Below are 54,958 nucleotides of genomic sequence, written 5' to 3'. Positions count from 1 at the left end.
GCGCGCGTGCAGCGCGTCGCAGGAATCGTGGCACCCGCGCGTGGCGTGCCCGTCGATGTCCCACAGGGCCACGCCGTGCCCGGTGCCGAGGACGAGCCGCATGACCTCGCGCCCGGTGCCGCGCCCGGCGGGCCGGCACATGACCGGGACCGCGGCGTGCGGCAGCCGGGAGAGATGCCGCGCCTGCGGCCTGCTGTCGCGCACGGGCACCCGGGCCGCCGTCACCCCGCCCGCCTCCGTGAGGGCCCGCCACCGGTCGCCCCACTCTTTGTCCGGTTCTCCCCGGCGCGTGAGCGCGCGCAGGACGACGGCGCGCTGCGTGCTCAGGTGTTCGCTGGCGTAGAGCAGCCCGATGTCGTCGAGCCGCCAGCGGTGCACCTGGGTGTCGAAGTGCTCGGCGGGCAGGGCGAATTCGAGCGGTACGGGAGGGCCCTCGCCGTCCTGCCCGTGCAGGGTCCGGGCGAGCGGGTCACGCAGCGACTGCACCAGGTCCTTCGGCAGAAAGCCCTCTCCGGAGTAGTCCTCGGCGACCATGTGCGTCTCACCGTCGTACACGCTGTCGTTGACCCAGATCTGCCAGTGGAAGCGGGCGGGCCGCGCACCGATCACGGGGTCGAGGAGGACGGTGACGGTGGGCCCTTCGCCGGGCCCCGGGTAGGCGACGAGGGAGCGCGGCGGGGCCTCGGGGGCGGGCAGCAGGGCATCGGGCAGCCGGGCATCGGTCACCAGCGCGTGCAGATGGGTCCGGTCATCCTCCCCGAGCCGCGCGCTCACCCACCGCTCCAGAGCCCCAGCATCCCCGCCCCTCTCCCGCACATACAGGGCGACGAGCCGCAGGTAGTGCAGGAACGTGAGGGCGTCCTGCGGGAGTTCACCGTCGTAGAGCAGCCCGTGGCCGTCGCGCCAGCCGAGCAGGGACGGCGGGGCGCCGGGCGGCTTGCGGCCGCGCACCTTGCGCACGAGCCGGGCGACGGAGGGCGCGGCGGCGGGCGCGGGCAGCCCGGCGAGCAGGCCGAGGGCGGCGCGCCGGTCCTTCGGCGTCCAGTCCTCGGGCCCCGGCCGCGGATCGCTCCCGAGGAGCCGCTGCTGCTCGTCGATCCAGTTGTCACCGACGACGGGACGCGGCGACGTGGCGTGCCAGCGGTCGTGCGCGGCCATGACCTCGCGGTAGCGGGCGCCGAACCGGCGCAGCGCGGGCAGCGCGATGGCGAGCCCCCCGTCGCGCTCCTTGCGGCGCGCCTTGACGAGGCCGACGACGGCCCCGGTGCGCGGGTCGAGCAGCGGCCCGCCGGAGACCCCCTTGGGGAAGGCCACGTCAGGGGCGAGACGCAGCCCGCAGTCACCGTCGCGCGCGTTCGTCTCGGCCTCCGCGCTCCACGGCTTGGCCCCGGCGGCGCGCCCGCCGGCCTCGTCGGGCTGGTACCCGTAGACGGTGACGGGCCCGAGGTGCCGGACGGCACGATCGGCGAGCCACACGCACTCGTGCTCGTACCGGTCCCCGTACGCGTCCCGGTACTCCCCCTCCCCTTCCTCCGCCCCCTCCTCCTCACCCTCGGCGCCGACGAGCCGCACCAGGGCGAGGTCCTCGTGCGGCGGCACCACGGACCGCCCGGCGTCGGTCACCAGCCACTGGTCGAGCCGCGCCGCCACGGGAATCCCGTCGTTGAGCTCGGCCCCGCGCACCGCGAACACCCGCCCGAGGTCCCGCCCCACGTGCGGCATCAGCACATGCGCGCAGGTCAGCACCCACCCGGGCGCGACGAAGAACCCGCTGCCCCACAGCGAGGCCCCGTCCCCGTCCCCTTCGGCGGCGAGCAGCTGGACGGTGGCGGCCTGGGTGAGGGCGTCGAGGCGGAGGTGGGGCTCAGGCATGGGGGCCGCCGGTGCCGGGGGCGCCGCTTCCGCCGGTGCTGCCGGTTCCATCGGTGTTGCCGGTATTGCCGGTTCCATGGGTGCCGCCGGTGCCGCCGGTGCCGCCGGTCCCGTCGTTACGGGCTTCGCGGTCGAACTGCCAGGTCAGCTGGACCTGCACCGACGCCTTGGCCTCGCCCTCGGCGAGCACGGCGAGGACCTTGCCGGACTTGGCGCTGAGCTCCACCCCGAAGGTGATGCTCGCCTCGTCGGGGGCGACCGCGCTCGCGGCGTCGAGCACGGAGCCGCCGACCCTGCGGATCAGCTCGCCGAGCTCCTCGACCTTGGCCACGGCGGTCTCGAGAACGCCGACGTCCTCGTCGTCCTCGCCCGCACCGGTCCCCGTGGAGACCCGGGCGTACACGATCTGCCCGCCCGGCAGCTCGATCCGCTGCACATGTCCGGCCACGCCCCGTCCCCCGTCTCCCCGTCTCGCGAGCGGCCCAACGCGCCCCTCAGCGACCTCACTTGATCCACGACGAGGTTAAGGGCGGACACGGTTGCAGGGCGACCGTGTTCCAGCACGGCCTACGATGGATTCTCGCCGGAATTCCGTACGCGGATCCGGCCCCCTTCGCACCAGGAACACAGGAGCACGAGTTGTACTTCACCGACCGTGGCATCGAGGAGCTGGAGAAGCGGCGCGGCGAGGAGGAGGTCACCTTCGAGTGGCTCGCCGAGCAGCTCCGCACCTTCGTGGACCTCAATCCGGACTTCGAGGTCCCGGTCGAACGCCTGGCGACGTGGCTGGCGCGCCTGGACGACGAGGACGACGACGAGTAGGCGTTCCACGCCTTCCAGGTCTCCCGGGGCCGGATCTCACCCCACCAGGGCGGGCGCCAGCTCGCGCCACTCCGCGCGCGGCAGCACCCCCGGGTCGGCGGTCAGCACCTGCACACAGACGTGGTCGGCGCCCGCGTCCAGATGTTCCCGCACGCGCGCGTGGAGAGCGTCGACGTCTCCGTAGGCGACGATCGCGTCCACCAGACGACGGCTGGGCCGCCCGTCCACGAAATCCTCGTCCCCGAACCCGAGCCGCCGCACGTTCGCGATCTGGTGGTGGGCCATCGCCATGTAGCCCGCGACATGTGCCGCCGCGACCTCGCGGGCCCGGTCCAGGTTCCGGTCGAGCACGACGGCCTGTTCGACCCCGAGGAAGGCGTGCGGGCCGAGGGCCGCGCGGGCGCGTGCGGTGTGTGCGACGGGGACGAAGTAGGAGTGGGCGCCCCAGGTCCGCTCGGCCGCGAGCTGAAGCATCTTCGGCCCGAGCGCGGCGAGCACGCGGCGCGGCACGGATTCCGGGACGGCCGGCACCCCCGGCAGCCGGGCGGCGGCGTCCATGGCGTCCAGATAGTCCCGCATCATCCCCAGGGCTCCCGCGCGCGGGGCGCCCGTCGGCCCGGACCGGCCACTTCTGTACGCCGGTTCGGCGCCGGGCTGGCTCGCGGTGCGGTGCCCGCCGATGCCGAGCAGGAAGCGCCCGGGGAACGCCTCGCCCAGGGTGCGCTCCACCATCGCCATGGATACGGGGTCCCTGCGTTCGACGCTGGCGATGCCCGTCGCGACGACGAGGCGCCGCGTCGCCGCGAGCAGCAGCGACGCCTGCCCCGCCGCGTCCCGCCCGTACGCCTCCCCGAACCAGAGCGCGCCGTACCCCAGCTCCTCGATCTCCGCGGCACCCTCCCGCACCAGCCCCGCGGGCTGCGCGTCGAAGGCGAACGTCCAGACCCCGACCCGCCCCAGATCCCCAGCAAGCACCCGACACCTCCCCAATCCCGTATCCGGCATCCCGTTCCAACATTCCGGAGAACCTCTCCGGATAACCCTCGACACCATACGGAGAACTTCTCCGCTTAGCTACCCCCCTTGTACGATGCGGCGATGACACGGAAGGCACGGGCACCCGAGGCGCAGACCCCGCGAACGACGGACCAGGCACGCCCCCCACGCGCGGACGCCCGCCGCAACCGGGAGCGGATCGTCGCCGTGGCCCGGGACGCCTTCGCCGAGCTGGGCCCCGACGCCTCGCTCAACGAGATCGCCCGCAGGGCCGGGGTGGGCCCCGGCACCCTCTACCGCCACTTCCCGCACCGCAGCGCCCTGCTGACGGCGGTACTCAAGGACCGCATCGAGACCCTGTGCGCCCGGGCGGACGAGCTCCTCTCCCCCACGTCCCCACTCTCCCCGGACGAGGCGCTGGCCGACTGGCTGAGCGCGTTCCTCGCCCACGCGCGCGTGAACCAGGGAATGGGCGGCGCGCTGGTCCTGGAGAAGACGGCGACACCCGACGCACTGGGCTTCGACTGCCACCAGCGCATCCTCGAAACGGCGGCGGGACTCCTGACCCGAGCCCAGCAGCAGGGCACGGCCCGCCCCGACCTGACCCCGGGCGACCTGGTCCAACTGGTCGTGGGGATCGCCCTGTCCACGACCCGTGGCACGAGCGACACGGAACAGCCGGACCGCTTGCTGGGACTGGTACTGAACGCGGTACACGCCCACCCCAACTAACTCCGCCCCACTCCCCTCCAGCCCCCCTCCTCCAGCCCTCCCCTCCTCCGCCTCCCTCCTCCGGCCCGCCCCCTCCAGCCCGTCCGGCGTTTGAGGACGAGGCGCGTTCAGCGCCGATACGGGGGTCTAGGGGCGAAGCCCCAGGAAGGCCACCCAAGGGCGACGGAGTCGCCCTTTCGGGAAGGGGCGGGATCGGGGAAAAGGCCCCGCAGGGCCCCACCCCTCAACCCCTCCCACCCCTCAGCCCCTTCCGCCCCGCACCCGGTCATACGCCAGCCCCACCACCCCCTGCACCACCAACAACACCCCGGCAACAGCCCACCCCCCACTACGCCGCCGCACGGCCCACGCAGCGAGCGGAACCCCGGCGACCAGCTGAGCGACGGCCAGCCCCCGGGCCTTGGGCCCCCGCAGCCACACCCCCGCGGGCCCGCTCTCCACCACATCCAGCTCGGCCCGCACCGCGTCACGCCACCCGGACCACTCCACCTGCCGCACAGCACGCTGCACGCGAGCGACCTCCCGCAGCCGATCGGCCGGTTCACCGGGCCCCAGACCGGCGGGCAGCACGAGCCCCGCCCGCGAGAGAACGGCGACGAGCCCCAGCATCCGCGCCCGCGCGTCCGCCTCCGAGTCGGGCCGGGTCAGCGCCTCCAGGGACTGCATGTCGAGGACGGGATCGAGGCCGAGCCGGGCCGCGAAGGTCCGCATCGCCTCGTCCTCCCCGACGGGCGTGCCGTTCGCGAGCCACACGTACCCGACGGTGCGCCGGAACCCGGACGCGAGGGTGTAGCCGGAGCGGTCGGGGTCCCACCACAGGGCGAGGACCGGCCAGGGCGCGCCGACCGCGAGCGCGGTGGCCCACCCGGTGAGCACCCGGTCGACGGGCTCGCCGTCGTCGAGCCAGGGCTTGCCCTCGGGAACGAGCACGCTCCACTCCGGCCCCGCCGGAACCAGCAGCATGCGCTCGCGCAGCAACTGAGCCACGGACTCGACCGCTTCGGGTTCGGACCTGCAGAGCAGCAGCGCACCCGCACCCTTGGCGGGCCCGCTCACGGAGCCGGCGGAGGCGGCGGCATCGTCGGACGACATGGCCCCACGCTAGGACAATTCACCATCTTTGGCGCAGAGAACTAGGCGCAGCGAGCGACAGGGCGACCGGACCACACCTTGACTTCTGCGAACCGCGATATATCGTGTATAGCGAAGACGCGATATGGTGCGTCGCGTCGACCAGGGAGGTCAACCCCATGCCAGAGTGGATCGTCGACGAGCCCAGGAAGCTCACCTTCGGCGCACCCCTGAAGACAGTCCGCGTCCGCACGGTGAACGGCACGGTGAACGTGGTCGGCACGGACGAGACCTCGGCCCGCCTCGAGATCTCCGACATCAACGGCCCCGCCCTCACCGTCACGCACGAGGACGGCACCCTTTCCGTCGTCCACGACGACCACAAGGGCCCCGGCCTGTTCCGGCTGCTCGACCTCAAGAGCCACCGGCGCAGCGCGGCGGTCTCGCTGGCCGTCCCGGCCGGTACCCGCGTCGAGGTGGGCGCCGTCGGCGCGGCGGTCATGGTCTCCGGCATCGAGGGGCCCGCGCAGGTGAAGACGATCACCGGCGCCACCACCCTCGTCGGCCTCTCCGGCCCGGTCCGCGCCGACTCCGTCTCCGGGGACGTGGAGATGCAGGGCGTCAGCGGCGACCTGACCTTCAAGTCGGTCTCCGGCGATCTGACGGTCATGGAGGGCACGGGCCCCGCGGTGCGCGCGGAGTCGGTGAGCGGCTCGATGATCGTGGACCTCGACCCGGCGGACCGCCCGGCCGACGTCACGCTGCTGAACGTGTCGGGGGAGATCGCGATCCGCATCCCCCACCCGGCGGACGCGGAGGTAGAGGCGAACACGGCGAGCGGCTCGGTGTCGAACGCTTTCGAGGACCTCCGCGTCGGCGGCCAGTGGGGCGCGAAGAAGATCACGGGACGGCTCGGCGAGGGCCGCGGCAAGCTCCGGGCGACGACGGTGTCCGGCTCGATCGCGCTGCTGCGCAGGCCACCGACGGAGGAAGATCCTTACGAGGCGACCCCACCGGACGGGACGCCCACCGACGAGTCACCCACTGCCAAGTCACCCACTGCCGAGGCCCCCACTGACAGGCCCCCGTCCGACACCCCCGCCGCCGAGAACACCTCCGCCCCGACCGACAAGAAGGTGCTCTGAGATGCCCCCCGTGTTCGCCCACGGCCGCCTGCGCCTGTACCTGCTGAAGCTCCTGGACGAGGCCCCCCGCCACGGCTACGAGGTCATCCGTCTCCTGGAGGAGCGCTTCCAGGGCCTGTACGCGCCTTCGGCGGGCACGGTCTATCCGCGCCTGGCGAAGCTGGAGGCCGAGGGCCTGGTCACCCACACGACCGAGGGCGGCCGCAAGGTGTACGCGATCACGGACGCGGGCCGCGCCGAACTGGCCGACCGCAGCGGCGAGTTGGCCGACCTGGAGCTGGAGATCCGCGAGTCCGTCGCCGAACTCGCCGCCGAGATCAGGGACGGGGTACAGGGCGCCGTCGGCGACCTGCGCCGCGAGATGCGCGCCGCCGCGAAGGAGGCACGCACCTCCGCCGCCACCACGGGCAACTGGGCCGACAAGGAAGGCTGGGGCCAGGCCAAGGAGGAGTTCAAGCGCGCCAAGCAGGAGTGGAAGGAGCAGGCGCGGCGAGCCAAGGACGAGAGCCGCCGGGCCCGCGAGGAGGCCAAGCAGGCCCGCCGCCAGGCCAAGGACGCCCAGGAGCAGGCACACGCCGAGGTCCAGGAACAGCTCCAGCGCATCGCCACCCGCGTCCAGGACCACTTCGCCCAGGGCGACTGGCCGACGGGGGTGCGCGAGGGACTGTCCGAACTGGCCAAGGAGTTCGGCGAGTTCAGCATGGAGTTCGGCAAGAACATGAGCCGACCGACCAACGAGACACCCTCGCAGGAACCCCCCACCCCGAACCTCAAGAAGGACCCTGCGGAGAAGCCCACCCAACCCGACAGCCACCCCACCCCCGAGGACACGGCACCCGCCCCCACCTTCACCCCGGCCGACCCGAAGCTCCCGGTCGAATTCCTCCCGGACTGGGCCAAGGAGCCCGACACGACGGGCGACCCCGCCCGCGACCTGGAGCGCCTCCTGGACCGCTTCCGCGACGACATCCGCGACCGGGCCCGCGACCACGGCGTCACCGACGACCAACTCCGCGAGTTCCGCGACCACTTGGCGACGGCGGCAACGCTCATCGCGGCGACACTGGGCACACCCCACGCGTAAGCGCGGAGGCTCCCCTCCCCGGGAGGCGCACGACGACTCAAGGGGTGGGAAACGCACGCCGAAGGGAAAGCCCGAAAGGGGGAAGCGGCCCGCAGACGAGCGACGGCGCAAGGGGTGGGGACGCGGCTACGGGCCCGCAGCCGGGCGACGACGCAAGGGGTGGGGACGCGGCGGTATGTCCGCCCGCAGTACAGCACCCCACCCACCCCAGTACTCGTGAACTCGTCCGGCGCCCCCGGCTTTTCGAGGACGGACATACCGCCGCGTCCCCACCCCGCCCCCAGTCGCAACCCGCACCACACGGCAGCGAAGCCCGCACCACACGGCAGCGAAGCCCGCACCACGCGGCAGCGAAGCCCGCGCGCCCTACCCGTACAACACCCGCTCCACGCCCTCATGCGTCACCCCATGATCGGCGAGCACCTCCGCCACCACACCCGGCCGGGTCGTCAGGGCAAGCAGGATGTGCTCGTCACCGATCTGCCGGTCCCGCCGCGCCGTGGCGATGCGCAGCGCCCGCTCCAGCGTGTCCTTGGACTCCCGGGTGAAGGACCGATGCCCGGTCCAGGCCGCGAGGCTCAACAGCCCCGGCTTCCCCCGCCGAGCCCCAGCCCCGGCACCAGCCCCGCCACCCGCCAACGCCCCTTCCCCATGCGCATGTTCCACCCGGGACACCACCTCCTCCACATCGATGCCGAGCCCGGCCAGGGCATCCGCATCGGCCTGCGAGAGCCCACCACGCCGCCGCGCCTCGGCCAGCGCCGCCGCGATCTCCGCCCGCCGCTCCCCCGCCCCGAGCGCGGCCAGGGCGAACGAGGCCCGACTGGCCTCGCGGTCGAGCAGCGCGAGGAGCACATGGGTGTCGTCGATGGCATCGGCACCCACCCCCTCCGCGGCCTCGACCGCACCCGTCACCACGGCGCGGGCGTCCTTCGTGAACCGCTCGAACATCACTGCCTCCCGTACTTCTTGTGCACGGCCTGCCTGCTCACTCCGAGTTCCGTGGCGACTTCCTGCCACGACCAGCCCTGCTGGCGCGCACTGCGCACCTGCACGGCCTCAAGACGCTCCACGAGCCGCCGCAGCGCGGCGACGGCCCGCAACCCGACGCGTGGGTCGCGATCGCCCGCGCGCTCGGCGAGATCTGTTGCTTCGGTCATGCATGTCAACTTACGTTGACATGAGAGCGATGTCAACCAAGGTTGACACGAGGGTCGCGAAAAAGGGGCCGGTAACCGCACCGGCCCCTTCCCGGAGACTCAGACCGTGAGCACGATCTTCCCGAACTGATCACCCGCAGCGAGCCGTTCAAATCCCTCACGCGCCCGGTCCAGCGGCAGCGTCTCGTCGATGACGGGCCGCACACCGGTGGCCGCACAGAACGACAGCAGGTCCTCCAACTCGTCCTTGGACCCCATCGTGGAGCCGACGACGCGCAGCTCCAGGAAGAAGATCCGGGTGAGCTCCGCGTGCGAGGGCCGGTCGCCGCTCGTCGCGCCCGAGATGACCAGCGTCCCACCAGGCCGCAGGGACTTGATCGAGTGCGACCATGTCGCGGCGCCCACGGTCTCGATGACGGCGTCGACCCGCTGCGGCAGCCGCGCGCCCGGCTCGACGGCTTCGACGGCGCCCAGTTCGAGGGCGCGCTTGCGCTTGGCCTCGTCGCGGCTGGTGGCGAAGACGCGCAGTCCGGCGGCCTTGGCCAGCACGATCGCAGCCGTCGCCACGCCACCGCCCGCGCCCTGCACGAGGACCGAATCCCCGGGCCGCACACCGGCGTTGGTGAAGAGCATGCGGTAGGCGGTCAGCCACGCCGTGGGCAGACAGGCGGCCTCGGCGAAGGACAGCTCCTTGGGCTTGGGCAGCACGTTCCAGGTGGGGACGGCGACCTGCTCGGCGAAGGTCCCCTGGTACTTCTCCGTGAGGATGGACCGCCCCTCCCCCGGCCCGACGCCGTACCCGGTCTGCCCGATGACGGAGTGGAGCACGACCTCGTTCCCGTCCTCGTCGACCCCGGCGGCATCGCACCCGAGGATCATCGGCAGCTTGTCCTCGGCGAGCCCGACCCCGCGCAGGGACCACAGGTCATGGTGGTTGAGGGAGGCGGCGCGCACCGTCACGGTGCTCCAGCCGGACCGGGCCTCGGGAGCGGGCCGCTCCCCCAACTCGAGGCCACTGAGCGGCTGGTCACGGTCGATACGGGCGGCATAGGCAGCGAACATGGCGCCGACGATAGGCGGGCGCCCACCTCGTACGGAACAGTGTCCCGCTGTGACACGCACCGCTCACCGCCCTGGGAGAAAAAGAAGGCCCCGCCACAACGGGCGGGACCTTCAAAACAGCGCGAGCAGACCTCAGCGCCGAGCAACACCCTCAGCCCGAGCCGCAGCAGCCACAGCCGCGGTCACCGCAGGGGCGACCCGCTCGTCGAACGGCGACGGAATCACGTACTCCGCGGAGAGCTGGTCACCCACGACACCCGCGAGTGCATCAGCAGCCGCGATCTTCATGCCCTCGGTGATCTGCGAGGCCCGCACCTGCAGCGCGCCCGCGAAGATCCCGGGGAAGGCCAGCACGTTGTTGATCTGGTTCGGGTAGTCCGAACGCCCCGTGGCGACGACCTTCGCGTACTTGTGCGCGATGTCGGGGTGCACCTCGGGGTTCGGGTTGGCCATGGCGAACACGAACGCGTCGGGCGCCATCGAGGCGACGGCCGGCTCCGGCACCGTACCGCCGGAGACGCCGATGAAGACGTCGGCACCGGCGAGCGCGGACTCCAGCGAACCGCTGAGCCCCGCCTTGTTGGTGATCTCGGCGAGCTCCCGCTTGACCGGCGTGAGGTCGTCCCGGTCCTTGCTGACGATGCCCTTGCGGTCGGCGACGGAGACGTCGCCGATGCCCGCCTCGAGCAGGAACTTGGCGATGGCCACACCGGCCGCGCCCGCGCCCGAGATGACCGCGCGCAGGTCACCGAGCGTGCGCCCGGTCAGCTTCGCGGCGTTCCGCAGGGCGGCGAGCGTCACGATCGCCGTGCCGTGCTGGTCGTCGTGGAAGACCGGGATGTCGAGGAGCTCCTTGAGCCGCTGCTCGATCTCGAAGCAGCGCGGAGCGGAGATGTCTTCGAGATTGACACCCCCGAACGACGGCGCGAGCCGCACGACGGTCTCGATGATCTCGTCGGTGTCCTTGGTCGCGAGCGCGACCGGCACCGCGTCCACGCCACCGAACTGCTTGAACAGAATGGCCTTGCCCTCCATGACGGGGAGCGAGGCTTCCGGCCCGATGTCGCCGAGGCCGAGCACGGCCGTGCCGTCGGTGACGACGGCGACCACGTTCGACTTCCAGGTGTAGTCGTTGACGAGCTCGGGCTGCTCGGCGATCGCGCTGCACACTTTCGCGACGCCGGGCGTGTACGCGAGGGACAAGTCGTCCTTGTCGCGGACGGGCACGGTGGCCTGCACGGCCATCTTGCCGCCACGGTGCAGCGCGAAGGCCGGATCGAAGGGCTCTTCGGCGCCTTCGTGATCCGTACTGCTGTCGCTGCGAGGATTGACGATCTCCGCTGCCACTTTTTCTGACCCCTTAAGTCTTATTCGTCGAGGGTGACCACTTCCGTGTTGAGAAGTGGGGCGGGCACCGCGTCCGTTCTCCGCCTGTCGGCGGAGGGAGGTACGAACACGCGGGCGCGCCGCACACGCGCCCTGGGCCCCGGATGAGGGGTGTAACGAACCTTTCTACCTGAAGGCGGTAGGCGGGGGCGAGTGGCATTGGCCTCACTCCGCCCCGGCACGACGGGAAGACGGACTTCCGGCCCGGACCCCGGCCGGGGACGCGGGGCCACCGCGGCGGACCGCATCACCCGGGGCGGGGCCAAGGACCTCAAATTCGCGCACTCGAACACCGGGCCAAAGTCCCGCACCCGCCCGGCATCCGCCCGGCATCTGTCCGGCATCCGTCCGCCGAAGCCCCCGGAACGGTCCACATGGCGAGATACGGGGCATGCCGTCCGGTTAGTGGCGGTTCACTCCGGTCCGTCCCACCCGTGCACTGCCGGGCCCCTCGACCTCGCGCACACCCCGTTATCCGATTTTGACATCTCTGGCACCCATAATCGGGCAGTCCGAATGGCAAGATGCCTCATCACACGAGGTCGCGACACCCGAAGGTGTGTGCCCGGCCGCACGGCAACTCCCCCTTCATCCGCCGGAGGACCCCACCATGACGACCGCACGCTTCACTCCCTGTACGACGGCTGCGAAGTCCGCGAAGTCCCGGATAGCCGTGGTCGGCGCGGTCGTGGTCGCGGGCTCCCTCCTGCTGACCGGCTGCGGCGACCAGACCGAGGGCGGCAACGACGACGGGGGCGGCAGCAAGAACAACAGCGCCCCCCTCTTCGACAAGCTCCCGGCGAAGATCCAGAAGAAGGGCGAGCTGCACATCGGCACCAACGCCGAGTACGCCCCCATGGAGTCGCAGGAGAACGGCGAGATCATCGGCGTGGACCCGGACCTCGCCGCCGAGATCGGCAAGAAGCTCGGGGTCAAGGTCAAGTTCACCTCGACCAAGTTCGACACCCTCGTGACCGGCGTGAACGCGGGCCGCTACGACGCCGCGATGTCCTCCATCACGGACACCAAGGCCCGCCAGGAGGGCCTCAACGACAAGGGCAAGAAGCTCGGCGAGGGCGTCGACTTCGTCGACTACTTCATCGCGGGCACCGCCGTGTACGTGAAGAAGGGCAACCCCGAGGGCGTCAAGTCCATCGAGGACCTGTGCGGCAAGGGCGCGGCCGTCCAGCAGGGCACCACGTACGAGAAGGCGCTGCAGACGCAGTCCAAGAAGTGCGAGGACGGCGGCAAGAAGAGCATCGACATCCAGTCCTTCGAGGACGACACCGAGGCCCAGACCCGGGTGCGCTCGGGCGGCGCGGTGGCCGGCGTCAACGACTACCCGGTGGCGCTCGACCTGACCCGCAAGGCGGGCGGCGGCAAGACCTTCGAGATCGTCGGCGAGCAGTACGACGCCGGGCCCTTCGGCATCGCCGTCGACAAGAAGAACACGAAGCTGCGCGACGCCCTCAAGGAGGCCGTCGACGCGATCATCAAGGACAAGTCGTACGAGAAGGTCCTGAAGAAGTGGGGCGCCGAGACCGGCGCGATCGACGCCGCGGCCATCAACAGCGGCAAGTGACCTGCCGGTTCACTGACGTCGTACCACTGAAAGGGCAGTCACGATGACTGACAAGTTGAGCAAGGAGCCGAAGGAGCCGGAGGACACTCCGCCCGCCGACTCCGGGGCCGCCAAGGCCCCCGGCACCTCGGTGTCCGTCTCCAAGGAGGCCGCCGCACCGGTCGCCATCAAGGCGATCCCGGTCCGCCACTACGGCCGCTGGGTCAGCGGCACGCTGGTCCTCGCGATCCTGATCGTGCTCGGATACGCCTTCTCGCAGGGCGACATCCAGTGGCACACCGTCTCCGACCAGCTCTTCACCGACTCGGTGGTCAAGGGCGCCGGACGGACGCTGCTGATCAGCGTGCTCGCCATGGTCATGGGCGTGGTGCTCGGCATCATCCTGGCCGTGATGCGGCTCTCGAAGAACCCGGTGACGTCCACGGTCGCCTGGCTCTACATCTGGTTCTTCCGCGGTACGCCGGTCTACGTCCAGCTGCTGCTCTGGTTCAACCTCGCGCTGATCTTCCCCGTCCTGAACCTCGGTCCGATCTACAAGGACGAGATGACGGACGTGATGACCCCGTTCATGTGCGCGCTGCTCGGCCTCGGCCTGAACGAGGCGGCGTACATGGCGGAGATCTGCCGCGCGGGCCTGCTCGCCGTCGACGAGGGACAGACCGAGGCGTCGCACGCGCTCGGCATGAGCCACGCGAAGACGCTGCGCCGCATCGTGATCCCGCAGGCGATGCGGGTGATCGTCCCGCCGACCGGCAACGAGTTCATCAACATGCTGAAGACCTCGGCGCTGGTGTACGCGGTGACGTACAACGAGCTGCTGCGCTCGACGACGGTGATCGGCTCCACCTCGTACGCCGTGATGGAGATGCTCTTCGTCGCGTCGATCTGGTACCTGGTCATGACGAGCGTGTTCAGCGTCTTCCAGTACTACCTGGAGCGCAGGTTCGCGCGGGGCTCGCTGCGGTCGCTGCCGATGACCCCGCTGCAGAGGATCAAGGTGAACCTGCTCGGCGGGTCCAACCGTGGAGGCATGGGCTGATGAACGCGATGGTGAAGGCCGAGGGCGTCCACAAGTCCTTCGGCAGCGTAGAGGTGTTGAAGGGCATCGACCTGGAGGTCGCCCAGGGCGAGGTGTTCTGCCTCATCGGCCCGTCCGGCTCCGGCAAGTCGACCTTCCTGCGGTGCATCAACCACCTGGAGAAGATCAACGCCGGTCGTCTGTACGTGGACGGGGAGCTGGTCGGCTACCGCCAGAAGACGAGCAAGCCGAAGAAGAACAAGAAGGGCGAGACGGCGCCGCCCGTCACGAAGCTCTACGAGCTCAAGGACAGCGAAGTCGCCCTGAAGCGCCGGGACATCGGCATGGTCTTCCAGCGCTTCAACCTCTTCCCGCACATGACGGCGCTCGAGAACGTCATGGAGGCGCCCGTCCAGGTCAAGGGCGAGACGAAGGCCACCGCGAGGGCCCGCGCCCAGCAGCTGCTCGACCGCGTCGGCCTCGCCGACAAGGCGGCCAACTACCCGGCGCAGCTCTCCGGCGGCCAGCAGCAGCGCGTGGCGATCGCCCGTGCGCTGGCGATGGACCCGAAGCTGATGCTCTTCGACGAGCCGACGTCGGCGCTCGACCCGGAGCTGGTGGGCGATGTCCTGGACGTCATGCGGGACTTGGCGGAGTCCGGCATGACGATGGTCGTCGTCACCCACGAGATGGGCTTCGCCCGCGAGGTCGGCGACAGCCTCGTCTTCATGGACGAGGGCGTGGTGGTCGAGTCGGGCCACCCGCGCGACGTCCTGACGAACCCGCAGCACGACCGGACGAAGTCGTTCCTGTCGAAGGTGCTGTAGCGGTACGCGGGTGGCATGAGCGAAGGGGCGGTACGGACACCCGTACCGCCCCTTCGCTCTTCTCCCTTACAGGTGGCCTCACTTCAGCCCGAGCACCACCGCATCAGCCGGCGACCCCCAGACCCCCCGAGCCTCCCCGAACCCCACCTCCCGCAGCGTCCGCGCGTGCCACTCCAGCGACGGCATGTCCCCGTCCGCGTGGTCCCCGTAGATCTCGAAGCGGCGGGCGGTCGGCCCGGCGAGGACCGGGTCGGCGGCCGCGAGCTGCCACCACTCCTTCCAGTCCAGGACGCCCTCCGCCTTCGCGCGGTCCATGCGGGCGCGGCGCAGCGCGCTCTCGGCCGCGTTGATGCGCGCGGTGGCGGGGTCGGGCATGTGGTCGGCGTTCATGAACACGCCGCCGTCGCGGACCAGTTCGGCGATCTGGCCGTAGAGGGTGGCCAAGGGCCCGCTGGGCAGCCAGTGCAGGGCCGTCGCCGTGAGGACCGCGTCGTATGTGGCATGCGGCAACTCGGCTGTCCAGGAAGGGTTCTTGAGGTCCGCGGTCACGAACGTGACGCGGTCGTCGCCCGCGAACGTGCCCTCGGCGATGGTGAGGAGCGCCGGGTCGAGGTCGACGCCCGTGCTGGTGGCGTTCGGGAACCTCTGGAGGAGCCGGTCCGTAATACTCCCCGTACCGCACGCGAGATCCAGCACGCGGGGCTCGGTGCCGACCAGTGCCTCGACCATGTCGAGCATGATCCGGAACCGCTCCTCGCGGTCCGGCAGGTACCACTGCTGCTGGCGGTCCCAGCTGTCCTGCCAGGCGCGCCAGTCGGTGCCCGCCGGGTTGGTCGCGTCGTCGGTCGCTGTGTGCGCCATCAGGAACACTCCACTCCGTAATACCCTGGTACTGAGATCGACCATTACGTGCCGATGAGCTGACCCTAGCCCGACCCCGTAAGGACTACAAGTGGAACTGGCCTATTACTCGGACTACGCGGTGCGCCTGGTCAACACCGAGGAGCCGGGCCGCAGCAAGGATGCGCTGACGTCGGTCGAGGTGATCCGGGAGCTGTTCGGGCCGCATACGCAGATGGCGCGCCGGGCCACCGAGTCCGATCTGTCGCGCTTCCGCTCCGTGCGGGGGCGGCTGCGGGCCGTCTTCGAAGCTGCCGACGGCGGCGACGAGACGCTCGCCGTGGACCTGCTGAACTCGCTGCTGATGGAGTTCCCCGTCAGTCCGCAGATCTCGGGGCACGACAACCGGGACGACGAGGGGCGGCCGCTGTGGCACATGCACCTCGCGGACCACTCGTCGAACGCGACCGCGGGGTTCGCGGCCATCGCCGCGATGGGTCTCGCCTTCCACCTGACGGAGCACGGGGTGGAGCGGCTCGGGCTGTGCGAGGCAGCGCCGTGCCGCAACGCCTACCTCGACACCTCGACGAACCGTTCCCGCCGCTACTGCTCGGACCGCTGCGCGACCCGTGCCAACGTCGCCGCCTACCGCGCCCGCAAGCGCTTGGAGACGGAGCGGTCGGCGAGCACCGGCCGCACCGCGGACACGGCCCAGGAGGCCAGCGCGCCGAGCGACAGCTGACTCCGGCCCGCCGCCTCCCGCTCCTGCCGTACGCGCGTCAGTGGCCTGAACCGGCCCCGCACCCGCGCCAGTACGAGCTCCTCGGGGACGACTCCGTAGACATTGCTGTCGCCGCCCGTGTTGTACGGGTTGTCCCCGAGCACCCACCAGCCGCCCTCGCGCCGCTCGACGGCACGTTTCACCACCAGCAGGTCCTGCTGCAGCGGATGACGCAGGATCACCACGTCCCCCGGCCGCACCCGGGCCCCGTGCTGCACCAGCATCCAGTCGCCCGGGTACAGCGTCGGCACCATCGACGGCCCGTCCACCTCGATGAGTTGGAACGGCACCCGCGCCTCGCGCCCGTCAACCCCCGCGGTCTCAGGCATCAGACAACCTCCCGCTCACTCCTGTCCGGCCTCCGGTTCCATCCTCCACCAGTCCCAGTGTGGCCCTGGACTTTTGTCCTAAGCCCATGGGGGCACCCGCGAAAACCCGTCTCTCACGGAGTAATGTCCCACCTGAGAAGACGATCACGAGGAAGGACAGCTCAATGCTCTCCCGCCTGTTTGCCCCCAAGGTGAAGGCCAGCGCACACTGCGACCTGCCCTGCGGCGTGTACGACCCGGCCCAGGCCCGCATCGAGGCGGAGTCGGTGAAGGCCGTCCAGGAAAAGATGGCCGGCAACGACGACCCGCACTTCCAGGCGCGTGCCACGGTCATCAAGGAGCAGCGCGCCGAGCTCGCCAAGCACCACGTCTCGGTGCTGTGGAGCGACTACTTCAAGCCCCCGCACTTCGAGAAGTACCCGGAGCTGCACCAGCTGGTCAACGACGCCCTGAAGGCCCTCTCGGCCGCGAAGGGCTCGACGGACCCGGCCACGGGCCAGAAGGCGCTGGACTACATCGCCCAGATCGACAAGATCTTCTGGGAGACCAAGAAGGCCTGATCTGTGCCCAGGCCGTCTGCCCCGCTGCCTGGCGGGGCACGTCGCCTGTCTCACCGCACCCGGTCCGCAGTTCGCCGAGCACGGCGTTCATGCCGGTCCGGGTGCGGTTTTGTTGTGCAGGGTGACGGAGGGAGCGGCCCCGTAGGCCCTGCGGTAGGCGGCGGCGAAGCGGCCCGGGTGCGGGAAGCCCCAGCGTGCGGCGATGCGCTCGATCGTGGCACCGCTGCCGTGCGCCGTGCGCAGGTCCTGGTGCGCGAGGGCGAGGCGCACCCTGCGCAGATAGGCCAGGGGCGTGGTGTCCAGATGCCGGCGGAACGCGTACTGCAGGGCGCGGATGGTCACATGGGCGGCGGCGGCGATCTCGGCGACGGACAGCGGCTGGTCGGCGTGGTCGTCGATGTAGGCGATGGCCCGCCTGAGGGTGGCCGGGTGGGCGTCGTTGCGGTCCTGGGCCGTCGGCTCGACGCGTGCGGTGTTCGGGAACGCGGCGAGGACGCTCGCGGCGAGGAGCCGGCCGGCGGCCGCGGCGAGCAGCGGCTCGCGGGCGGTCTCCGGGTCGGCCAGGATGTGGTCGCGCACGTAGAGGACGGTGTGCGTCAGCTGGCGGGCGGCGCCCGGTGAGTGCGGCCGGTGCCCGGTCAGCCGTACCGGTCCGCGGGACGGGTCAGCCCCGGCGGCGACCTGGTCGAGCAGGGCGGGGTCCAGCAGGGTGATGTTGTAGCGGGTCCTGCAGATCCGCCCCGCGTAGGGGAGGTCCGGGGGCGCGAGGAGCACCATGTCGCCCGGGCCGAAGGAGTCCCGTACGCCCTGGAAGGTGTGGTCCTGGATGGTTCCCTCGTGCACCAGGCACAGGCAGAACTTGCCCAGCGGGGTCACCGCGTAGCTCATCTCGAAGCCCAGATCGAGCTCGTCGACGCTGACCAGCGGCATCGACGCACGGCGGAAGTGGGTCCGGCTGTGGTGCGGGGTGCTGCTGCTGACCCGCATGCGGGCATACGCCCGGCAGAGGAAGTCCTCTGTCAGCTCTATGTCGTCACTGTCGAACACCTGCGAATCCATCGCCATCCGCCCCCTGCTGCGGGCGGTCCAAGCCGCGGCGCTGACGGCAGCGGCTTGGACCTGCGTCCTCCCGGCCTGTGCCAGCCCGGGGCCAACTCCCGCGCGCCCCGGTCCCGGTGAGGACACCATCGCGCAAGGGATGCGCGGCAGGAAGGGGAGTCGAGCCGCGGTGCCCTCGCGCATGGGGGCCGCCGTCGCGGACAGCACGCGATGGCGGCCATCGGCTTCCCCTCCATCATGGTGGCCGGGCCCCGCATCACCTAGCCCGGAAACGAAACCCGAACCGCGGCGCCCGCCCCCGTCAGGCCGGAAAACGAAACCGTGGGGGGCCAGTCGCCGGGGCGGACTCCGGCGGACCTCAGCGCGCCAGGTGGCCGCATGCCACCGCCGCGTACAGCGCGGTGCCCGTGGCCATCGCGGGCTCGTCGAAGACGACACGGTTGGAGTGGAAGTCGGGGGCGTTCTCCGGGGGCTGGCCGGGGGGCCTGGTGCCGAGGAAGGCCATGGTGCCGGGGACGTGTTCGAGGACGTAGCTGAAGTCCTCCGCGCCCATGAAGGGCTCCGCGAGGCGGTGCACGCGCTCCGTGCCGAGCGCGGCGGTCGCCCAGCGGGTGGTGGCGGCGGCGAAGTCCGTGTCGTTGACGACGGGCGGATAGCCCTCGCTGAGTTCGACGGTGGCGGTGGCGCCGTGGGCGGCCGCCACGTTGTGGACGACCCGGCGGAGCGAGTCCAGGACCGCGGCCCGGGCCTCCGGGGACAGGGTGCGCAGCGTGCCGTCGATGCGGGCCGTCTCGGGAATGATGTTGGTCGTCGTGCCCGCGTCGATGCGGGCGACGGTCAGGACGGCCGGGTCGAAGACGTTCACGGTGCGGGTGATCATCGTCTGCAGGGCCTGGACGATCTCGCAGGCCACGGGTATCGGGTCGAGCGCGAGGTGCGGCGTGGAGGCGTGGCCGCCGGCCCCGTGCACCGTGAGGTGCAGCGTGTCGGAGGCGGCGAAGGTGGGGCCGGGCCGGAGGTGGACCGTGCCGGACGGGTAGCGCGTGGTGACGTGCAGGGCGAACGCCGCCGCCACCGGGTCGCCGCCGGGCGGCGTCAGGACCCCCTCCTCGATCATGTGCAGCGCGCCGCCGTCCGACTCCTCGGCGGGCTGGAACATGAGGACCACCCGGCCCGCGAGCCGCTCGGTGCGCGCGGCGAGGAGCCGGGCCGCGCCGACCAGCATCGAGGTGTGCATGTCGTGGCCGCAGGCGTGCATACGGCCGGGCACCTCGGACGCGAACTCGAGCCCGGTTTCCTCCTGTTGGGGCAGGGCGTCCATGTCGGCGCGCAGCAGCACGGTCGGCCCGGGGGCGGCGCCGTCGATCGTGGCGGTCACCGAGCTGAGCGCCTTGCCCCGCACCGGGGTCAGGCCGATGTCCGCCAGGGCCGCGCACACGGCCTCCTGGGTGCGGGGCAGATGCAGGCCCAGCTCGGGGTGGCGGTGCAGGCGGCGGCGGAGGTCGGTCACGTCGGGCAGGATCGTGCGGGCGTGTGCGAGCAGTTCGTCCAGTTGATCCTGCGGGGCCCCGGCTGTCATGGCCAGAGCTTCCCATGGGCATCGGCTGCCGCTTCTGGACATGTCCCGTATCTGTCGGAGCCCTGACGCCTCCGTGGCCGATACAGGGCCTTCGGCCCGTCGAAAGGTACCTTCGGCGGCTCGAATGATCGATCATCCGGGTGTCCCATGGAGGTGGTCCCATGGACAGGGACAGCTGCAACGCCGCCGCACGCGTCCGGAGGTCCCCGTGCCCGTCGAAGAGGCCCGCGAGAAGTCGGCCGCCGCCGAGGAGATACGAGGGTTCTGCACCCTCTGCAAGTCCCGCTGCGGCGCCGTGTTCACCGTCGAGGGCGGCCGGATCACCGGCGTACGGCCCGACCCGGAGCACCCCACGGGCTCCGCGATGTGCCCCAAGGGCCGGTCCGCGGCGGAGCTCGCGCACAGCACCCGGCGCCTCACCACGCCCCTGCGCCGGACCCGCCCCAAGTCCGACCCGGACCCCGGCTGGGAGCCGATCACCTGGGACGAGGCGATGACGGAGATCGCCGGGCGGATCGGGCGGATCGCCGAGGAGAGCGGGCCGGAGGCCGTGGCCTTCGGGGTGGCGACGCCGAGCGGGACCTCGGTGTCGGACGCCACCGAGTGGATCGAGCGGTTCGTCCGGCACTTCGGCAGCCCCAACACCGTCTACAGCGCCGAGATCTGCAACTGGCACAAGGACGTCGCGCACGCCTTCACCTTCGGCTGCCCGATCCCGCCGCCCGACTACGCGCACGCCGACCTCGCCCTGCTCTGGGGCTTCAACCCCGCCAAGACGTGGCTGGCCCAGTCCGCCGCCGTCTCGGCGGCGCAGGCGCGCGGCATGAAGCTGGCCGTCGTCGACCCGCGCCGCTCCACCAGCGCGCTCCAGGCCGACCACTGGCTGCGGGTCCGGCCCGGCACGGACGCCGCGCTCGCCCTCGGCCTGGCCCGGCTGCTGATCGAGGACGAGGCGTACGACGAGGACTTCGTGCGGGCGTGGACCAACGCGCCGCTGCTGGTGCGCGCCGACAGCGGACGGTTCCTGCGCGCCGGTGAACTCGGACTGTCCGGCGGCGAGTTCACCGTATGGGACGAGGAGGCGGGGGCGGCCGCCGCGTACGACACGCGTGCCGCAGCGGTGCGCCCGGAGCGGTTCGCGCTGCGCGGGACGCGGCAGGTGCCCCTCGCGGACGGCGGCGCCGTCGCCTGCGTGCCCGCCTTCCAGTCGTACGTGGACGCCTGCGCCGAGTGGCCGGTGGAGCGGGTGGCGCGCACCACCTGGATCCCGGAGCAGGAGATCCGGGCGCTCGCCGGGGAGATCGGCCGGGCGCGGTCGGTGACCTACTACGGCTGGACCGGCGTCGGGCAGAGCACCAACGCCGCGCAGACCGAGCGGGCCCTCGCCACCCTGTACGCCCTGACGGGGTCCTTCGACCGGCGCGGCGGCAACCACGTGGTGGCCCCGCCGCCCTTCAGGCCCGCCTCGCACCCCGGCCAGTTCGCGCCGGAGCAGCGCGCCAAGGCCCTCGGCCTGGACCGGCACCCGCTGGGCCCGCAAGCCTCCGGGTACATCAACGCGGGCGACCTGTGCCGCGCCATCGAGGAGCACCAGCCCTATCCCGTACGGGCGTTGATCGCCTTCGGGTCCAACCTCGTGGTGGCGCAGCCGGGTTCGGAGCGGACCGCGCGGGCCCTGCGCGCCCTGGACTTCCAGGTGCACCTCGACCTGTTCCACAACCCGACCAGCACCAGCGCCGACATCGTGCTCCCGGTGAACAGCGCCTACGAACGGGAGGCGCTGCGCTTCGGGTTCGAGGTGAGCCACCGGGCGCAGGAGCAGGTGCAGCTGCGGCCCCGGGTCGTCGCGCCGCAGGGCGCGTCGCGCTCCGACACCGAGTTCGTCTTCGATCTGGCCTGCCGCCTCGGCATGGGCGAGCTGTTCTTCGGCGGGGACGTCGAGGCCGCCTGGGACTGGCAGCTGGAGCCGCTCGGCCTGACCGCCGAGGAGCTGCGCGGGCGCCCGGGCGGGGTGCGGGTGCCCCGGCCGGAGGCGTACGAGAAGTACGCGCGGCCCACGGCGGACGACAGCGGCGGCTCCGGTGCCACGGGCATGACCGGCGTCACCGGCTTCAACACCCCCACCCGGCGCGTGGAGTTCTACTCGGAGCGGCTCCTGGAGCACGGCTACCCGGCCGTGCCCGAGCACCGCGACCCCACCGCCCCCGACCCCGCGCACCCGCTCGTCCTCACCTGCGCCAAGCACGGCTACTTCGTGCACAGCCAGCAGCGCGCCCTGGCCTCGCTGCGGCGCCGCTCCCCCGACCCGTCAGTGGACCTGCACCCGGAGACAGCGGCCGCGCGCGGCATCCGCGAGGGGCAGTGGGTGGACGTGTCGACGCCGCGCGGCTCCATCCGCCTGCGGGCCCGCTTCGACGACTCGCTGCACCCGTCGGTGGTGGTCGGCGAGTACGGCTGGTGGCAGGACGCCCCCGACCTGGGCCTGCCCGGCGCGGACCCGGTCAGCGGCCTCGGCAGCAACTTCAACCTGCTGGTCGGGCACGAGACGACCGATCCGCTGAGCGGTTCGGCGCCGCTGCGGTCCGCCGTGTGCGAGCTGCGCCCGGCGCCGGACGACGGCTCGTGGAGCGGCACCCGGCCCTTCACGGTGGCCGCCGTCGCGGACCAGGCCCGGGGCGTGCGCACACTGCGCCTGGAGCCGGTGGACGGCGGGCCGCTGCCGGACTACCGGCCGGGACAGCACGTGACGGTACGGGCCGAGGGCATGGAGGGGTCCCCCGGCTCCCCCGGCTCCCCCGCAGAAGGGTCCGCCAACACCCTCGCCGAAGGCCGGAGTTACTCGCTGACCGGCCCCGCCGTCGACGGCGGCCGCACCGCGTACGAAGTCGCCGTGCGCCGCCTCCCCGACGGCGCCTTCTCCTCGTACGTCCATGAGGAGCTGAAGCCGGGCGACCGGCTGCGACTCGCGCAGCCCGGCGGGGTGTTCAGCATCCCCACGGACACCGACACCCCCGTGGTGCTGCTCGCGGGCGGCATCGGCATCACGCCCTTCATGAGCTATCTGGAGACGCTCGCCGCGACCGGCGGCACCGTCCCCGAGGTCGTGCTGCACTACGGCACGGCGGGCTCCGCCGACCATCCGTTCCGGGACCGGCTGCGGGAACTCCAGGGCCGGATACGGGCGTTGCGGATCGTCGACCACTACTCGGACCCCGGCGCGGAGGACGTGTGCGGCCGTGACTACGACCGCACGGGCCGCATCACCGTCGACGCCGTCGCCCCGGACCTGATCGCCCGCCGCGCCCGCTTCTACCTGTGCGGGCCCGAGCCGATGCTCGAAGCACTCACCGAGGGGCTGCGCGCCCGGGGTGTGCCGCGCTTCGAGATCTTCAGCGAGAAGTTCCGGGCCGCGCGCCGCGAGGTGGAGCTGCCGGACGGCGCGGAGTTCACGGTGCGCTTCGCCCGCTCGGGCCGCGAGGTGACGTGGACCAAGGACTCCGGGAGCCTGCTGGCCCTCGGCGAGCGCGCGGGCGTGCGGATGTCCAGCGGCTGCCGGGTCGGCCAGTGCGAGAGCTGCGCGTGCGGGGTGCTGGGGGGCGAGGTCGCCCATCTGGTGACGCCGTCGGAGGACCTGCCGGACGGGGCGGCCCTCACGTGCCAGTCGGTGCCGGTGTCGGATGTGGTGATCGACGCCTGAGTTCCCTCGGCCCCCCGTCCGTTTTCTCACAGTGGCGAAGTTCCTACGGTGATGACCGGCCCTGATAAGTTCGGGCGACTCATTCACCGGTAGGAGCGGGGGGCTCCCCAGCCATGACGACCGACCCGTTCGACGGCCACGACTGGATGAGCCTGATGGGCATCGCCCTGCTCGGCCTCATCCTCACCACCTCGCTCACCGCGTACGCCTGCACCACCCTGACCCGGCACGGCCTCCCCCTGGCGGGCCCGGCCGTGTGGCTGCGTGCGACGGCGGCGCTCTCGGGGGCCGGGGCGATCGCCCTGTACGCCTGGGGCGCCGTGCACCTGATGACCTTCGACGAGACGTCGCGCACGGACGCCTGCCAGCACGCGGTGGGGCCCGCGCACGCGGGGGACATCGACGGCTACCGGCCCACCTATCTGCCGCTGCGCTTCGGCTGCCACGTCAAGGGCGGCGCGACGTACGACGTGGGGGTGCCGGGGTACGTCAACCCCGGGGCCCTGGGGCTCGGCGTGGCCGCCGTGGTGCTGGCCGGTCTCGCCGGTCTCACCATCTGGGCCGGCCGGCGGCGGGCGAGGTCGGCGGCCGAGGCCACGGCCGAGGCGACTGCTACCGGGACGGCTGCGGAGGCATCAGGTCGCTGAGGTCCGTGTTCGCGCCGCACAGCACCACGCACACCTTCTCCCCGGGGGCGGGCGCGTAGGCGCCGGTGCGCAGAGCCGCGTACGCGGTGGCGGCGGCGTGCTCCACGGCCAACCGGTGCTGGTCCCACAGGAGTTGGCGGGTGGCGACGATCGCCTCGTCCGGTACGAGGGCCGAGGGCGAAGCGGTGCGGCGGGCCCAGTCCAGGGCCAGTGGCGTGGCGCGGCGGGCGCCGAGGGAGTCGGCCGCGACCGAGTCCACCGGGACGGCGACCGGCTCCCCGGCGGCGAGCGCTGCGTTCAGGGCGCGGCAGTGCTCCGGCTCGACCGCGACCACGCGGATACCGTGGTGGTGGGCCGCGGCGGTGACCCCGGCGAAGAGTCCGCCGCCGCCCACGGCCACGACGACGGTGTCCACGTCGGGGCGGGCCTCCCGGATCTCCTCCAGGAGGGTGCCCGCTCCGGCGGCGATCAGCGGGTGGTCGTAGGCGTGGCTCTCCAACGCCCCTGATTCCGCGGCGTACTTGCGCGCCGCCTCCAGGGCCTCGGCGTACTCGCTGCCGACCTGCCGCACTCGCGCGCCGAACGCGTGCAGCCGGGCGACCTTCACGGCGGGCGCCGTGGTGGGCAGGAAGACGGTGGCCACGGCGCCGTGCCGCTGGGCGGCCCAGGCGCAGGCGACCCCCGCGTTGCCGCCGCTCGCGATGACGACGCCCGCCGGGGGCAGGGTCCCCGAACTCGCGTGCGCGGACACGAAGTTGGCGGCCCCCCGGGCCTTGAACGAGCCGGTGTGCTGCAGGTACTCGTGGGCGAAGAAGACCTCGGCGCCCGCCGGGACCCCGGGAACGGGACCGAGGTGGCCGGGACCGAGGTGGTCGGGGCCGCGGTGGTCGGGGCCGCGGCGGCCGGGACCGAGATGGTCGGACGGCGAGACCGTCACGGTCCTGGTGTGGCCCGCGACGCGGGTGCGGGCCTGGGCCACTTCGGCGTACGAGAGGTCGGCCGGGCGGTCGGCCGGGCGGTCGGCGGGTCGGTCCGCAGGGCGGTCGGCGGGGCGAGGGGGCATGGCGGCTCTCCTGGACTTCGGTGACCCCACCGACCGTATGCGCCCCTCAGTCCTCCAGGAGCTCCGGGACCCCCAGGGCGGCGAGCCGCTCCGCGTCCGCCAGGATGTTGATCTCCACGATGCGGCCGTCCACGACGGTGAGGTCCATCAGCGACTGCGGCTTGCCGTCGGCCAGCGACAGGACGCCGAGCACCCCGTTGATCAGCACGAGGCGCGGCTCGTGCGCGAACCTGCCGAAGGCCGCCGCCTGCCGCGCCACGTCCGCCGCGCCGCGCACCAGGCGCGACCAGCCGCCCGGCTCCAGGGCACCGCTGTCCGCGCGCAGCACCACGTCCGGGTCGAGCAGCGTGACGAGGGCGTCGAAGTCGCCGCCGCGCGAGGCCGCGAGGAACGCGCCGACCACCTCGCGCTGGCGCGCGTGATCGGGCTCGGGGGCCGTCGACCGGACCCGGCGCCGGGCGCGGCTCGCGAGCTGCCGGGTGGCGGCCGGAGTGCGCTCGACGATGGGCGCGACCTCGTCGAAGGGCATGGCGAACAGGTCGTGCAGGACGAACGCGAGCCGCTCGGCGGGGGCCAGCGTGTCCAGGACGACCAGGAGCGCGAGGCCCACGGAGTCGGCGAGCAGCGCCTCCTGCTCGGGGTCGAGGACGGGCGGGGCGGCGCTCTCGGCGGCGCGCCGGACGACGGGGTCCGGCACATGCGTGTCGAGGGGCTCCTCGCGCCGCGAGGTGCGGGAGCGCAGCATGTCCAGGCAGACGCGGCTGACGACGGTGGTGAGCCAGCCGCCCAGGTTGGTGACGCCGCCGGTGTCGGCGCGGCTGAGCTTCAGCCACGCCTCCTGGACGGCGTCCTCGGCCTCGCTGAGCGAACCGAGCATGCGGTAGGCGACCGCCTTCAGATGGCTGCGGTTCTCCTCGAAGAGCGCGGCGAGCGCGTCGTCCGGGCGCCCGGTACCCGTCGGGTTCTTCGTGTCCATCTGCCCCACCCGTCACATTCCCTCGGCGCGTTCCGTCATCGCTCTGACGTATCCACGGGACCTTATGTGACGGGCTGCCGCCTCACGGGGTGAGCAGGGCGGAGCGCAGCCCCTCAATGGTCGCGTCGTCGAGGCCGAGACCCTGGCGCACATAGCTGTCGAAGTCCCCGTACAGGTCGTCGGCCTTGTCGAACGCCGAGCGCAGCCAGGCCACTTCGACGGCCTTGGGGTCACCCGTGTAGGCGTTGCTGGCGAGGAAGTCCGCCTCGACGGTCGCGCGCGGTACGCCGAGGAGCGTGAGGAGCACGGCGGCGCCCCAGCCGGTGCGGTCCTTGCCCGCCGAGCAGTGGAAGACGGTGGCGTCCCCCTGGGCGGCGCTGCCCGCGATGCCGGTGAGCAGGTCGTGGAAGGCGTGGTCCGCGCCGGTGAAGTTGACCATGAAGGGGTAGCCGATGGACTGCCCCAGGTCCGAAGAGCCGCCGAGCAGGCCGAGCGCGAGGGCCTCCGCGAGCGTCATCAGGGCCGGGTCGTGGAAGCGGATGCCGTGCTCCAGGCTCGCGACGTCGGCGACCTGGTAGGCCACACCGGCCGGGATGCGGTCGGGGGCGTCCTTGCGCTCCACGTAGTTGCGCAGGTCGATGTCGCGGGCGACGCCGAGCGCGGGCAGCCGCCGCTGCTCCTCGTCGGTGAGGCCGCTCAGCTTGTTGGAGCGGTGGACGAGGCCGGGCTTCACCCAGCGGCCGTCGGTGGTGCGGTAGCCGCCGAGGTCCCGGAAGTTCTTGGCGGCGGCGAAGCCGAGGGAGCGCTCGGCGACGGTGAGCGGGGCACCGCTGTCCGGGGTGAGCCGGAAGTACCAGCGCGCGGCCCCGGCGGGCAGGGCGCCGGCGGGCACGGTGAGCCGCCCGGCGCCGGCACCGGACCCGACCTCGATCCCCTTGTCGGCGGGGTCGGTTGAGGTGTGCGCGGTGACGGTCACGGCCGTCGGGGCGGCGGGCGCGGCCCAGGACAGGGTGTACGAGCCGTCGGCAGCGCGTTCGGCCCCGGCTCGGGTGAAGGGCACGGAGGCGGAGGCGGGGGTGAGGCCGAGGGCGAGGGCAGCGGCAGGGGCGGAGGCGGGGACGTCTGCCTGGGTGCGCGCATGGGCCGGCGGAGCCGTCAGGGCGGCTGATCCGGTGAGGGCGAGCACGGTGAGGGCGGCGCAGACGGCGCCGGTCCTGCGGCGGGGGGTCGTGCGGCAGGGGATCGTGCGGCGGGGGGTCGTGCGGCGGGGGGCTGACATGTCGGGGCTCCTCAAGAGGGCTCAGGGAACGGGAGTTGCCGTGCAGGGCGCACCACCGCACACGTCGACGACCCGCCCCGTGGCGAGGAACGCGCCCTTCTGGGCCCGCGCCGCCGCGGAGCCCCGCGGGTCGGAGTGCGGGTCGTGGCCGTACCCGGTGGGCGGGGTGTTGGTGGTGGGCGGCGCCGGGGTGCCGCTGTCCCAGACCGTCATCGCCGAGCCCCGGTGGGGGAGGCGGCGGGCGGGCCGGATGCCCCAGTACGGGACGCGGTCGGGGCTGCGCCCGGCGGCGAGGGCGGGCGTGACGAGCCGGGCGCCGAGGGTGCGGGCCTCGACGTCGGCGGCGACGTTCGCTACCTGGTGGTCGCCGTACGCGACGTGGAGCAGGACCTGGTGCCGGGGCGTGCCGGGGAGCCGGTCGCGGGTGAGATGGGCGGCGTAGCCGTCGGTCTCGCCGTGGTCCCACAGGAGTTGGGCGAGGCCCAGGTACAGCTGCTGGTCGAGCTCGTCGGGGTAGGAGCGGTCGAGGACGGCCTGGAAGGGCGCGAAGTCCACGCTGCGGTTCAGGAGCAGCCCGTAGTTCATGCCGGTGACGCCGAGGACGCCGCGCCGGATGTCGGGAGAGACGGCGATGAGGGCGCCGCCGAGGATCCCGCCCTGGCTGTTGCCGTCGTACGCGAGTCCGTGCCGGGAGTCGAGCAGCGGCCGCCCGTCGGCGGTGCGCAGCGCCGGATGGGCCGGGAGCCCGTCCGGCCGGACCAGGGCACGGCCCACGAACACGGCGTTGAGCAGCCCTTGTTGGAGCCGCTCGGACAGCTCGGGGAAGCGCCCGAGGTCGCCCAGGGCGGCGGCCGCGGTCGGCAGGTCCTCGCGGGCCATCCCGGCCCAGTCGGTGGCGCAGAAGGTGAAGCCGTGCTCGCCCGCCATGGCCCGGACGTTTCCGGCGCCGACCTCGTCGCGCCCGCCGAAGAGCCCGTGCCCGTACAGGGCGGGCCGCGCCGGCTTCGTCAGCGCGGACCGGGGGATCTCACAACGGAACGCGGCCTGCTGGGTGTTGCCGGGCAGCCTGCGCGGCACCCCGCCGGGTCCGCGGTGGAAGCGGGAGCCGGGCGGACCGCCGGGCGCGTCGAGATAGCTGGGCACGGTCACCTCGCCGCGCACCTCGCGGGCGATGTGCGGGTCCTGCTGCTCGGTGAAGTCCGTGACGCCGGTGATGCTGTACGGGGGTGCGGCACCGCCGAGCCCGCGCAGGGCGTCGTCCCGGACGGCCAGCAGATCCCCGGTGAGGCTGTGCCGCGAGGCGACCGTGAAGTCCCAGGCCAGCGCGAGCCGTTCGCGCGGGGCACCGGCCCGCCGCAGCGCCCGGAACGCGGGTCGCAGCGCCCGCTGCCGGGCGGCCAGAGGATCGTCGGCGGGAAGCTTCGGCCCCGCCACTTTCGCGAAGGTCTCCGGTACGGGCAGCGGGGCGCCGTCTGCATTCTTCAACTCCCTTAATCCAACGGCGTATTGATGCCCCTCGGTGAGGTTCTTCGCTGGATGGATGAGCAGGGCCCGCCGGTCGGGGCGCGTGGCATTGGCGTCCGCCTCGGCCCAATAGGGCGCGCGCCGACCGGTGTTCATGTCGAGGAGCACGATCGGCGCGTCCGGCGCGAGGGAGCGGCCGATGTCGGTGACGGGCGCGGTACGGGTGGCACCCGGGTCGAGCCCCGGGATCTGGACGATGAGGGTGGAGCCCGGCGAGAAGCCGTCGAGCCGGTTCCAGGGGGCGGCGTCGGGCTGCCCGCCCGGGGCACCGGCACCGGCGGGCAGCGCGGCCCGGTCGAGGGCGAGCCTGCGGCCGGTGGGGGTGTGCGGGTCGGGCCGGGTGAACCAGTCGTTGGGGAAGGGGAGGAGACAGGCGGCGCCACCGCCCAAAGGGTCACAACTGGCGTTCTGGGCAGCCTTGTTGGCGTGCGTACTCGGAATGCCTCCGGTGGGGTCGGCGTACGCGCTCGGCGCGCCGCTGGTGAGGCCGAGCAGCAGGACGAGTGCCGCGCTCATGGACCCGGCGGCGACCGACCGTAACCGCACCGCCCTCAGCCCTTCTGAAGCTGGAGTTGGGACTGGGACTGGGACTGGGACTGGAGCTGGAGCTGGAGCTGGTCGCCGATGATGCGCGCGTAGCTCTCCTCGCCCTGCCGGTTCGGGTGCAGCGGCGCCGCGAGGTGGACCGGGACGTACCCCTCGATCCAGCGGTCACCGGGTGCCGCGCAGGAGTCATGACCCTTGCTGGGGGTGCGCACGTCGGCGTAGTCGGCGCCGTGCGCGGCCGCGGCCTCGGCGACGGCGGCGTTCAGACGGTCGACGCTGCCCTGGAGGAAGTCCGCGTCGACGCCGAGCACGGGCTGGAGCGGGAAGCAGCCGCCGGGCCTGATGTAGTCGCCGTATCCGGTGGCGACGACGCGGGCCTTGGGCGAGCGGGCATGGATGCCGTCGAGCACGGCGGCGATCCTCGGCTTGAACTCCTCAATGCGCTGGTCGACTTGGGCGGCGAACCTGTCCTTGCAGGGCTTGGCTCCCGGGTCGAGCGTCATGCAGTCCTGGGCGACACCGACGAGTCCGGCGTCGTTGCCGCCGAAGGTCAGGGTGACCAGGGTCGTGTCCGGTCCCAGCGCGTCGAACTGGGGCGGCTCGGTCCCGGTGGGCAGGCCGAGGACGCTGCCGGACTGGGGCTCGGTGGTGTGCTTGGTGGCGGCCCCGCTGCAGGTCACGTCCTTGAAGGAGGCCACGTGGAGGCGGGCGGCGAGCTCGTGCGGGTAGTTGTGGGTGGAGCGGCCGCAGGCGAGGGGGCCGGTGATGTCGGGGACGAGGGGGCCGGAGGCGAAAGAGTCGCCGAGTGCGACGTAGTGCTCGCCTGCGGCGTCCGCCGACGCGGGGGCGATCCCGGTCGCGAGCAGCGTCCCGGCGAGCACAACCGCGCCGAGCGAACTCTTGATCAGACGGTAAGTCCCTGGTACGCGTGCCGAGTTCACGGTGACTCCTCCCGTAGCCCTGTCGTGCGCCGCGGGACATCATGCTGATTCGAGGAACATCCGTTAACTGGCGAGTGAGGCAGACTTCGCGGAGGCCCTTTGTGACGGGAGACAAAGCCGGGACGGTCCACGACCTCCGCGTCGGCGGCCGCCCCCTCGCCCCCTTGCTGCGCGCCCGCGCCCCGCACCTGTCCCGGCGGGTCCTGGCGCAGATGCTGAGCGAACTCCCCACCTACGCCCAGCTCCCGCAGGAGGAGGTCGCGGGCGACATCGCGGACATCGTGCAGCGCAGCGTGCGGCTCTTCGCGGATGTCCTGGAGCGGCGGCGGCCCGCCGACGACGCCGCGCTCACCCGGCAGCGCGAGTCGGCCGCCCAGCGCGCCGAGGAGGGCGTACCGCTGGACGCGATCCTCACCGCGTACCACCTCGGCGTGGCCATGATCGCGGAGGAGCTGACGGCCGACGCGCGCCCCGGCGACCTGGCCGACGTCCTGGAGATGCAGCGCCATCTCCTGCGCACACAGCGGCAGTTGACGTCAGCGGTGAGCGGCGCCTACCTGGAGGCGCGGCAGCTCATCGACAGCCAGGAGCAGGGCGGGCGGCACGCGCTGATGGCCGCGCTGCTCGCGGGCGAGCCGGTGCCGGACCGCTCGGGACACCACGGCGCGCTGCGCCCGGCCGACCGGTACGTCACGCTGGCGCTGTTCCTCGCACCCCACCCGGACGAGAGGGAGAGGGACCGCACCCCTGGAACCCCTGGAGCCCCTGGCACCCCGGGCACCCCTGGCTCCGCGATCGCCGCCCGCCGCAAGGTCCGCCGGGTCCGGGCGGTGCTCGACCGCTACGCCGGGCAGCCGGTGATGACCGACCTGGACGCGACGGGCGGCACCGCGCTCGTCCCCGTCGCGACCCCGCCGCCGTGGGAGGAACTGCACCAACTCATCGCGGATTGCGCGGAGTCGGCGGGTGCCCCCATCACCGCGGCGGCCACCACGACCGATCCTGCCGACCCGGCCGCCATCCCGGCCGCGGTCACCCAGAACACGGACATCGTGCAGCTCGCGCTGCGCACCGGACGCCGCCCCGGCCTCTACCGCCTCGCCGACGTCCTCCTCGAGTACCAGCTGAGCCGCCCCGGCGCGGCCCGCACGGAACTCGCCCTGCTCCTGGCCCCTCTCGACCACAAGCCGGTGCTCCTGAAGACCCTGGAGACGTACATCCACAGGGATCTGGACCGCACGACAACCGCCTCGGCGCTGCACGTGCACCCGAACACGGTCGCGTACCGGGTCCGCCGCATCACTGAACTGACGGGCCTGTCCCCACACCGCCCCACCGACCTCCAACACCTCAACGCGGCGCTGCTGGCGAGACGTTGCGGCCCCTAGGAACCAGGCCCACGCCGCCCCTATGCCAGGAGAGGAGCGAGCGCATCCCGCAGGTCCCCGGGCTCCCGGTACAGCACCCCGGTCATGCCGAGGGCCACGGCCGCGTCCACGTTCTCCTGCCGGTCGTCCACGAACAGGCAGCGCTCGGCGGGGACGCCCGCGCGCCGGGCGGCCAGCTCGTAGATCCGCGGGTCGGGCTTGGCGAGGCCGACCACCGCGCTGCTGACCACGTCGTCGGCGAGATCGGCGAAGCCGAGCGCGGCCAGGTCCTCGTCGAGCCAGGGCGTCGCGTTGGTGACCAGTGAGACGTGCACCCGGGCGGCGCGGGCCCGCCGCAACAGCGCCACGACGTCGGCGTCCGCCGAGAACCCGGCCCCCGCGAGCGCCTCCCCCAGCTCGCGCCCCTGCTCCCACGAGACCCGCCCGCCGTCGGCGAGCCCCCGCGCGATGGACTCCACCCACTGCTGGGACCCATTCAGCCCGTCCGGCGTTTGAGGACGAGGCGCGTTCAGCGCCGATAGGGAGGTCTAGGGGCGAAGCCCCAGGAGAGCACCCCAGGGGCGACGGAGTCGCCGGATTCGGGAAGGGGCGGGATCGGGGAAAAAAACCCAACTCCCCCGCCACCCCCTAGAGTGCCGCCCGTGACCACCAGACACATACCCTTCGCGCACCTCCACAACGTCCGCGACCTGGGCGGCTACCGCACCACCGACAACCGCACCCTCCGCTGGGGACGCCTCTACCGCGCCGACTCCCTCGGCAAGCTGACCGCCGACGCAGAGGCGGACGAGGCCCACCGCACGGACTGGGCCCGCTACCTCGCCCTCGACGTGCGCACCGTCATCGACCTCCGCTACGACTGGGAGATCGACGCGAAGGGCCGGGTGCCGGACCACCCCGGGCTCACCTACCACCACCTCAGCATCGAGCACCGCCCGTACGACCAGCCCGCCCTCGGCCCCGACGTCGACCCGGGCCGCTACCTCGCCGACCGCTACGCGGAGGTCGCCCACGACGGCGTGAAGGAACTGCGCGAGGCCCTCGACGTCATCGCGTACGCACAAGCGGGCGCCGTCGCCTTCCACTGCGCCTCCGGCAAGGACCGCACGGGCCTGCTGGCCGCCCTCGTCCTCGCCCTCCTCGGCGTACCGGAGGACGTCATCATCGAGGACTTCACGCTCACCGAACTCGCCACGGAGCGCCTGCTCGCCGACTGGCGCGCCGCCCACCCCGACCACGGCCCGGTCTGGCCCGGCTACGGCCGCGCCCCGGCCGCAGTGATGCGCCTGTTCCTGGACGACCTCGCCGAGCGGTACGGCTCCCTACAGGCGTACGCCGCTGAACTCCTGGCCGTGGATGAGAAGTTGGTGACGGCGCTACGGGACAGCCTGCTGGAACCCCTGCCGGCCTGACATCAAGCCCCACCCCCTACCCCCTCACTCCCTCACCCCTCACCTCCGCCCCCTCTCCTCACTCCCTCACCTCCGCCCCCCCCGCACCGCCCAAACCCCCGCCCCCACCACCAACACCACCGCCCCCAACTGCCGCACACTCAAAGACTCCCCGAGCACCACGAGCCCGACCCCAGCCCCGACAGCCGGCCCGAGCGCGAGCAGTACCCCGAAGGCCCGGACGCCGATGCGGCGCAGGGCGAGCAGGTCGAGGGAGTAAGGGACGAGCGAGGACAGCAGGGCCACCAGGAAGCCGGTGCCCAGGACGCCGGGGTGGGCCGCGACGGCCCGCCCCTCCGCCACCGCGGCGACCGGCACCAGCAGGCAGGCCCCGACCCCCAGGGCCACCGTGAGCCCGCTCCAGTCCGGGAACAGGCTCCCCACCCGCCGGTTGAGCACCACATACCCGGCCCGGCACACCGCGGCCACCGCCCCGAGCGCGACCCCCGTCCCGGACACCGCCCCGCCCGGCGCCGCGAGCAGCAGCACCCCGGCGAGCGCCACCAGGCCCACCACGAGGTGCTCCACGCGCCGCGACAGGGCGAGCGCGAGGGCGAGCGGGCCGAGCAGCTCCAGGGTGGCTGCGACGCCGAGCGGCAGGTGCCGGATCGCCTGGAAGTAGGCGGTGTTCATGCCCGCGAACACCACCCCGAGCGCCGCCGCCACCCGCCACTGCGCCCACGTCAGGCGCCCGATCCGCGGCCGCACCACGATCCACAGCACCAGCGCCGCGAACCCGAGCCGCAGCCCCGCCAGCGCGAGCGGACCGACCTCCCCGTACGCCTGTTTGGCGACCGCGGAGCCCAGTTGGAGGCTGAGCAGCTGGGCCAGCACGAGCAGCGCGGCGCTGCTCCCGTCACGGAGGGGGGCGCTCATGGGCTCAGCGTGATGTCATGGCCTTATGCAGTTCAACCATTACGGAGGCGAGGCCGCGCTCCTGGCCGCGGACCTGGTGAACGCGGTGCACGCCACCGAGAACGGCAACACCGCAGAGATCAGCCCCAAAGAGAACAGCCCCGACGAGCCTCCGCCTCCCCCGCCTCGCCTGTCCCCCCTCCTCGCCACCCGAGGCATCACCGGCCACCACCTCACCCCCACCCAGGAGACCGAACTCCGCCACTGGGCCCGCCGCCTCACCGACTGTTTCGGGCCACAGGAGCTCGACCGCCGCTGCCGGACGATCAACGAACTGCTCGCCGACGCCTCCAGCCGCCCGTACATCTCGCTGCACGACGGCGACGCCCACTTCCACTACAGCGCCCCCGGCACGGGACCGGCCGCCCACGTCCGCGCCCTGACGGCGGCCGGGCTCGCCTACGTCGTGTGCTTCTCCGACGCCCACCGCCTGGGCCGCTGCGCCCGTACGGGCTGCGGTCTCGCATTCGTGGACACGTCCCGCAACGGCCGCCGCACCTACTGCTCGGTGCGCTGCGCCAACAACGACGCGGTGGCCCGCCACCGCCGACGGCAGACCGGGAGTCAGCCCCTGGGCGGCTAACTCCCCCCGAGCACCCCCCGCACCGTCACCCGCACCCGCTCCCGGTCCGCCCGCACCGCGTCGTACGTGGCGTGGTGCCGGGCGATCTCGCGCCGCTCCTCCCGCGCCCTGGTGGCCCACAGGATCCCGGCGAGGTTGTGCGCACGGTTGCACTCGACGTCGGCGACAGCCGTGCCCAACTCCCGTTTTCCGTGCTCGGTGTTGCCGTCCTGGCCGCGCCTCCACGCCTTGTCGCCGAACGCCGCCGACGGCCGCGCGTACCGCTTGAAGCCCTTGTCGACGACGCACTGCGACCACGCCTTCAGGGCGCGCCGTGCCTTCGGATCCCGCGCGACGGCCCGCTCGACCCGCCGGGAGCCCTGGAACGCGTACGAGGTCAGGCGCTTCTCGTCCTCGACGCCCGCCATGAGCCGCCGCTGCCCCTCCCCCGAGCAGCCACCCTCGGGAACCTTGGGTGTCGTGCGGACCTCGGATGTCTCGCGAGCCTCGGGGGCCTCGGGGCTCTTGGGGGCCTCGGGAGTCTTGGGGGACTTGGGGGTCTCGATGGCCTTGAGGGCCCCGCGCCCCCCAAGCCCGTACAGCACCTCGTACTCCGCCGGCGTCGCCGCCCGCCCGGTCCTGGCCTCCCGGCCCTTCACGGCGCGCTCGGGGTCCCACCCATAGCCCCAGCGCCGCGCCTTGTCGAGGTCGAGCAGGCCGAAGGGGTCCCCGGCCACCGCCGTCAGCCCGACGACACTGCCGCCGGGCGGCTTCGGGTACAACGGCACGTCGTCGAAGCCGTACCTCTTCATCCAGCGCTGGGCGAGCCGGGCCGCGGCCTCCGTCTGCCGGGCGTAGTCGTCGTGGCTGAACTCGTAGCGCGCCAGCGGTAGTTCGGGGAGGTCCTTCTTCTCCTGCACCCGCGGAGTCCCGGACACCTCCGGCACGGCAGCACCCCCGGCGTCACCCTCCGCCCCGCACCCGGCCACCCCCACGGCCAGGAACCCGGCGAGAGCCACCGCCCCCCACCGCGCACCGCAACGTCCCGCCCCCACCATCAGTCCCTCCCCAGGAAGCCTCACCGGCCATCGGCCGGACGACCCTATCTCCAGGGGGAGTTGGCCTCAGCGGGAGATCTGCGCGGTGTCGGTCTGCCCCGCCACCACCCGCGCCGCCAGCTCCGCGAGCCGCAGACGGTGCGAGCGCGCATGGGCCCGTAGCGCCATGAACGCCTCGTCGACCGTGCACCCCCAGCGCTCCGCCAGCATCCCCTTGGCCTGCTCGATGACGATCCTGCTGGTCAGGGCCGCCTGCAACTGGTTGCGCTCCACCGAGCCGCGGTCCAGGGAGCGCCGCTGCAGGATCGCGATCGTCGCCACGTCGGCGAGGCCCTGCGCGAGCGCGATCTCGTCGCGGTGCAGCGGGCCGCCCTCCTGGAAGAGCCCCAGGGCCCCCACCGGCCGCCCTCGCTGGCGCAGGGGCAGCGCCTGCGCCGTGGTGAACCCCGCGACCCGGGCCCGGAGGACGAAGTCCGGCCATTTCTCGGCCGTTTCGCTCCGGGTCAGATCCATGTTCACGCGTGCCGTGCCCGAGCGGCAGCAGTCCAGCAGCGGCCCCTCGCCGCGCTCGACCGTGAAGTGGCCGAGCTGCCCTGCGCGTTCGTCGGACGCCACGACCGTGTGCGGATCACCCCCGTCATCGACGAGCAGGAAGCCCGCCGCCGTGACGCCCAGGAGCTCCACGCAGCGCGCCGAGACGCCCCGCAGGAACTCATGGACGTCAAAGTCGTCCCCCGAGGAGTCCGCCGCCACGACGAACGCCTCCGCTAATCGGTGTTCACGAGCCATCGGACCACACATCGCCCGTCCGCCCCTCCAGGCTCAACTCAACTCCACGTTTCCAACCGGCCGTTGCGGCACAGGTCTAACTGGCCGCTGCGGCGCAGGGGGTTACCTTTACACACGGGAACCGGATGCGTACACACAGGGACGAGCCCCGCACGCATGGCCGGATCGCGACGCGTGCGGGGCCCGTGAGAACCACCGGTTCAGCCGCCCAGAACCTTCTGCTTGACCTTGTCGTCGCGGTCCACCGCCAGCTTGCCGACGACCTTCTCGAGCGCGTCGGGCACCGACCGCAGCTCCTCGGTCTTGACCGGGCTGTTCACCTGGCCCCCGGCCGGGACGAAGACCGTCGTCAGGTTCTCGTCGTCGGCGTGGGCCGCGGTGGGGACGGCGAGGAGGGCCAGGGCGGCCGTGGCCGCGGCTCCCAGCACTCGGCGGGCAGTTGGCATGGTGGGTCCTTCCAGGAGGGGGGTCGGTCGCGGCTTGTTCTAGCCCGCCTTCGCCCACTTGCCCCGGCTATGGCCCTGAAGTGGGCGCGCCATGATCACTTCCCCGTCATCATCTCGTCCAGCAATCAGCTCACCGCCGCCCTCTTCTCGTGTCGTACGTACGGCAAGGCGCGTGTACGGCAAGGCGCATGTGCGTCCATGCGCGTGCACGTCAATGCGTGCGCCGCGTCACGAACTCCGCGAGCGCGAGCAGCCCGCCCGCCGCCTCGGGGTCCGGGACCGCCCCGGCCAGCTCGCAGACCGCGCGGGACATCCGGTCGGCCGCGTGGAGCTGGGCCCAGTCCCGCCCGCCCGCACCCTCGACCGCCCGCGCGGTGCGCTCCACTTCGGCCCGTGTCATCTCTCCCGGGGTGCCCGAATACCCGTACAACCGCGCCAGTTCGGCCGCGGCCGCCGTGCCCGAGGTGAGCGCGGCGACGACCGGCAGGGACTTCTTGCGCGCGGCGAGGTCGGCGCCCGCGGTCTTGCCGGTGCGCCGGGGGTCGCCCCAGATCCCGATGACGTCGTCGATCAGCTGGAAGGCGAGTCCCGCCTGGCGCCCGAAGCCGTCGAGCGCCTCGGTCACCTCCCGGCCCGCGCCCGCGTACAGCGCGCCCAGCGCGCAGGCACAGCCGAGCAGCGCCCCGGTCTTGGCCTCGGCCGTGGTGAGGCACTCGGCGAGCGTCACCTCGTCCGGGCCGCGGTGCTCCAGGGCGCAGTCCGCGTGCTGGCCCGCGCAGAGCTCCAGCACACAGGCGGCGAGCCGGGCGGCGGCGGCCGGGGCCGCGGGGTGCGGGTCCTCGGCGAGCAGCCGCTGGGCGAGCGCCTGCAGCGCGTCCCCGGCGAGGATCGCGTCGGCGTCGCCGAACACGGTCCACGCGGTGGGCCGGTGCCTGCGCGTCGTGTCCCGGTCCATCACGTCGTCGTGCAGCAGGGTGAAGTTGTGGGTCAGCTCCACGGCCGCCGCCGCCCTCACCGCGCAAGCGGTGTCCCCGCCGAGGGCCCGCACCGCGGCGAGCACGAGCGCGGGCCTGATCGCCTTGCCCGCGTGCCCGGCCGCGGGTGTGCCGTCCGCGTGTTCCCAGCCGAAGTGGTAGAGCGCCACGCGCCGCATCGAGCCGGGCAGGGTCTCGATCGCCCGGCGCAGCTCCGGGTCGACGCACGCGCGCGTCGCCGCCATGATCTCTGCCGCCTGTGTGAGGTCCGTCGGGTCCGTCATGGGCTCACTCCGGGGAGGAATGCGGACGGTGGCGGTTCCCTGGCCTGTGGGCGCGTACGGGGACGGTGTACCCGCACGCGCCGGCACGGACACGCAGGTCACCGCCAGCGGCCGATCTCCACGTTCTCCAGGACGCCGAGGGCGTCGGGGACCAGGACGGCCGCCGAGTAGTAGGTGGAGACGAGGTAGGAGATGATCGCCTGCTCGCTGATGCCCATGAAGCGCACCGACAGGCTCGGCTCGATCTCGTCCGGGATGCCCGCCTGGTGCAGGCCGATGACGCCCTGCTCGTCCTCGCCCGTACGCATGCAGATGATGGACGTCGTCCGGGCCTCGGTGACCGGGATCTTGTTGCACGGGAAGATCGGGACGCCGCGCCAGGTGGGGATCCTGTTGCCGCTCATCTCGATGGTCTCGGGCACCAGGCCGCGCTTGTTGAACTCGCGGCCGATCGCGGAGATCGCGCGCGGGTGGGCGAGGAACAGCTTCGATCCGCGCCTGCGGCTGAGCAGTTCGTCCAGGTCGTCCGGGCTGGGGACGCCGTCGTGGGGCTGGAGCCGCTGGTCGTAGTCGCAGTTGTTCAGGAGGCCGAACTCTCGGTTGTTGATGAGCTCGTGCTCCTGGCGCTCCTTCAACGCCTCGACGGTGAGCCGCAGTTGCTGCTCGGTCTGGTTCATCGGCTGGTTGTAGAGGTCGGCCACGCGCGTGTGGATGCGCAGCACCGTCTGGGCCACGCTCAGCTCGTACTCCCGCGGCGCCGACTCGTAGTCCACGTACGTGCCGGGCAGGACGGCCTCGCCGACGTGGCCCGCGGAGAGGTCGATGGGGGCCTCGCCGAACGTGTTGGTGCGCTGCGCCGGGATGGACCGCAGCTGCTGGAGGTGGGCGCGCAGGGACTCGCTGCGCTCCGCGACCTGCTCCAGGTCCTGGCGGGGCAGCGTGAGCACGGTGCCCGCCGTCACCGCGCGCGCGGTGTACTCCCAGATGGCCTCGGAGTCGAGGAGCGACTGCTCGCCGAAGTACGAGCCGTCCGCGAGGGTGCCGAGGACCGTGTCGTCCCCGTACGGGCCCGTACCGATCTTCTCCACCCTGCCGTGCGCCAGCAGGAACACCTCGTCCGCCGGGCTGCCGAAGGAGGTGAGGACCTCTCCGGGGGCGAACTCGCGCTGGTTGCACCGCTGGGCCAGCTCGCCGAGGACGTCCTGGTCCTCGAAGTCGCGCAGGACCGGGAGCTCGCCGAGCTCGGCCGGGATGACCTGCACCTGGTCCCCGGTCTTCACAAAGGTCACGCGGCCGTCCCCGACCGAGTAGCTGAGCCTTCGGTTGACCCGGTACGTGCCGCCCTGCACCTGCACCCAGGGCAGCATCCGCAGCAGCCAGCGGGAGCTGATCTCCTGCATCTGCGGTGCGGACTTGGTGGTGGTGGCCAGATTCCGTGCGGCCGACGTGCCAAGGCTCTGCTGAGGCTCGGGCGTCTCCGTACGGATCTCTTCGCCTACCGACATGGGTTATGCCCTCCAGAAAACGGATGATCTGCGGCGGCCACACTCTCATCACGCTCTGTGTTGACGCCATTACACAAAAGAGCGGGGTTGGATCACCGACGGGCTGGGCACTAGATCGAAATTCCCTCGTTCGGCCCCGCCCGGGATGTGCCGGGCCCGGGCGGCTGGTGGGCTCGGTGAATGAGCAGCTCCGAGGCTTCTGCCGGTCCCGCCGCGGAGGAACCGGCTCCGCAGTCGCCCCTGGCCCCGCCCGGCGAGCGGGGGCCCGTCCGGTGGCTGCGCGCCATCGCCCGCGCATTCGAACCCGTCACCCGCGCCCCGGTGACGGTGTTCGTCGTCGTGGCCCTGTGGGTCGTCGGCGCGGCCACCGCGAGCCTCGGCGGCGGCCCGCCTCAGTCGCTCCTGGACCAGGTCGGCGTCGGCGTGCCCGCCCTCGCCGACGGCCGCTGGTGGACCCCGCTGACCTCGCTCCTGTGGTGCTCGGGCATCGGCAACTACATCGGTTCCACGCTGCTGTTGCTGCTCCTGGGCGGGGCCGCCGAGCAGCGCATGGGCTCGGTGCGCACCGGCGTCGTCCTCGTGCTCGGCCAGATCCTCGGCTCGCTGCTCGGCGTGGGCGTCGTCAAGCTCGGCTCCGTCGCCGGCGAGGACTGGCTGGACGAGCTCGCCCGGAACCTCACCGCGACCCCGAGCATCGGCACCTGCGCGGTCGGCGCCTTCCTCAGCTTCCGGCTCAGCGCCCTGTGGCGGCGCCGGCTCCAGCTCGCCCTGATCCTGGTCCCGCTGATGCTCGCGCTGTACGTGGGGCACCTCCAGGGGGTGCTGCGGCTCGCGGGCACGGTGGTGGGCCTGGCCATGGGCGCCCTCGCGCACCGCGACAGCCACCGTCTGCGCATGCCGCACGCCTCGCACTCCGAGGGCCGGGTCCTGGTGGCCCTGGTGGTGGCCGCCTCCGCGCTCGGCCCGATCATCGCGACGCTCTACAAGGACTCGCTCGGCCCCTTCAACGTCCTCGACCTGTACGTCTCCGGGGGCCCGAGCCCGCAGGACATCGCGGACACATGTGCGCAGGCGGGCGCGGCGTGCGACCGGATCCGCGCCCAGGACCACTTCTACAACTCCCCCGCGATGATCATGGGCATCGCGATCCCGGCCCTGCTCCTGGTCCTCGCGGAGGGGCTGCGGCGCGGCCTGAGGCTCGCCTGGCGCATCACCGTGGTCGCCCAGCTGGTGTGGCTCGGCCTCATGGCGTACCTGCTGAGCGACATCGTCTCCAACCCCGACCAGTACGTCCTGGACGGCAGCGACTCCTCCGACCAGAAGGCGGCGATGGTCCAGGCGGTGGTCGAGCAGATGATGCTGCCGCTGCTCGTCCTGGTGCTCCTGCTGTTCACCTGGCGCCTGTTCGACCTGAACCTGCCGCGGACCACGGTCACCTGGCTCACCGGCGTCGTCGGGGGCACGCTGCTGCTCGCGTGCCTGGCGTACGTGGGGATCGGGTACGCGGTGCGCGGCCAGTTCTCGCCCGACGCGACGTTCGGGAAGCTGGTGTCGGGGCTGCCCTCGCAGTTCCTGCCACCGAGTTACGAACCGTTCTTCTTCCAGGGCGAGGCACCCATCCCGGTCGGCGGCACCGCCCTCTCCTTGTACGAGTACTGCGGGATGCTCTTCTGGGTGGTCGGCGTCGTCGCCCTCCTCGTGGCGTTCCGGCGCCCGTCGATGCACGCCGACGCGGACGCCGCGGCACGCGCGCGTGCCCTGCTCGCCGCGCACGGCGGCTCCACGCTCTCGTATCTGACGACCTGGCCGGGCAACCACTACTGGTTCTCCGACGACGGCCGGGCCGCGGTCGCCTACCGGGTGCACTCGACGGTCGCGCTCACCACGGGGGACCCGTTCGGCGCGCCCTCCGCGCGCGCGGACGCGGTCGACGGCTTCGCGGAGTACTGCGACCGCAAGGGCTGGACGCCCTGCTTCTACAGCGTCACGGCGGAGGCCAAGTCCCGTACGGACGCGCTGGGCTGGAGCTCCGTGCAGGTCGCGGAGGACACCGTCGTGCCGCTGCCGGAGCTGGCCTTCACGGGCAAGAAGTGGCAGGACGTGCGCACCGCCCTGAACAAGGCCAAGAAGGAGGGCATCACGGCGGAGTGGCACGTCTTCCCCGAGGCGCCGCTCTCCCTGACCGACCAGATCCGCTCCATCTCCGAGGAGTGGGTCGCCGACAAGGGCCTTCCGGAGATGGGCTTCACGCTCGGCGGCCTGGACGAGCTGGACGACCCGCACGTGCGCTGCCTGGTCGCCGTCGACGAGGACCGCACGGTGCACGGCATCACCAGCTGGATGCCGGTGTACGGAGACTCCGGGGACGACGCGGACAAGGAGGGCGAGGACGACAAGGGGGTTCAACCCGTGGGCTGGACCCTGGACTTCATGCGGCGCCGCTCCGACGGCTTCCGTGGCTCGATGGAGTTCCTGATCGCGTCCGCCGCGCTCGGCTTCAAGGAGGAGGGCGCGCAGTTCCTCAGCCTCTCCGGCGCCCCGCTGGCCCGCTCCGACACCGCGGAGCCGCCCGCCGCCCTGCAGCGCCTCCTCGACTACGCGGGCCGCACCATGGAGCCCGTCTACGGATTCCGCTCGCTGCTCAACTTCAAGGCCAAGTTCCAGCCGGAATACCGGCCGATGTACATGTGCTACCCGGACCCCGCGGCGCTGCCCAACATCACCCGCGCCATCGGCAAGGCGTACCTCCCCCACATGTCGCCGGCGCAGGGCGTGCGCCTGATGCGCAAGCTCGCGTCGTGAACGACCCCGGGAGCCCCCGCGACCACGGCATACACGGCTGACCCGGCGGGAACTCCAAGATCTGCACCTCCGTTGAACCAGACACATCCGCACCAACCTGTAGGAGAGAGCAATGGCAGGCTTCCTGGACCGCGCCAAGGAGCAGGCGCAGAGCGCCCTCAACCAGGGCAAGCAGAAGGTGGACGAGGTCCAGGCGCAGCGCGCCGGCGGCGACCTCCTGAAGAAGCTGGGCGCGGCGTACTACGCGGAGCGCCGGGGCAGCGGCACCCCGGACGCCACGCAGCAGGCCCTGACGGCCCTGGAGGCCCACATCGCGACGCACGGGGACGGCTTCCTGAAGGGCTGACGCTCAGGCGCCCCGCCCCCGGACGGCCCCCGTCCGCTGACCGGATCGGCTCGCACGGTGCCCGAACAGCCTCTGAACTGCTGGTACGGGCACCGTGGTTCGGGTACAAGCATGCGGTACGGGGGTCTGCGCACGGCAGCTCCCGCCTTCCCCAAAGGAGGCGGCCATGTCCCCACCCATGTCCGCGAGCACGTTCCTGAACGCCCTCAGGGACGAAGGCGTGACGGTCGTCGAGCTCGACGGCTGGCGCGAACACAACCGCAACCACAAGGGTCCTTGGGGACCCGTGCACGGTGTGGTGATCCACCACACCGCGACGAAGGGCAGCGAGCGCACCGTCCAGATCTGCTGGGACGGCTGGGACAGCCTGCCCGGACCGCTGTGCCACGGCGTCATCACCAAGGACGGCCGCGTCCACCTGGTCGGCTACGGCCGCGCCAACCACGCCGGCCTCGGCGACGACGACGTGCTGCGCGCCGTCATCGCCGAGAAGCGCCTCCCTCCTGACAACGAGGCGAACACGGACGGCAACCGCCACTTCTACGGCTTCGAGTGCGAGAACCTCGGCGACGGCGACGACCCCTGGCCCGAGGCCCAGCTGGAGGCCATCGAGAAGGTGTCGGCGGCCATCTGCCGGGTGCACGGCTGGACGGAGCGGTCCGTCATCGGACACCTCGAATGGCAGCCCGGGAAGATAGACCCCAAGGGCTTCACGATGGACTGGATGCGGGAGCGCATCGGCGACCGCCTGAAGTGACCGGCTGAGGTGACCGCCTGAAGTGACCGGCTGAAGTGACTGGCTGAAGTTTCCGGCCGGGTCATCTCCTGAGTGATCACCGAGGGTCGTCCGCGGTGACCCCGGGTACCGCCCGATGTCACCGCGGGCCGCCCTCACCGACCCGAGGGACAATGGCGGGGTGTCCACCGCCCCGCCGCTCCGCACCACCCTCGGCCCCCGGCTCCCCAGCCCGCTGCGGGAGGCCAGGGACGAGCGGTTCGCCCGGCACGGCGTGCGCCTCCTGCTGAAGCGCGACGACCTCATCCATGAGGCGCTGCCCGGCAACAAATACCGCAAGCTCGCCCTGAACCTGGAAGCGGCCGCCGACGCCGGGCACCGCACGCTGCTCACCTTCGGCGGCGCCTACTCCAACCACCTGCGCGCCACCGCCGCGGCCGGGCGTCTGCTCGGCTTCGCCACCGTCGGCGTGGTCCGCGGCGACGAACTCGCCGCCCGCCCGCTCAACCCCTCCCTCTCCCAGTGCGCGGCCGACGGCATGCGCCTGCACTTCGTCGACAGATCGACGTATCGCCGCAAGGGCGAACCGGAGACGCTGGCCTCGCTCCTGCGTGCCGCCGACGCCCCGGACGCGTACGTCATCCCCGAGGGCGGCAGCAACTCCCTGGCCGTGCGCGGCTGCACGGCCCTCGGCGCCGAGCTGCGCCCCCACACGGACATCGCGGCCGTCGCCTGCGGCACCGGCGGCACCCTCGCCGGGCTCGCGGCGGGCCTCGGCCCCGACCGGCGGGCCCTCGGCATACCCGTGCTCAAGGGCGGCTTCCTGGGCCCCGAGATAGCCGCCCTGCAACGCCAGGCGTTCGGTGCCGCGACGACCAACTGGACCCTGGACGAGCGCTTCCACTGCGGCGGTTACGCCCGCACCTCCCCCGAACTCACCGCGTTCGCGAAGGACTTCGAGGACCGGCACGACCTCCCCGTCGAGCCCCTCTATGTCGCCAAGCTGCTCTACGGACTGACGACCCTCTCCGAAGAGGGCACCTTCCCTCCCGGCACCACCGTCACCGCGGTGATCACCGGCACCCCGCCGCCCGCCCGCTGAGCGCGCGGGCCCTGAGCGCACGGCCCCCTCAGTCCTCCATCTCCCGGTACGCGGCGGCCTCTTCGAGGTCCAGCTTCCGCAGCAGGGTGCGCATCATCTCGTCGTCGATGCGCCGCTCGTCCCGCATCTTCACGAACACCTCGCGCTCCGCGGCGATCGCCTCGCGCGCGAGCCGCCGGTAGGTGTCGTCCGCGGACTCCCCCGTCACCGGGTTCGGCTGGCCGAGCCGCTCCCACACCGAGTTGCGGCGCCGCTCCAGGACGGTGTGCAGACGGTCCTGGAGGGGCGGCGGAAGGCTGTTGCGCTCGTCCTCCATGAGTTCGTCCACCCGCTCCTCCGCGGCCTGCGAGGCGACGCTCTGCGCCTGCGCCTCCGCGAGGGTCTGCGCCCGGGCGTCCCGGCCCGGCAGCTTCAGGACCTTGATCAGCCAGGGCAGCGTGAGGCCCTGCACGACCAGCGTGCCGATCACCGTGGTGAAGGTCAGGAACAGCACCAGGTTCCGCGCGGGAAAGTCCTGCCCGTCGTCCATGTGCTCCGGGATGGAGAACGCGATCGCCAGGGAGACCACGCCCCGCATCCCCGCCCAGCTCACGATCAGCGGCCGCCGCCAGTCCATGTCCCCCTCGCGCTCCCTGATCCGCGGCCGCAGCCACAAGGGCAGATACGTCGCCGGATACGACCACACGAAGCGCGTGACCACGACGAAGACGAAGACCCCGACCGCGTACCAGACGGCCTGCCCCGCGCCGTACTCCCCCAGCTCCCCGACGACGACGCGCAGTTGCAGCCCGATCAGCGCGAAGACCGACGACTCCAGGATGAACGCGACGACCTTCCACACCGCGGCCTCCTGCAGCCGCGTCTCGAAGTCGACCTGCCAGGAACGGTGCCCCAGGTAGAGGGCGACCACGACGACGGCGAGCACTCCGGAGGCGCCGACCTGCTCCGCCGCCGCGTACGCGACGAAGGGGACGAGCAGCGACAGCGTGTTCTGCAGCATCGCCTCCTTCAGGTGCGAGCGCAGCCAGTGGATCGGCACCATCAGCAGCAGCCCGACGCCGACCCCGCCGACCGCCGCCATCAGGAACTCCCTGATGCCGCCACCCCAACTGGCGCCCGCCCCGACGGCCGCCGCGAGCGCCACCTTGTAGGCGGTGATCGCGGTGGCGTCGTTCACCAGGGACTCGCCCTGGAGGATCGTGGTGATCCTGGAGGGCAGCCCCACCCGGCGCGCGATGGCCGTGGCGGCCACCGCGTCCGGCGGCGCGACCACCGCGCCGAGCACGAGCGCGGCCGTCAACGGCAGGTCGGGGACGAGCAGATACGCGAGCCAGCCGACCGCGACGGTGGCGAACAGGACGTAGCCGACGGAGAGCAGCGCCACCGGCCTGACGTTCGCCCGCAGGTCCAGGTACGAGCTCTCCAGGGCGGCGGTGTGCAGCAGCGGCGGCAGGATGAGCGGCAGCACGACGTGCGGGTCCAGGTGGTAGTCCGGGACCTTCGGGATGTACGAGACGGCGAGCCCGGCCGCGACGAGGAGCAGCGGCGCGGGCACCGGCGTGCGCCGTGCTGCCCCGGCCACAGCGGCACTGGCCGCGATCAGCGCCACCAGTGGCAATACGTCCATCGGGCAAGCCCCTTCACGGTTTCTCTGCACGTCGTAACCTGGCAATCATGAACGAGTGCTCGCACGTCCCCGCGCTGCCGCACCCCGAGCCGGCACCCCTGAGCGACACCTGCCTGGAGTGCCTGGCCGCCGGGAGCCACCCCGTCCAGCTCCGGCTCTGCCTGGACTGCGGCCACGTCGGCTGCTGCGACTCCTCGCCGTTCCAGCACGCGACGCAGCACTTCAAGGACACCGGCCACCCGGTCATGCGCACCTTCGAACCGGGCGAGAAGTGGCGCTGGTGCTTCGTCGACGGTTCGATCGTCTGACGCCTGGGTACGTCACCCATCTGTTGAAGTGACCGCCCATACTTTCCAATTGGGCCCGCAGACCCCTAGCCACTGTCCGTACCCGTAGGCTTACTATGAGTGACAGCAGCGGGGCGGGGTCCCCGGGACACAGAACTGCGGAGCGCGGTAGCGTCACCGCTGAACCACGTGGCGCGTTACCCGAGTGACGCGGTCCGGACTGCCGCGGTCGCGGTGGGCCTGGAGCCCCGAAAGTGCTTGTACCCCCTTGGAGGTGAGGGTGTCCCAGATCGCAGGCGAGCCCGGGAATCAGGACTTCGTCGAGGTCCGACTGCCGGCTGCGGGTGCCTACCTGTCGGTGCTGCGTACGGCGACGGCCGGTCTGGCAGCGCGTTTGGACTTCACCCTCGACGAGATCGAGGACCTCCGCATCGCGGTCGACGAGGCGTGCGCGATCCTGCTGCAACAGGCCGTGCCCGGCTCCGTGCTCAGCTGCGTATTCCGGCTCGTGGACGACTCGTTGGAGGTGACGGTCTCCGCGCCGACCACCGACGGTCGCGCCCCCGAGCGGGACACCTTCGCCTGGACCGTCCTCTCGGCCCTGGCGGGCAAGGTGGGCTCCGACGTCGCCGACGACAAAACCGTTTCGATCAGCCTCTACAAGCAACGCGGCGCGGGACCCGGGCCGGCGTGAGGAACGGGGACGGGCCGGTGCGGGACGAAGAGCGCGGAACACGCGAGCCACGCAGCACACGGGGCCTGCCCGCCGAAGGCCGGGGAGGTACGCGCATGACCATCCCCGAGCAGCAGGCCAGGCCGCATCCCGAGGACCCGGAGCAGTCGGGGCCCCGCACGGTGGCCGATGTGTCGGAGCAAGCAGAGCCGACCGCCCCGAAGGGGCGGCGGCGGGTGACGGGCGGGCCCATGAGCGAGCACGAGCGACACGGTGAGCAGCACAGCCGGCACGATCCACAGGACCGCAGCGGCGCGCGAGCGATGTTCGTCGAGCTGCGCTCCCTGAAGGACGGCAGCCCGGAGTACGCGGAGCTGCGCAATCAGCTCGTCCGCATGCACCTGCCGCTCGTCGAGCACCTGGCCCGTCGCTTCCGCAACCGCGGCGAGCCCCTGGACGACCTCACCCAGGTCGCCACCATCGGCCTCATCAAGTCCGTGGACCGCTTCGACCCGGAGCGCGGCGTGGAGTTCTCCACGTATGCGACGCCCACGGTCGTCGGCGAGATCAAGCGGCACTTCCGCGACAAGGGCTGGGCGGTCCGGGTTCCCCGCCGCCTCCAGGAGCTCCGGCTCGCGCTCACCACGGCGACGGCGGAGCTCTCCCAGCTGCACGGCCGCTCCCCCACGGTGCACGAGCTCGCCGAGAAGCTCGCCATCTCCGAGGAGGAGGTCCTGGAGGGCCTGGAGTCGGCGAACGCGTACTCCACGCTGTCCCTGGACGTCCCCGACACGGACGACGAGTCACCGGCTGTGGCCGACACCCTGGGCGCGGAGGACGAGGCCCTGGAGGGCGTCGAGTACCGCGAGTCGCTCAAGCCGCTCCTGGAGGACCTGCCGCCCCGCGAGAAGCGCATCCTGCTGCTCCGGTTCTTCGGCAACATGACGCAGTCGCAGATCGCGCAGGAGGTCGGCATCTCCCAGATGCACGTCTCCCGGCTGCTCGCCCGCACGCTGGCCCAGCTCCGGGAGAAGCTCCTCGTCGAGGAGTGAGCCGAGGAGCGAGCCGAGGAGTGACGGGCCTGCCGGGCGGACCCGTCACGCGGTGTTGCCGGGCCCCCGGATGCCGAGCGCCTCGGTCGTCTCGGCGTTCACCAGCAGGACGAGTGACGTGACGGACACCACGGCGAGCGCGATCCCGGCGACGATCAGGGCGCTGTCGACCTGGAGGAGCTGCCAGGCGACGGGCAGCGCCATGATCTGCGTGATGATCGCGGGCCCGCGGCTCCACCGGCGCAGACCGAGCAGACCGCGCGCGGCGAGCAGCGGAAGCAGCGCCAGGACGATCAGCGTGACCCCGCCGGTCGTGGCCTGCTCCGGGTTGTCGGGGTCACCCGCGAGACCCATCACGAGCATGTACACACCTCCGGCGAGGAGCGCGAGCCCCTCGACGGCGGCAAGGGCCGCGGCGGCCGTCAGGCGCGCGGGCCGCGGGCCGGAAACCGGGGCTTCGTCCGGGGCTTCGGGGGTGGACTTCCGCTCAGTGCTCACCTCAGCAGGGTAGCTCTGCGTGTCCAGGGTCCGGACCTGGGTCTGGGCCAGGTAAAGACCGGTAGGTAGTCTGCTGCGCATGCGTGCACTCCTTGTGGTCAATCCGGCGGCAACCACCACCAGTGCGCGCACGCGCGAAGTCCTCATCCACGCCCTGGCGAGCGAGATGAAGCTCGAGGCGGTCACCACGGAGTACCGCGGGCACGCCCGGGACCTCGGCCGGCAGGCGGCGGAGAGCAAGGACATCGAGCTGGTCGTCGCCCTCGGCGGCGACGGCACCGTCAACGAGGTCGTCAACGGCCTGCTCCACCACGGCCCCGACCCCGACCGCCTGCCCCGCCTCGCGGTGGTCCCCGGCGGCTCCACCAATGTCTTCGCGCGCGCCCTCGGTCTGCCGAACGACGCGGTGGAGGCGACCGGCGCGCTTCTCGACGCCCTGCGCGAGGGCTCGGAGCGGACGGTGAGTCTCGGCCGCGTCTCGGGAACTCCCGGCAGCGAGGACGAGACGGTGCCGCCGCGCTGGTTCACTTTCGCCGCCGGATTCGGCTTCGACGCGGGAGTGGTCGGCCGGGTCGAACAGCAGCGGGAGCGCGGAAAGCGCTCGACGCACGCCCTTTATGTGCGCCAGGTGGTGCGCCAATTCCTTCAGGAGCCGAACCGCAGGCACGGCACCATCACGCTGGAGCGGCCCGGCGAGGACCCGGTCACGGACCTGGTGATGTCGATAGTCTGCAACACCTCTCCGTGGAGCTTCCTCGGCAACCGCCCGCTCTACGCGTCACCCCAGGCGTCCTTCGAGACGGGGCTGGACATCATGGGCCTGAGCAGGCTTTCCACCGCCGCCGTCGCCCGGTACGGAACACAGCTGCTGACCTCCTCGCCCGAGCGGGGACCCCACGGCAAGCACGCGGTTACGCTCCATGACCTCGTCGACTTCACCTTGCATTCGAAGGTGCCCCTCCCCCTTCAGATGGACGGTGACCATCTGGGGCTGCGGACGAGCGTGACGTTCACAGGCGTTCGCCGTGCACTGCGTGTGATTGTGTGAGTGGAAGGGCCTAAAGTCCTTTCACTCGAACGTTTAGGCCACGGTCCACCCCATAGAAGTACGGCTGTGACCCAGCCGACACTGAGGAATCAAAAAAAACTTTCCTGAAGGGGTTGTATCCGCCGCCGAGGTTTGCGAATCTCTACATGGCGATCGGGACGGCCCGCAACATCGGCCCCACAGAGAGCCAGAACCCCACCTCACTCACAAGGTCCACACCAGGCAACTGGGAGTCGGCCCTTCCCGTGCGGGGGGATTCGTGAAAGCGTTCACATTCACAAGCAACCTGCATGTCACACCAAGAGAGGTAGCAGCCATGGACTGGCGTCACAACGCCGTTTGCCGCGAGGAAGACCCCGAGCTGTTCTTCCCCATCGGCAACACCGGTCCTGCGCTGCTGCAGATCGAGGAAGCCAAGGCCGTCTGCCGTCGCTGCCCTGTCATTGAGCAGTGCCTGCAGTGGGCGCTCGAGTCCGGCCAGGACTCCGGCGTCTGGGGTGGCCTCAGCGAGGACGAGCGTCGCGCGATGAAGCGCCGCGCCGCCCGCAACCGTGCGCGCCAGGCCAGCGCCTGACGCCCACTGCCCCAGCCTGGGCCCGGCGGCGCGTACAGCGAGTACGCAACTCCCGCCTCCCGAACCGCAGCGCGCAGTGCCCCCGATGCGCATAGCAACGTGAGCAGAAGGCCCCGGACCACTCAGTGGTCCGGGGCCTTCTGCTGTGTACCGACCGCTCCCCCGCGCCGCGCGCCGAGCGGGTGCCGAATTCGCTTCTGCGTACGGCTACTTGTCACCGCGTACGGGAATGTCAAGGAGGACCTGCGTCCCGCGCTCCGGAGCCCGGACCATGTCGAAGGTTCCGCTCAACTCGCCCTCGACGAGGGTGCGCACGATCTGCAGGCCGAGGTTGCCGGAGCGGTGCGGGTCGAAGTCGGCAGGCAGGCCGACGCCGTCGTCCTGGACCGTGATGAGCAGGCGGGAGTCCTTGCTGGTGCCGCCGCGGACCGCGGAGACCTCGACCGTGCCGGTGTCGCCGGGGCCGAAGCCGTGCTCCAGGGCGTTCTGCAGGATCTCGGTGAGGACCATCGACAAGGGGGTCGCGACCTCGGCGTCGAGTATCCCGAAGCGGCCGGTGCGACGGCCGGTGACCTTGCCCGGGGAGATCTCCGCGACCATCGCGAGGACGCGGTCGGCGATCTCGTCGAACTCCACGCGCTCGTCCAGGTTCTGGGAGAGCGTCTCGTGGACGATGGCGATGGAGCCCACGCGGCGCACGGCCTCTTCGAGCGCCTCGCGGCCGGTGGCCGAGTCGATGCGACGGGCCTGCAGGCGGAGCAGGGCGGCCACCGTCTGGAGGTTGTTCTTCACCCGGTGGTGGATCTCCCGGATGGTGGCGTCCTTGGTGATCAACTCCCGCTCGCGGCGGCGGAGTTCGGTGACGTCGCGCAGGAGGACGAGCGAACCGATGCGCGGGCCCTTGGGCTTGAGCGGGATGGCACGCAGCTGGATCACGCCGTCGCCGCCCTCGATCTCGAACTCGCGGGGTGCCCAGCCGCTGGCGAGCTTGGTGAGCGCCTCGTCCACCGGGCCCCGGGACGGGGCGAGTTCGGCGGTGGCCTTGCCCAGGTGGTGGCCGACGAGGTCGGAGGCGAGACCGAGGCGGTGGTACGCGGACAGGGCGTTCGGCGAGGCGTACTGGACGATGCCGTCGGCGTCGAGGCGGAGCAGCCCGTCGCCCACGCGCGGGGACGCGTCCATGTCGACCTGCTGGTTCGGGAAGGGGAACGATCCTGCGGCGATCATCTGGGCGAGGTCGGAGGCCGACTGGAGATAGGTGAGCTCCAGGCGGGACGGGGTGCGCACCGTCAGGAGGTTGGTGTTGCGGGCGATGACGCCGAGGACGCGCCCTTCCCTGCGTACGGGGATGGACTCCACCCGGACCGGGACCTCCTCGCGCCACTCCGGGTCGCCCTCGCGCACGATGCGCCCCTCGTCCAGGGCCGCGTCCAGGAGCGGGCGGCGGCCGCGCGGGACCAGGTGGCCGACCATGTCGTCCTGGTAGGACGTGGGGCCGGTGTTGGGGCGCATCTGGGCGACCGAGACATAGCGGGTGCCGTCGCGGGTGGGGACCCAGAGCACGAGGTCGGCGAAGGAGAGGTCGGAGAGCAGCTGCCACTCCGAGACCAGCAGATGCAGCCACTCGAGATCGGAGTCGCCGAGGGCGGTGTGCTGGCGTACGAGGTCGTTCATGGAGGGCACGTGTGCGAGCGTACCTGGCGGCCTTCGAGAGGCTTTCCGGAGCCGGGCTCCGGCCCCGTCGAGCCGCGGCGCCGAGGCAGGACCCTCAACCTGCCTGGCACCGCAGCCCTTCAGGTGCATCGGCCGCCAGAATGTGCGGTACCGGCGGGCCGACCGGGAGGACTCGACGCGGTCAGGGCAGAGAGCGCCGACTCCTCGGTCCGCCCTCCTGTGCGGGGAGAGCGGAGGCTTTACTCACGCATTGTGGACTAGACCATTCTCCGATGTCCATGCGTGGGTCGATGTTAATTGTTGGCCCTTCCTCCAAGGCCGGACCGGCCCCTCCACAAGACGATCCGGACGCTTCTCAGGTTCCCGGCCAGGCCCGCATCGACAGGTCGGCGACCGCCTCAAGGTCCCGCAGTCCCGCGCCGTCGCGGGACTGCTGGGACATGCCCTGGAGCACGGCGCCGGCGTAGCGGGCCAGGGCCTCGGGGTCGGTGTCCGCGGGGAGCGCGCCGGTGGCCACATCGGATCTGATGCGGTCCGCGAAGGAGGCGATGTTGGCCTCGCGCCGCTCGCGCAGGGCGCCCTCGACCTCCGGGGTCGCGCAGTTGGTGGCGGCGTGGATGACGAGGCAGCCGTGCGGGTGGCCGTCCTCGGTGTAGATGGCGGCGGCCCGGCGGAGCATGCGGTGGACGGCGGCGCGGGCGGTCGGCTCCTCGGCGAAGGCGCGCGCACCGGCGTCGTACCGCTCTCCGTAGACCCGCACGACCTCTTCGAAGAGCGTCTTCTTGTCGCCGAAGGCCGCGTACAGGCTGGGGGCGCCGATGCCGAGGGCGCGGGTGAGGTCGGCGACCGACGTCGCCTCGTAACCGTGTTCCCAGAACGTGTGCAGCGCCTTCTCCAGCGCGGCCTCGCGGTCGAAGGAGCGGGGGCGGCCCCGCTGTTTCGTCGCCATGCGGGAATTGTATAGCGGGCGCTAGAGAATGGGAGGGGCGCGGCCGTGCACGGACGGTCAGCGGGTCTCCGTCACTTTGGCCAGGGCGCGCGGGGCGTCGGGGTCCTGGCCGCGGGCGATCGTCACCTCGTACGCGAGGAGCTGGAGCGGGATGATCTCCAGGACCGGCTGGAGCTCCTCGGGCACGCCGCCGGTCGGCAGCACGAAGCCCGCGGACGCCTGCTCGACCTGGGCCTTCGGGCCGACGACCACGAGGTCCGCGCCGCGGCCGCGCAGCCGGTCGAGCACGGGCTGGAGGGCGGCGCCACCGCTGCCGTCCGTGACGACCGCGATGACGGGCGAGATGTTGTCGACCATGGCGAGCGGGCCGTGCAGCAGATCGGCGCCGGAGTAGGCGAGCGCCGGGATGTAGCTCGTCTCCATCATCTTCAGGGCGGCCTCCTTCGCGGTCGGATAGCCGTAGCCGCGGGAGGTGATCACCATGCGCTCCGCGAAGCGGTAGCGGGCCGCGAGGTCCTTGATCTCGCCCTGGCGGGCCAGGAGTCCGGCGGCGAGGTCGGGCAGCGGGGCCGCCACCGCCGGCCCGTCGCCGCCGCCGAGCCCCTCGACCAGGAGGTACAGGCAGAGCAGGGCCGCGGTGTAGGTCTTCGTCGCGGGCAGGGCGCGCTCGGGGCCTGCGAGGACGTCGATGTGGTGCTCGGAGACGGCGGCCAGCGGGGAGTCCGGGTTGTTGGTCACGGCGAGGGTGATCGCGCCCGCCTCGCGCGCGGCCCGGGTGGAGGCCACCAGGTCGGGCGAGCCGCCGGACTGACTCACCGTGACGGCGAGGACGTCGCGCAGGTCGGGCTTGGCGCCGTACGCCGTGATGGTGGACATCGAGGTGAGGCCGCAGGGGATGCCGAGGCGGATCTCCAGGAGGTACTTCGCGTACAGGGCGGCGTGGTCGGACGTGCCGCGCGCGGTGAGCAGGACGAAGCGGGGGCGCCGGGCGGCGATGGCCTCGGCGGTGGCGCGGATCGCGGGGGCTCCGGTGTCGAGGATGCGGCGCAGCACCTCGGGCTGCTCGGCCGTCTCGCGGGACATCATCCGGCCCGGGCGCTCGGCGTGCGCCTCCGACGGTGTCGTGTCGGTCATGCCTTCCACTGTCCCCGCTCGGCGGGAACGGCGCCCGCCCGAGGGGCGCTCGACGGGCGGAGAGCCGGTGAACGGCCGAGCATGGGAGGGCGGGAGCAGTTGCCCGGTCCGCGGCGTCACGGCGGTGCGGCTCTGCTAGATTGGTCTATACCACAGTCCGTTTGAGTCCCCTCTTCAGATCGGCAGGCCCAGCGTGGAAGTTGTCATCGTCCCGGACGCCAAGGCAGGCGGCGAGCTCATCGCGGAGGCCATGGCCGCCCTGGTGCGCCGTAAGCCGGACGCCCTGCTCGGTGTCGCCACCGGATCCACCCCGCTGCCCATCTACGAGGCCCTGGCCGCCAAGGTCGGCTCCGGCGCCGTGGATGTGGCGCGCGCCCGCATCTGCCAGCTCGACGAGTACGTCGGGCTGCCCGTCGGGCACCCCGAGTCCTACCGCTCCGTCGTGCTGCGCGAGGTCGTCGAGCCGCTCGGGCTCAGCGAGGCGTCGTTCATGGGGCCCGACGGCA

The 54,958-nt window shown here is 72.1% G+C and carries 52 protein-coding genes and 1 pseudogene (2 of these 53 only partly in view); 24 read left to right on the top strand and 29 right to left on the bottom strand.

Annotation, left to right across the window (positions count from 1 at the left end; all coding sequences use genetic code 11):
- Positions 1–1,872, bottom strand: partial view of a trypsin-like peptidase domain-containing protein gene (locus tag ACFWYM_RS27230; RefSeq protein WP_384842585.1) — the 5' portion only. 189 nt of this gene lie to the left of the window's left edge; 1,872 of the gene's 2,061 nt are visible here — the first part of the coding sequence; it begins with the start codon at positions 1,870–1,872; its stop codon lies off the left edge, out of view.
- Positions 1,865–2,320: a CU044_2847 family protein gene (locus ACFWYM_RS27225; protein ID WP_384842581.1), complete on the bottom strand. Its 456-nt coding sequence runs from the start codon at positions 2,318–2,320 to the stop codon at positions 1,865–1,867. The genes ACFWYM_RS27230 and ACFWYM_RS27225 overlap by 8 nt, the downstream gene beginning before the upstream one ends.
- Positions 2,321–2,511: 191 nt before the next feature.
- Between ACFWYM_RS27225 and ACFWYM_RS27220 the strand changes: the two genes are divergently transcribed.
- Positions 2,512–2,694: a DUF6104 family protein gene (locus ACFWYM_RS27220; RefSeq protein ID WP_019075209.1), complete on the top strand. Its 183-nt coding sequence runs from the start codon at positions 2,512–2,514 to the stop codon at positions 2,692–2,694.
- A 36-nt stretch (positions 2,695–2,730) separates the two neighbouring features.
- On the opposite strand, the gene ACFWYM_RS27215 is transcribed toward ACFWYM_RS27220, so the two are convergent.
- A complete protein-coding gene (locus tag ACFWYM_RS27215) occupies positions 2,731–3,699 on the bottom strand; it encodes a TIGR03620 family F420-dependent LLM class oxidoreductase (protein ID WP_384842578.1) in 969 nt (322 codons plus the stop codon).
- Between the two features lie 93 nt (positions 3,700–3,792).
- Between ACFWYM_RS27215 and ACFWYM_RS27210 the strand changes: the two genes are divergently transcribed.
- A complete protein-coding gene (locus ACFWYM_RS27210; protein ID WP_384842575.1) occupies positions 3,793–4,422 on the top strand; it encodes a TetR/AcrR family transcriptional regulator in 630 nt (209 codons plus the stop codon).
- Between the two features lie 240 nt (positions 4,423–4,662).
- On the opposite strand, the gene ACFWYM_RS27205 is transcribed toward ACFWYM_RS27210, so the two are convergent.
- Positions 4,663–5,514, bottom strand: a complete 852-nt coding sequence (locus ACFWYM_RS27205; RefSeq protein WP_384842572.1) for a hypothetical protein — start codon at positions 5,512–5,514, stop codon at positions 4,663–4,665.
- 158 nt (positions 5,515–5,672) lie between these two features.
- On the opposite strand from ACFWYM_RS27205, the gene ACFWYM_RS27200 reads away from it, so the two are divergent.
- Complete coding sequence (locus ACFWYM_RS27200) at positions 5,673–6,638, top strand: DUF4097 domain-containing protein (RefSeq protein WP_384842569.1); 966 nt, start codon at positions 5,673–5,675, stop codon at positions 6,636–6,638.
- A gap of 1 nt (position 6,639) precedes the next feature.
- Positions 6,640–7,722 (top strand): helix-turn-helix transcriptional regulator, encoded by a 1,083-nt coding sequence (locus ACFWYM_RS27195; protein WP_384842566.1) that lies wholly within the window; start codon positions 6,640–6,642, stop codon positions 7,720–7,722.
- Between the two features lie 366 nt (positions 7,723–8,088).
- Here ACFWYM_RS27195 and ACFWYM_RS27190 read toward each other — a convergent pair whose 3' ends face one another.
- From ACFWYM_RS27190 to ACFWYM_RS27175, 4 genes are all read right to left on the bottom strand, one after another.
- Positions 8,089–8,673 carry a Clp protease N-terminal domain-containing protein gene (locus tag ACFWYM_RS27190; protein WP_384842563.1) on the bottom strand — a complete coding sequence of 195 codons (585 nt, stop codon included), beginning with the start codon at positions 8,671–8,673 and terminating at the stop codon, positions 8,089–8,091.
- Positions 8,673–8,882, bottom strand: coding sequence for a helix-turn-helix domain-containing protein (locus tag ACFWYM_RS27185; RefSeq protein WP_384842560.1), 210 nt, complete (start codon positions 8,880–8,882; stop codon positions 8,673–8,675). Before ACFWYM_RS27185 ends, ACFWYM_RS27190 begins: the two co-directional genes overlap by 1 nt.
- Positions 8,883–8,981: 99 nt before the next feature.
- Positions 8,982–9,944, bottom strand: a complete 963-nt coding sequence (locus tag ACFWYM_RS27180) for a zinc-binding dehydrogenase (protein WP_384842557.1) — start codon at positions 9,942–9,944, stop codon at positions 8,982–8,984.
- Between the two features lie 132 nt (positions 9,945–10,076).
- Complete coding sequence (locus ACFWYM_RS27175; RefSeq protein ID WP_384842554.1) at positions 10,077–11,291, bottom strand: NADP-dependent malic enzyme; 1,215 nt, start codon at positions 11,289–11,291, stop codon at positions 10,077–10,079.
- A 649-nt stretch (positions 11,292–11,940) separates the two neighbouring features.
- Between ACFWYM_RS27175 and ACFWYM_RS27170 the strand changes: the two genes are divergently transcribed.
- Genes ACFWYM_RS27170 through ACFWYM_RS27160 form a run of 3 tightly spaced genes read left to right on the top strand, consistent with a single transcriptional unit; the run spans position 11,941 to position 14,757 of the window.
- Positions 11,941–12,912, top strand: coding sequence for an ABC transporter substrate-binding protein (locus tag ACFWYM_RS27170; RefSeq protein WP_384842551.1), 972 nt, complete (start codon positions 11,941–11,943; stop codon positions 12,910–12,912).
- 43 nt (positions 12,913–12,955) lie between these two features.
- Entirely contained in the window at positions 12,956–13,951 is a 996-nt protein-coding gene (locus tag ACFWYM_RS27165; protein WP_384842548.1) for an amino acid ABC transporter permease, read from the top strand.
- Positions 13,951–14,757 (top strand): amino acid ABC transporter ATP-binding protein, encoded by an 807-nt coding sequence (locus ACFWYM_RS27160; RefSeq protein WP_384842545.1) that lies wholly within the window; start codon positions 13,951–13,953, stop codon positions 14,755–14,757. Before ACFWYM_RS27165 ends, ACFWYM_RS27160 begins: the two co-directional genes overlap by 1 nt.
- 78 nt (positions 14,758–14,835) lie before the next feature.
- Here ACFWYM_RS27160 and ACFWYM_RS27155 read toward each other — a convergent pair whose 3' ends face one another.
- Complete coding sequence (locus ACFWYM_RS27155) at positions 14,836–15,618, bottom strand: class I SAM-dependent methyltransferase (RefSeq protein WP_384842542.1); 783 nt, start codon at positions 15,616–15,618, stop codon at positions 14,836–14,838.
- 91 nt (positions 15,619–15,709) lie between these two features.
- Here ACFWYM_RS27155 and ACFWYM_RS27150 point away from each other — a divergent pair, with 91 nt between their 5' ends.
- A complete protein-coding gene (locus tag ACFWYM_RS27150) occupies positions 15,710–16,339 on the top strand; it encodes a CGNR zinc finger domain-containing protein (RefSeq protein WP_384842539.1) in 630 nt (209 codons plus the stop codon).
- Here ACFWYM_RS27150 and sodX read toward each other — a convergent pair.
- A complete protein-coding gene (gene sodX, locus ACFWYM_RS27145) occupies positions 16,243–16,707 on the bottom strand; it encodes a nickel-type superoxide dismutase maturation protease (RefSeq protein ID WP_384842536.1) in 465 nt (154 codons plus the stop codon). The two genes, ACFWYM_RS27150 and sodX, sit on opposite strands and share 97 nt — an antisense overlap.
- 164 nt (positions 16,708–16,871) lie before the next feature.
- On the opposite strand from sodX, the gene sodN reads away from it, so the two are divergent.
- Positions 16,872–17,267, top strand: coding sequence for a superoxide dismutase, Ni (sodN, locus tag ACFWYM_RS27140; RefSeq protein ID WP_384842533.1), 396 nt, complete (start codon positions 16,872–16,874; stop codon positions 17,265–17,267).
- A gap of 87 nt (positions 17,268–17,354) precedes the next feature.
- Here sodN and ACFWYM_RS27135 read toward each other — a convergent pair whose 3' ends face one another.
- Together ACFWYM_RS27135 and ACFWYM_RS27130 are read right to left on the bottom strand one after the other, a co-directional pair.
- On the bottom strand, positions 17,355–18,326 hold the full coding sequence (locus ACFWYM_RS27135; protein ID WP_384842530.1) for a helix-turn-helix domain-containing protein: 972 nt from the start codon (positions 18,324–18,326) through the stop codon (positions 17,355–17,357).
- Positions 18,327–18,684: 358 nt separating this feature from the next.
- Positions 18,685–19,905 (bottom strand): M20 family metallopeptidase, encoded by a 1,221-nt coding sequence (locus tag ACFWYM_RS27130; protein WP_384842527.1) that lies wholly within the window; start codon positions 19,903–19,905, stop codon positions 18,685–18,687.
- Between the two features lie 208 nt (positions 19,906–20,113).
- On the opposite strand from ACFWYM_RS27130, the gene ACFWYM_RS27125 reads away from it, so the two are divergent.
- Both ACFWYM_RS27125 and ACFWYM_RS27120 read left to right on the top strand, forming a co-directional pair.
- Positions 20,114–23,602, top strand: coding sequence for a molybdopterin-dependent oxidoreductase (locus ACFWYM_RS27125; RefSeq protein ID WP_384842524.1), 3,489 nt, complete (start codon positions 20,114–20,116; stop codon positions 23,600–23,602).
- Between the two features lie 113 nt (positions 23,603–23,715).
- Complete coding sequence (locus tag ACFWYM_RS27120; protein ID WP_384842521.1) at positions 23,716–24,249, top strand: hypothetical protein; 534 nt, start codon at positions 23,716–23,718, stop codon at positions 24,247–24,249.
- On the opposite strand, the gene ACFWYM_RS27115 is transcribed toward ACFWYM_RS27120, so the two are convergent.
- The 5 genes from ACFWYM_RS27115 to ACFWYM_RS27095 all read right to left on the bottom strand — a co-directional run bounded on the left by ACFWYM_RS27115 (position 24,215) and on the right by ACFWYM_RS27095 (position 30,578).
- The gene (locus ACFWYM_RS27115) at positions 24,215–25,312 is read right to left on the bottom strand and encodes a serine/threonine dehydratase (protein WP_384842518.1); all 1,098 of its coding nucleotides are present in this window, start codon (positions 25,310–25,312) and stop codon (positions 24,215–24,217) included. The genes ACFWYM_RS27120 and ACFWYM_RS27115 overlap by 35 nt on opposite strands.
- Positions 25,313–25,358: 46 nt before the next feature.
- Complete coding sequence (locus tag ACFWYM_RS27110; RefSeq protein ID WP_384842515.1) at positions 25,359–26,288, bottom strand: sigma-70 family RNA polymerase sigma factor; 930 nt, start codon at positions 26,286–26,288, stop codon at positions 25,359–25,361.
- Positions 26,289–26,370: 82 nt separating this feature from the next.
- The gene (locus ACFWYM_RS27105; RefSeq protein WP_384842512.1) at positions 26,371–27,567 is read right to left on the bottom strand and encodes a tyrosine-protein phosphatase; all 1,197 of its coding nucleotides are present in this window, start codon (positions 27,565–27,567) and stop codon (positions 26,371–26,373) included.
- Between the two features lie 21 nt (positions 27,568–27,588).
- The gene (locus tag ACFWYM_RS27100) at positions 27,589–29,607 is read right to left on the bottom strand and encodes a hypothetical protein (RefSeq protein WP_384842509.1); all 2,019 of its coding nucleotides are present in this window, start codon (positions 29,605–29,607) and stop codon (positions 27,589–27,591) included.
- A gap of 35 nt (positions 29,608–29,642) precedes the next feature.
- Positions 29,643–30,578 carry an SGNH/GDSL hydrolase family protein gene (locus ACFWYM_RS27095; RefSeq protein WP_384842506.1) on the bottom strand — a complete coding sequence of 312 codons (936 nt, stop codon included), beginning with the start codon at positions 30,576–30,578 and terminating at the stop codon, positions 29,643–29,645.
- Between the two features lie 101 nt (positions 30,579–30,679).
- On the opposite strand from ACFWYM_RS27095, the gene ACFWYM_RS27090 reads away from it, so the two are divergent.
- Positions 30,680–31,966: a PucR family transcriptional regulator gene (locus tag ACFWYM_RS27090; protein WP_384842503.1), complete on the top strand. Its 1,287-nt coding sequence runs from the start codon at positions 30,680–30,682 to the stop codon at positions 31,964–31,966.
- Positions 31,967–31,986: 20 nt separating this feature from the next.
- Here ACFWYM_RS27090 and ACFWYM_RS27085 read toward each other — a convergent pair.
- Positions 31,987–32,457: pseudogene (locus ACFWYM_RS27085) on the bottom strand (HAD-IA family hydrolase); the annotation flags it as partial.
- Between the two features lie 150 nt (positions 32,458–32,607).
- On the opposite strand from ACFWYM_RS27085, the gene ACFWYM_RS27080 reads away from it, so the two are divergent.
- The gene (locus ACFWYM_RS27080) at positions 32,608–33,378 is read left to right on the top strand and encodes a tyrosine-protein phosphatase (protein ID WP_384842500.1); all 771 of its coding nucleotides are present in this window, start codon (positions 32,608–32,610) and stop codon (positions 33,376–33,378) included.
- A 66-nt stretch (positions 33,379–33,444) separates the two neighbouring features.
- Here the strand turns inward: ACFWYM_RS27080 and ACFWYM_RS27075 are convergent, their stop codons facing one another.
- A complete protein-coding gene (locus ACFWYM_RS27075; RefSeq protein ID WP_384842497.1) occupies positions 33,445–34,293 on the bottom strand; it encodes a DMT family transporter in 849 nt (282 codons plus the stop codon).
- Between the two features lie 25 nt (positions 34,294–34,318).
- Here ACFWYM_RS27075 and ACFWYM_RS27070 point away from each other — a divergent pair, with 25 nt between their 5' ends.
- Positions 34,319–34,915 carry a CGNR zinc finger domain-containing protein gene (locus ACFWYM_RS27070; RefSeq protein ID WP_384842494.1) on the top strand — a complete coding sequence of 199 codons (597 nt, stop codon included), beginning with the start codon at positions 34,319–34,321 and terminating at the stop codon, positions 34,913–34,915.
- Here the strand turns inward: ACFWYM_RS27070 and ACFWYM_RS27065 are convergent.
- The 5 genes from ACFWYM_RS27065 to ACFWYM_RS27045 all read right to left on the bottom strand — a co-directional run bounded on the left by ACFWYM_RS27065 (position 34,912) and on the right by ACFWYM_RS27045 (position 39,950).
- The gene (locus tag ACFWYM_RS27065; RefSeq protein ID WP_384842492.1) at positions 34,912–35,913 is read right to left on the bottom strand and encodes a hypothetical protein; all 1,002 of its coding nucleotides are present in this window, start codon (positions 35,911–35,913) and stop codon (positions 34,912–34,914) included. The two genes, ACFWYM_RS27070 and ACFWYM_RS27065, sit on opposite strands and share 4 nt — an antisense overlap.
- Positions 35,914–36,018: 105 nt before the next feature.
- Positions 36,019–36,741: an ANTAR domain-containing protein gene (locus tag ACFWYM_RS27060; RefSeq protein WP_384842490.1), complete on the bottom strand. Its 723-nt coding sequence runs from the start codon at positions 36,739–36,741 to the stop codon at positions 36,019–36,021.
- Positions 36,742–36,941: 200 nt separating this feature from the next.
- Positions 36,942–37,187 (bottom strand): hypothetical protein, encoded by a 246-nt coding sequence (locus ACFWYM_RS27055; protein WP_384842487.1) that lies wholly within the window; start codon positions 37,185–37,187, stop codon positions 36,942–36,944.
- A gap of 211 nt (positions 37,188–37,398) precedes the next feature.
- Entirely contained in the window at positions 37,399–38,445 is a 1,047-nt protein-coding gene (locus ACFWYM_RS27050; RefSeq protein WP_384842484.1) for a family 2 encapsulin nanocompartment cargo protein polyprenyl transferase, read from the bottom strand.
- A gap of 98 nt (positions 38,446–38,543) precedes the next feature.
- Positions 38,544–39,950: a family 2B encapsulin nanocompartment shell protein gene (locus tag ACFWYM_RS27045; RefSeq protein WP_384842481.1), complete on the bottom strand. Its 1,407-nt coding sequence runs from the start codon at positions 39,948–39,950 to the stop codon at positions 38,544–38,546.
- Between the two features lie 180 nt (positions 39,951–40,130).
- Here ACFWYM_RS27045 and ACFWYM_RS27040 point away from each other — a divergent pair, with 180 nt between their 5' ends.
- From ACFWYM_RS27040 to ACFWYM_RS27025, 4 genes are all read left to right on the top strand, one after another.
- The gene (locus ACFWYM_RS27040) at positions 40,131–42,752 is read left to right on the top strand and encodes a rhomboid family intramembrane serine protease (RefSeq protein ID WP_384842477.1); all 2,622 of its coding nucleotides are present in this window, start codon (positions 40,131–40,133) and stop codon (positions 42,750–42,752) included.
- 112 nt (positions 42,753–42,864) lie between these two features.
- Positions 42,865–43,098, top strand: coding sequence for a hypothetical protein (locus ACFWYM_RS27035; protein ID WP_384842474.1), 234 nt, complete (start codon positions 42,865–42,867; stop codon positions 43,096–43,098).
- 166 nt (positions 43,099–43,264) lie between these two features.
- On the top strand, positions 43,265–43,855 hold the full coding sequence (locus ACFWYM_RS27030) for an N-acetylmuramoyl-L-alanine amidase (RefSeq protein WP_384842470.1): 591 nt from the start codon (positions 43,265–43,267) through the stop codon (positions 43,853–43,855).
- A 115-nt stretch (positions 43,856–43,970) separates the two neighbouring features.
- Positions 43,971–44,936, top strand: coding sequence for a 1-aminocyclopropane-1-carboxylate deaminase/D-cysteine desulfhydrase (locus ACFWYM_RS27025; protein ID WP_384842467.1), 966 nt, complete (start codon positions 43,971–43,973; stop codon positions 44,934–44,936).
- A 28-nt stretch (positions 44,937–44,964) separates the two neighbouring features.
- Here the strand turns inward: ACFWYM_RS27025 and ACFWYM_RS27020 are convergent, their stop codons facing one another.
- Positions 44,965–46,563: a Na+/H+ antiporter gene (locus ACFWYM_RS27020; protein WP_384842464.1), complete on the bottom strand. Its 1,599-nt coding sequence runs from the start codon at positions 46,561–46,563 to the stop codon at positions 44,965–44,967.
- Positions 46,564–46,610: 47 nt separating this feature from the next.
- Between ACFWYM_RS27020 and ACFWYM_RS27015 the strand changes: the two genes are divergently transcribed.
- From ACFWYM_RS27015 to ACFWYM_RS27005, 3 genes are all read left to right on the top strand, one after another.
- Entirely contained in the window at positions 46,611–46,871 is a 261-nt protein-coding gene (locus tag ACFWYM_RS27015; protein WP_384842460.1) for a UBP-type zinc finger domain-containing protein, read from the top strand.
- Positions 46,872–47,130: 259 nt separating this feature from the next.
- Positions 47,131–47,544 (top strand): anti-sigma regulatory factor, encoded by a 414-nt coding sequence (locus ACFWYM_RS27010; RefSeq protein ID WP_384842458.1) that lies wholly within the window; start codon positions 47,131–47,133, stop codon positions 47,542–47,544.
- Positions 47,541–48,575 (top strand): RNA polymerase sigma factor SigF, encoded by a 1,035-nt coding sequence (locus ACFWYM_RS27005; RefSeq protein ID WP_384842455.1) that lies wholly within the window; start codon positions 47,541–47,543, stop codon positions 48,573–48,575. The genes ACFWYM_RS27010 and ACFWYM_RS27005 overlap by 4 nt, the downstream gene beginning before the upstream one ends.
- Positions 48,576–48,620: 45 nt before the next feature.
- Here the strand turns inward: ACFWYM_RS27005 and ACFWYM_RS27000 are convergent, their stop codons facing one another.
- Positions 48,621–49,073 (bottom strand): hypothetical protein, encoded by a 453-nt coding sequence (locus ACFWYM_RS27000; protein WP_384842452.1) that lies wholly within the window; start codon positions 49,071–49,073, stop codon positions 48,621–48,623.
- A gap of 79 nt (positions 49,074–49,152) precedes the next feature.
- Between ACFWYM_RS27000 and ACFWYM_RS26995 the strand changes: the two genes are divergently transcribed.
- Together ACFWYM_RS26995 and ACFWYM_RS26990 are read left to right on the top strand one after the other, a co-directional pair.
- A complete protein-coding gene (locus ACFWYM_RS26995; RefSeq protein WP_384842449.1) occupies positions 49,153–50,121 on the top strand; it encodes a diacylglycerol/lipid kinase family protein in 969 nt (322 codons plus the stop codon).
- Between the two features lie 316 nt (positions 50,122–50,437).
- Complete coding sequence (locus tag ACFWYM_RS26990; protein WP_003992873.1) at positions 50,438–50,695, top strand: WhiB family transcriptional regulator; 258 nt, start codon at positions 50,438–50,440, stop codon at positions 50,693–50,695.
- 207 nt (positions 50,696–50,902) lie between these two features.
- Here ACFWYM_RS26990 and ACFWYM_RS26985 read toward each other — a convergent pair whose 3' ends face one another.
- The 3 genes from ACFWYM_RS26985 to ACFWYM_RS26975 all read right to left on the bottom strand — a co-directional run bounded on the left by ACFWYM_RS26985 (position 50,903) and on the right by ACFWYM_RS26975 (position 54,452).
- Entirely contained in the window at positions 50,903–52,369 is a 1,467-nt protein-coding gene (locus ACFWYM_RS26985; protein ID WP_384842646.1) for a PAS domain-containing sensor histidine kinase, read from the bottom strand.
- A gap of 355 nt (positions 52,370–52,724) precedes the next feature.
- On the bottom strand, positions 52,725–53,318 hold the full coding sequence (locus ACFWYM_RS26980; protein WP_384842446.1) for a TetR/AcrR family transcriptional regulator: 594 nt from the start codon (positions 53,316–53,318) through the stop codon (positions 52,725–52,727).
- 57 nt (positions 53,319–53,375) lie between these two features.
- Positions 53,376–54,452: an SIS domain-containing protein gene (locus ACFWYM_RS26975; protein WP_384842443.1), complete on the bottom strand. Its 1,077-nt coding sequence runs from the start codon at positions 54,450–54,452 to the stop codon at positions 53,376–53,378.
- A 193-nt stretch (positions 54,453–54,645) separates the two neighbouring features.
- On the opposite strand from ACFWYM_RS26975, the gene nagB reads away from it, so the two are divergent.
- Positions 54,646–54,958, top strand: partial view of a glucosamine-6-phosphate deaminase gene (gene nagB, locus ACFWYM_RS26970; protein WP_384842440.1) — the 5' end (the start) only. The gene runs 473 nt beyond the window's last position; 313 of the gene's 786 nt are visible here — the first part of the coding sequence; it begins with the start codon at positions 54,646–54,648; its stop codon lies beyond the right edge, outside the window.

The organism is Streptomyces sp. NPDC059009 (assembly GCF_042740175.1).
Lineage (GTDB): Bacteria > Actinomycetota > Actinomycetes > Streptomycetales > Streptomycetaceae > Streptomyces.
This window is presented reverse-complemented; position numbering and strand designations above follow the sequence as displayed.

What these genes read in the sequence shown, in the direction of transcription:
- ACFWYM_RS27215 (WP_384842578.1), bottom strand. Translation starts at nt 3,699, where the DNA reads ATGCCGGATACGGGATTGGGGAGGTGTCGGGTGCTTGCTGGGGATCTG.
- ACFWYM_RS27210 (WP_384842575.1), top strand. Translation starts at nt 3,793, where the DNA reads ATGACACGGAAGGCACGGGCACCCGAGGCGCAGACCCCGCGAACGACG.
- ACFWYM_RS27205 (WP_384842572.1), bottom strand. Translation starts at nt 5,514, where the DNA reads ATGTCGTCCGACGATGCCGCCGCCTCCGCCGGCTCCGTGAGCGGGCCC.
- ACFWYM_RS27200 (WP_384842569.1), top strand. Translation starts at nt 5,673, where the DNA reads ATGCCAGAGTGGATCGTCGACGAGCCCAGGAAGCTCACCTTCGGCGCA.
- ACFWYM_RS27195 (WP_384842566.1), top strand. Translation starts at nt 6,640, where the DNA reads ATGCCCCCCGTGTTCGCCCACGGCCGCCTGCGCCTGTACCTGCTGAAG.
- ACFWYM_RS27190 (WP_384842563.1), bottom strand. Translation starts at nt 8,673, where the DNA reads ATGTTCGAGCGGTTCACGAAGGACGCCCGCGCCGTGGTGACGGGTGCG.
- ACFWYM_RS27185 (WP_384842560.1), bottom strand. Translation starts at nt 8,882, where the DNA reads ATGACCGAAGCAACAGATCTCGCCGAGCGCGCGGGCGATCGCGACCCA.
- ACFWYM_RS27180 (WP_384842557.1), bottom strand. Translation starts at nt 9,944, where the DNA reads ATGTTCGCTGCCTATGCCGCCCGTATCGACCGTGACCAGCCGCTCAGT.
- ACFWYM_RS27170 (WP_384842551.1), top strand. Translation starts at nt 11,941, where the DNA reads ATGACGACCGCACGCTTCACTCCCTGTACGACGGCTGCGAAGTCCGCG.
- ACFWYM_RS27165 (WP_384842548.1), top strand. Translation starts at nt 12,956, where the DNA reads ATGACTGACAAGTTGAGCAAGGAGCCGAAGGAGCCGGAGGACACTCCG.
- ACFWYM_RS27160 (WP_384842545.1), top strand. Translation starts at nt 13,951, where the DNA reads ATGAACGCGATGGTGAAGGCCGAGGGCGTCCACAAGTCCTTCGGCAGC.
- ACFWYM_RS27155 (WP_384842542.1), bottom strand. Translation starts at nt 15,618, where the DNA reads ATGGCGCACACAGCGACCGACGACGCGACCAACCCGGCGGGCACCGAC.
- sodX (WP_384842536.1), bottom strand. Translation starts at nt 16,707, where the DNA reads ATGCCTGAGACCGCGGGGGTTGACGGGCGCGAGGCGCGGGTGCCGTTC.
- sodN (WP_384842533.1), top strand. Translation starts at nt 16,872, where the DNA reads ATGCTCTCCCGCCTGTTTGCCCCCAAGGTGAAGGCCAGCGCACACTGC.
- ACFWYM_RS27135 (WP_384842530.1), bottom strand. Translation starts at nt 18,326, where the DNA reads ATGGATTCGCAGGTGTTCGACAGTGACGACATAGAGCTGACAGAGGAC.
- ACFWYM_RS27130 (WP_384842527.1), bottom strand. Translation starts at nt 19,905, where the DNA reads ATGACAGCCGGGGCCCCGCAGGATCAACTGGACGAACTGCTCGCACAC.
- ACFWYM_RS27120 (WP_384842521.1), top strand. Translation starts at nt 23,716, where the DNA reads ATGACGACCGACCCGTTCGACGGCCACGACTGGATGAGCCTGATGGGC.
- ACFWYM_RS27115 (WP_384842518.1), bottom strand. Translation starts at nt 25,312, where the DNA reads ATGCCCCCTCGCCCCGCCGACCGCCCTGCGGACCGACCCGCCGACCGC.
- ACFWYM_RS27110 (WP_384842515.1), bottom strand. Translation starts at nt 26,288, where the DNA reads ATGGACACGAAGAACCCGACGGGTACCGGGCGCCCGGACGACGCGCTC.
- ACFWYM_RS27105 (WP_384842512.1), bottom strand. Translation starts at nt 27,567, where the DNA reads ATGTCAGCCCCCCGCCGCACGACCCCCCGCCGCACGATCCCCTGCCGC.
- ACFWYM_RS27100 (WP_384842509.1), bottom strand. Translation starts at nt 29,607, where the DNA reads ATGAGCGCGGCACTCGTCCTGCTGCTCGGCCTCACCAGCGGCGCGCCG.
- ACFWYM_RS27075 (WP_384842497.1), bottom strand. Translation starts at nt 34,293, where the DNA reads ATGAGCGCCCCCCTCCGTGACGGGAGCAGCGCCGCGCTGCTCGTGCTG.
- ACFWYM_RS27070 (WP_384842494.1), top strand. Translation starts at nt 34,319, where the DNA reads ATGCAGTTCAACCATTACGGAGGCGAGGCCGCGCTCCTGGCCGCGGAC.
- ACFWYM_RS27060 (WP_384842490.1), bottom strand. Translation starts at nt 36,741, where the DNA reads ATGGCTCGTGAACACCGATTAGCGGAGGCGTTCGTCGTGGCGGCGGAC.
- ACFWYM_RS27055 (WP_384842487.1), bottom strand. Translation starts at nt 37,187, where the DNA reads ATGCCAACTGCCCGCCGAGTGCTGGGAGCCGCGGCCACGGCCGCCCTG.
- ACFWYM_RS27050 (WP_384842484.1), bottom strand. Translation starts at nt 38,445, where the DNA reads ATGACGGACCCGACGGACCTCACACAGGCGGCAGAGATCATGGCGGCG.
- ACFWYM_RS27045 (WP_384842481.1), bottom strand. Translation starts at nt 39,950, where the DNA reads ATGTCGGTAGGCGAAGAGATCCGTACGGAGACGCCCGAGCCTCAGCAG.
- ACFWYM_RS27040 (WP_384842477.1), top strand. Translation starts at nt 40,131, where the DNA reads ATGAGCAGCTCCGAGGCTTCTGCCGGTCCCGCCGCGGAGGAACCGGCT.
- ACFWYM_RS27035 (WP_384842474.1), top strand. Translation starts at nt 42,865, where the DNA reads ATGGCAGGCTTCCTGGACCGCGCCAAGGAGCAGGCGCAGAGCGCCCTC.
- ACFWYM_RS27030 (WP_384842470.1), top strand. Translation starts at nt 43,265, where the DNA reads ATGTCCCCACCCATGTCCGCGAGCACGTTCCTGAACGCCCTCAGGGAC.
- ACFWYM_RS27025 (WP_384842467.1), top strand. Translation starts at nt 43,971, where the DNA reads ATGTCACCGCGGGCCGCCCTCACCGACCCGAGGGACAATGGCGGGGTG.
- ACFWYM_RS27020 (WP_384842464.1), bottom strand. Translation starts at nt 46,563, where the DNA reads ATGGACGTATTGCCACTGGTGGCGCTGATCGCGGCCAGTGCCGCTGTG.
- ACFWYM_RS27015 (WP_384842460.1), top strand. Translation starts at nt 46,611, where the DNA reads ATGAACGAGTGCTCGCACGTCCCCGCGCTGCCGCACCCCGAGCCGGCA.
- ACFWYM_RS26995 (WP_384842449.1), top strand. Translation starts at nt 49,153, where the DNA reads ATGCGTGCACTCCTTGTGGTCAATCCGGCGGCAACCACCACCAGTGCG.
- ACFWYM_RS26990 (WP_003992873.1), top strand. Translation starts at nt 50,438, where the DNA reads ATGGACTGGCGTCACAACGCCGTTTGCCGCGAGGAAGACCCCGAGCTG.
- ACFWYM_RS26985 (WP_384842646.1), bottom strand. Translation starts at nt 52,369, where the DNA reads ATGAACGACCTCGTACGCCAGCACACCGCCCTCGGCGACTCCGATCTC.
- ACFWYM_RS26980 (WP_384842446.1), bottom strand. Translation starts at nt 53,318, where the DNA reads ATGGCGACGAAACAGCGGGGCCGCCCCCGCTCCTTCGACCGCGAGGCC.
- ACFWYM_RS26975 (WP_384842443.1), bottom strand. Translation starts at nt 54,452, where the DNA reads ATGACCGACACGACACCGTCGGAGGCGCACGCCGAGCGCCCGGGCCGG.